A 56,296-nucleotide genomic window follows, 5' to 3' on the forward strand; every position below is an offset into this window, starting at 1 on the left:
TCGAGTCATCTGATGCTGGCCTCCACTCCAGCCAACATCTTGAATCACAAAACAAGCAAAAACGGAATCCCTTCCGATTCAGCTAAAAACGGAAACGCTCTAGCGCTTTCTTTCGCTAGCGCCAGAAGGCATTTGACTGTGCAGTCTTTTGTAAAGCACTGCATAGGCATTACCCATCCGCTCTGCGGTAAAACACTCTTCGTATCGCAGGCGAGCCGCGTTGCCTAAGGACGCTGCTGCCTCACCATCAGCCACAAGACGTTCCATTGCTTCCGCAAGCGCCGACGGATCGTCCGGCCGCACGACATAGCCGGTTTTGCCGTGCTGGTTGACGAAGCTGGTGCCAGTGCCGATTTCGCAGGAAATCATCGGCTTGCCGAACATCGAAGCTTCGACGAGCGAAAGGCCGAATGCTTCCGAACGGAGATTGGAAGGAAATACGACCCCGGTGCACAGTTCGAGAAGGGCAGTCTTATCTGCATCTGCCAGTGCACCTAGAAAAAATGCGTTTCGCAGACCGTGCTGCTGCGCGTATTCCTTCAGCGAAGCCTCCATCGGACCTTCGCCGACGATGACAATATCGATGGCCGTCTGTCTTGCAGCCTCAAGCAGAATGTGAACGCCCTTGTAGTAGCGCAGCACCCCGACAAAGAGGAAAAACGGTTTGGCAAACCGCTCATGCCAGCGCGCTTTATCCTGTTCGCTTGCCTCACGATAATCCGCCTCATCCAGGCCAAGTGGGATGACAGTGGTCTTATCCTTGTAGCGCTGCAAAACCTCGCTCGTTGCCAGATAATTCGGGGAGGTAGCAACGATCGCGTCAACGCTCTTGAGAAAGCGGTGCATGACGGGTTCGTAGAGTTTCAGCAGAAGCTTTTGCTTCACGATGTCGGAATGGTAGGTCACGACGGTCGGCTTGCCGGGCGGTGCGGCAAGATGGACGATATCCATCATCGGCCAGGGAAAGTGGTAGTGGATGATATCGGCCTTCCGGCTGAGCTCCCGAAAACGCCCGAATGCCTCGCGCGAAAAGCCGGTAGACGCGAATTCAAAGTCGAGCTTGGCCTTATGAGCCATATGGCCATCGAATTCAGCAGTGTTTTTCTCAGGCGTCTTGCTGAGCGAGAGAACATCGGACTGTATATCATGCCTTGCGACGCCCTTGACGATCGCGTGGATTGTCCGCTCGACCCCGCCGAAAGTATCCGGCCAATATGTTTTGAAAAAATGTAGAACGCGCATTCCATTCCTGTAGCGAGAGAAGCTGCGCAGGTCCATAACCGGTGTCGCAAGATCCGGATGTCAGATCAATCCTTCATGCCGTCCGTATACCGGACAATCCCTCCTTGTTCGCCCAGCCTCGCGGCCTTCGCGGCAAATCCGGTATCAGTCGAATATCTCGGCATCCGTCAGCAACGGTTGCAGCTGATCCTTGGCGGAAAGCGTCATGGCGCCGACTGGTTTCCAATCGATTGCGAGCTTCGGATCATCCCAGCGAATCCCGCGGTCGCTTTCCGGAGCATAATAATTGGTGGTCTTGTAGAGAAATTCGACACGGTGGCTCAGCGTCAGGAATCCGTGCGCAAACCCTTCCGGGATCCACAGCTGACGCTTGTTTTCCTCCGACAGAAGGACGCCGACCCACTGGCCGAAGGTCGGCGAAGACCGTCTGATGTCGACGGCGACGTCGTACACCTCTCCGATGACGACCCGGACAAGCTTGGCCTGAGCGTGCGGCGGCAATTGATAGTGCAGACCGCGCAGGACGCCCTTGCCGGACCGGCTGTGATTGTCCTGCACGAATGCCACGCTTTCTCCTAAGGGCGGCCCACGATTGCCCGGCAAGCCCGGCGATCCGGAATTTGATGCAGCCTATAATGCGGCGCATTCCACCAAGAAAGCGCCCGCCAGCGGCACGCTGCAATCCATTCTCAACGGATTCCAGGAAAGCACCGATTGGCACGATCTCGCCGATCGGACACAAAGCGATTACATCAAGCTCATCAAGGTGATCGAGCAGAAATTCGGGACGTTCCCGCTCTCTGCGCTTGCAGATCAACGTACCAAGGGCGTCTTTCTCGCATGGAGGGATGAACGCGCGCTCAAATCGCGCCGCCAGGCTGATTATGGTTGGCAGGTTCTGGCGCGCATCATTTCATGGGCGAAGGATCGCGGCCTTGTGGTCGCCAACCCCTGCGAGAAGGGGGGCAGAACATATCGCACGACCCGCAATGAATTCGTCTGGTCGGACGCGGATGAGGCGGCCTTCCTGGCCTCCGCTGACGAGCATCTGCATTTGCCGCTGATCCTCGCCCTCTGGACCGGCCAACGCCAAGGCGACCTGTTGCGGCTGGCGTGGATGCAGTACGACGGCCACTATATCCGCCTGAAGCAGGGCAAGACGAAGATCAACGTCACGATCCCGGTCGGCGCGCCGCTAAAGGCCATGCTCGATCCGCTGCGCCAGAAATCAGGGAACGTGCTGGTCAACAGCTACGGAGATCCTTGGACCAGCGACGGCTTCCGCTCGTCATGGGGCAAGGCGTGCCGAGCGGCCGGAATCTTCAATGTAACCTTCAACGACCTTCGCGGAACCGCCGTAACGCGCTTGGCTCTGGCCGGCTGCACGGAAGCGGAGATCGCGACAATTACCGGCCATACGCTTCGTGAGGTGCGTTCGATCCTTGATTCGAACTACCTCAAACGCGACGTGGCCCTAGCCGAAAGTGCCATCCGGAAGCTCGAAGCGAGAACAAAATCTCCCAACTGAGTTTCCAACTGACCTGAAACGTTCTGGAATTAAAACGGAAAAACGCTAGCAAAAACAGATGGCTGGGAAACCTGGATTCGAACCAAGATTAACGGAGTCAGAGTCCGCTGTTCTACCATTGAACTATTTCCCAACAGCCGCCGGGCGATGGACGCCCCCGCGGGGAAAGCAGCGCCTCTATAATGGAATTCGCCGCGGATGCAAACACTTTAACGCCGACGAATGCGATTTTTTAGGCAAGGCACAGGCATACAACAGGATAGTCCGTGAATGGCGGCGTTTCCAGGCATTATCCAAAATCGTTTGCCGCGCGCGGCCGCTATGGCAAAACGGCGGCAGTTCTAATCCATCACCAGCGCAGCATGCGCTTGCCGACGACATATCCGACCGCCGTCACCACGGCGATTGCGATCGGATACCAGAGCAGGACGAAGAGCGGGCTGTCGTCCGTGCAGTTGGAAGCATAGAAGGTGGCGGCAATGCCGCTTGCCGCAAGCCCGGCGACCGCACCCGCGACACCTGGCTTTTCCGGCGCACCTTGACGCAGCGCAAAGAGGAAACACGCGAGCGGGCCGATCGACAGCAGCGGAATGAAGGTCAGACAGAAACGGGCATTGTGCCCGATCATACGCGTACCCCACGTATCGGCCGGCATGACCATCAACTCGGCAAGTGCGGCAGCGACCAGCAGCAGCGGCGCGGCGAGCAGCATCCAGCCCCAAGGGCGCAGCGATACGCCGGGGCGGCCGATGCGGAAGACAACGGCACCGGCAGTGACGGCCAGCGTGATAGTGACGACGAACTTGAAAAGGAAGCGGACAGCTTCCATGGCGTTATCGATATCGGCGCGAAAACCGATCGCCGTGAAAAAGATCGCCCCGCTGATGAGGATGCCACCGATGACCGCCAGCGTCAGCGCCTGCCCGATCCGCGAGCGGACCGGCGCATCCTGCGCCAGAAGGTTGATGAGGTCATCGGTTTTCACTTGTCTCACTCCGATATAAGGCGGCAAGCGCCTTCAATGCGCGATGCAGGGCCACGCGCACCGCACCCTCCGTCATCTTCAGCCGATTGGCCGTCTCGCGCACGCTGGTTCCTTCGACGGAAATGGAGCGCACGATGGTCCTCTGCGGATCTTTCAATTGCTCCAACATATGATCGACATCAAGCCTATCCAAGGCACTCGTCTGCTGCTCCGCCTCCAAAATATCAATGACATCGTCGATCGGCACGCTTGTATGCCGCCCGCGCCGTCTCAGGCTGTCGATCAGCTTGTTGCGCACGATGGTCGATATCCACGGACCGATGGGGCGAGAAGTGTCCCAGGTTCCGCGTTTGAGATGCATCGTCAGCAATACTTCCTGGACCACGTCCTCGGCCTCGCTTGCCGGCGCGCCGAACTGATCGCAGCGTCTGCGCGCCATGGCGCGCAAATGCGGAGTGACGTTGGACAGGAAACGATGATAGGCCTGCGCATCGCCGTCGACGGCGGCTCGCATCAAGACTGCCCATTCCTCTTCGCGCGCCGAATAATTCATTCGACACTTCCTCCTACGCGCGACAGCACGATTTCGTTACCGGCAAAAGTCCTTCTTTTTTCAAAATCTCGTCCGAATCGAATTTCGGCCGAAAACAGATGCCCTGAAGATTGAGCATCATCCGGTGATGTTACCGGAGAGCAACAAGAAACAGTACGGCATGGAACGGCGACGCACAGGCATCGTTTCCGCCCCGTCCCATGCTGGCGCGTCATCCGTGCGGAATCAAATCTCATTTATTGCCCCCGGTATATACGCAGAGAATAGAATAATAGACTTGCCGTTGCAGAAGCTTGGGTCACATTCAAAAAAATTGTCGTTGCGTCTGTAACAATCACAAGGCGGCTCCGTAGACGTCAGTGCAAGCCCATGACGGTTCATACTCTTTGCGGGGATAGGCTTATGAAGGACAGCATCGTCACCCTGGCCATCAATGCGCGACGCTCCGGGGATCAAGCAGTACAAAGGCCGGACGAATGAGCCCTTCCAGAAGGGCCCTTTCCGGCCGGGTGCGCGCCAGAACGCGAATACCGAGCAGCATGCCGAGCAACATCCGCGCCATGTCGTCCGCCGACTGTCCGTTGCTGATGGTGCCGTCTCGCTGGCCCGCTTCGATGCAGCGCCGGAAGAAGGCCTCGACTTGAACAAGGACATTGGCAACCACCCGCTGAAACTCCGGATCGCGCGGCGCAACCTCCAGCGCCGAGTTGACGAGCATGCAACCCTTGCGCTTGGTATCTTCCAGCGAGCGGGCAACGATTTCGTTGAAGAAAGCCTCGATCGCCCGGCGCGGCGGCAGATTGCCTTCGAAGCGGCCGACGCGATCGCCGAAACTATGGTCGACATAAAAATCGAGCGCACGCCGGTAGAGAGAGCGTTTGTCGCCGAAGGTATTGTAGATGCTGGCGCTGGTCAGGCCCATAACCGCGGCGAGATCGCGGATCGAGGTCGCCTCGTAGCCGTGCTCCCAAAAACGCTCGACCGCCAGCAGCAGCACAGCCTCCTCATCGAATTCCCTTGGCCGGGCCATGGCCCAAGTCTCCCAAGAAGTTGATCCCTGCCCGAATGGCGCGGATAATGTTCGTCCTGTAATTTAAAACGAGCGTTCTAAAACGCAAGACGAAGACGACACCAGAGTTCAAGGATGAGAGAGGTGCCGCCTTTCGCCCCGAACGATCCGAAACTGATCTATCCAAAGAGGAGACATGCCATGACCAAGGTCGCGCTCTACGTCGAACTGAAAGCCAAGACCGGCAAGGAGGAAGAGGTCGCCGCCTTCCTGAAAAGCGCCGTCGGCCTGCTGACGCAGGAACCACAGACCGTCGCCTGGTTCGCCGTCCGTTTCGACCACAATACCTTCGCCATTTTCGACGCCTTCGACGGCGAGGATGGCCGCCAGGCTCACCTCAACGGCCCGATCGCGGCCGCGCTGATGGCCGGTCACGACGAACTCTTCGAAGGCCCGCTCGCCATCAAGAAACCGGATGTCCTGGCGGACCGGTTGCCAGGTTAACTGGTCGCCGCGCGATGGCGGTGTCTACATCCCATTACAGGAGATCGCCTGGGTGGGCAGTGTCCCGGTAGAGCCGGGCGTACGATCCGCTACCGCAGAACCGGCTCCCCATGGAAGCGGCGTCGCGATGGCTTCGAGACGCCGAAGCCGACTTCCATCATCAGCCGCGGTTTCTGCGTCGGCACGGTGCCCATGTGGAAACCGAAGGGATCCTCGACGAAGCCGAAACCGGCTTTGCCTGTCAGCGTCACGGCGCTTCCCTTCCCGTAAAATCCGAGAACCTCCTCTTCCGGATGACCGACAAGGAGCGTCAACTGATGCTTCATCCGCCGCCGTCTGTGACTGCCCTTGACGAAGACATGCGGCCCGGTGCCTTCGTCCACATCGACCAGGTTGAAGAAGAACTTCAGCATCCGCCAGTCATCGAGATCGAAATGATATTTGAACGAGGCACGGCTTAGATCGGCCTCGGAGGCCGATTTTGTTGGAAAGCTCCACCAGATGCGGGTGGTGATCACCTGAGCCTGCCCACCGAGATAGTGTTTGGCAACGTCAGCAAGCAAAGGGTCGTGCTGAACCGCAACGACCGAGGCGCAATCAAGCGAGCGTTCGAAAAAATGCCCGCTGAGCAGAGGGCGCCCAAATCGTGCTTCGGCATCCGCGTGTTCGGGCGCTATGAATTCAAGCTGCCTGTTGAAATTCCCGAAGCAGCCGGTGGACCCTGCAAATTGAGCAATTTCCCGATGGATGTTTTCGGGCAGCACCAAGCCGGGGAAAAACCCGTCCGTCCGGAGCGCGTTGACGACCGCATTGCACTCAATCCCAGAGAACATCGATGTACCGGGCTCCGGACGCGCCACGGGGCGCCTGGTCGCGAACCAGTGGATGCGCCGAAACGGCATCGTCCGGGCCAGCAGGAACATGGGCAGCCAAGCCGGATTTTCTTTCACATCTGCCAGATAGGTGGGTATGCGGACAGCCATTCGCTTAAGACGTCCGCCTTGTCGGGCGACGGACTCCAAGTCATTTGCCGAAGAGTTCTGCATAGGTATCCTTTCCGCACGCGCGCAGATCCGCAGCGACAGACAGAGTCCCATTGATAAACTCGTTGTATCTAATCACTTAATCGGCTTGCGAGGCATCTATTGCATCGCAGCAAATAGAAGGCCATCAACTGTGGTCAAGGGATGAAAATGGTAAAATCCGACGCAGACACGCTCCGATTTTGCAAATGTTTTCAATGGTTCCCGGATTAGTTGTTAATTGTTTCTGGTGCCTTGATTGGCGGGTGCCCGGCGCGCCGACGCGCCTGCGGCATATTTTGTTTGCCATTGCTTAGGGCAAGATCGCTACAATCATTTGCAATGAATGGGTGATCGGCTGGAACCGCCAATTTACAGTCACAATCCTGTTCCGATCATTGGCTAGACAAACAGGCAGCAGCAAAAGAGGGCGACATATGGCAGAGACGAAGACCTTTGATCCGGCGGAAGGAATAGTCGATTTTGACGCGGGCGAAGGCGAAGCAGCGACCGTGGAGATGGACGACTACACGAAAAGCCTTGCCCAGGCGAAGGCCAAGTCCGTCAAACTCGTCGATGCCATTACCGGCGCAACGCTCAAGAAGAAGGATGCGGTGCATTTCGATGACCTGCGCCCATCGCTGGCGGAATTCGTGCGCCAGAAACATCCGGGCATTCGCTCCGACGACTACATAAGCCGTAAGGGGATGGACGACTATCGCGCCCAATATATCGCCGAACTGTTGACGCACGAGCGCGGCGAACTTTCGAACCTGGAAGACGAAGTCGTCGAAAGTCTGAAGACGCACGACACCCTGGCCGAGAACATCGAAGAGGACTACGAAGATCGTCGTTCCATCGGGGACCGCATGGCCGATGTCGTCGCGTCCTTCGGCGGCAGCTGGACCTTCATCATCTCGTTCTGCTTGTTCCTGACAGTCTGGATGGGCATCAATCTCGCCATGGGCGAAAAGCAAGCCTTCGATGTCTATCCGTTTATCCTGTTGAACCTGATCCTTTCGACGATCGCCGCCCTGCAAGCGCCGATCATCATGATGAGTCAGCGCCGGCAGGAAGCGAAGGACCGGCTGCGCGCGCTCAACGACTATAAGGTCAACTTGAAAGCCGAACTGGAAATCCGCCACCTGCATGAAAAAGTCGACCATCTCCTCAATCGCCAGTGGGAGCGGCTGACGGAAATCCAGCAGATCCAGATCGAGATGATGCTCGAGCAGGCCAAAGCGGCCACACGCGCCCTCAAGGCCAGCAAAGCATCGAAGGCAAAGACCAATGCCTTGAAGAGCCTTTTTGGCAAACCCAAAGCGGCGGAGCCGGACGAATCGACAGAAGAATAGGGCCTGAGTTGCCCGCCTTCGTCATCGGCTCGGTACGCGGCCTCGGCCGAGCCTGTATCGCGGCATATCATGCGAGCGACGTCACGGACGAATGGCCATTCGCGCCCCTGCGGACGCGGGCCCGATCGACGATGAGCCGGAAGCCGGCCGGCAGCATGAGCGAACATCGCCCTGAACATATTTTTTATGATGGCCGTTGTAGTCACACCAGGCAGCGTCCCCTCGGCCGGGTAGCAACAGGGCACTTTGTGCGATCTCGGCAGCAGGTATTATCGACGACACACGTATAACGTTTTCCGCCGCGCCTGCAGCCGCACCGCCCCAAAGTAAGACGAGAAAACACACGATCGTCCTCATGCCTTCCTCCCTTATCTTAGAGAAATGACAATGAACCTTGAGTTGTTTATCGTCAATCAACACTCTTAAAGTAGCTAGAATGGGTGATGCCTACGCTCTGCGAAGAGCTTCGGAATTAGCCTTTTATAAATGCTGGTAGGGGAAGCCGAGGGATAGTCCTGGCACAACCAGCTCACGCACCTCGTCGATGCCAATCCGGCCTGACTTTGGCATCATTGCGCGATGAATGGCGCGATGATGGAAAGGCGCCTGAAATGACCCCGCGCGCGTCGATCGCGATGTTATCGCCAGCACGATCGACCCCGACCTCTGCCGGAACCGCGGGACCGTGTTTCGCGTTAAAGAGCGAGGTGAAGAAGATGAACAGGCTCGCCATTATAGCTCTATCCTGCGTAACCGCGCTGACCGGCGTGGTCACACCCGCTGAAGCTTTTCCGACAACTGGTCCGCTAAAGATCACAACATCGGACGTTCAGACCGTTCAGTATATGGGCGATCGCGGCAACATGAGGGGTCAGTGGAACCGTCCTTACTGGCGCCGCGGCTATGGCGGATACTACGGCCACGGCGGATATTACCGCCATGGCGGATATTATGGCCATGGCTACTACCACGATCACTACCATGACGATGCTGGCGCCATCATCGGCGGCCTGGCGGCCGGCGCCATTATCGGCGGGATCATCGCCTCGCAACGCGGCTATTACAGCGGCGGCGGACATACAAGCTGGTGCTATCAGCGCTATAGATCCTATCGGGCCTACGACAATACGTACCAGCCCTACAACGGCCCCCGCCGGCAATGCTATTCGCCTTATTGATGAGCATCTGTAGGCCAACGGCGACTGCGGTCGCGCAGCAATCCTCCTTGAGCGGAACATCGCCGCAGCAGGCTTCACATCAATTGTGATCGCAAATTGTGATCGCATCAGTCAAGCCGCGACGTCTGAGCGCGGCCCGCTGCCTTTCACTTCACCGCGTCGGCGCATGTCGCTGGCCCGTGGAGAAAGTCATTGCGATCATCTTCCATCAAAAATGTGCATCGCAGCAAAAAGACGGAAACACATCGCAGCGCGTCAAAAACTCGCCCCTTTTTCGTCTTAACGCCGAACCCGGCGGCAACATCAGCCGCTTGACCTGACGCGTTTCGGAGCCATTTGAGACAACTGCGTTCGAATTCTTAACCATGCACAACTGCCCTCGGCACAAACCAGATGGAGTTGCAACATCGCTAGTGAATCGAATGAAGGCTTGAAGTCGCCGCCCACCTGGGAAAGCGAAAGCATGATCCCCGAGGCGGACGAAATCGTCTTCGAACACTTGAGTGAAAACCGGTCTCACGCGGCGGTGAAGGGCGCGTTCTGGTCGGCGCTCGACACGCTGATACCGACGGCGTTGAACAGCCTCGTTTTCATCGTCACGTCGAGATATCTGCTGCCGCATGATTTCGGCCTCGTGGCGCTTGCTTTCAGCATCGTCAGCTTTGCCGCCGGCCTCGGGCCGACCGCATTCGGCGAAGCGCTGATCCAGCAGAAGACCATCCGGCGCAGCCACCTCGACACGGTGTTCTGGCTCTCCTTCGTGTCGGCGGCCATCCTCTATATCGCAATCTTCTCCGGGTCGCCCTACATCGCCCATGCCCTGGGCCATGACGAAATCGTCGGCTTGCTGATGATCATCGGCCTGAAGATCTTCTTCGACATGATGATCATCGTTCCCAATGCGCTGATCGGCCGCACGATGTCCTTTCATCTTGCCGCCGTCCGCACGGCAATCGCCACGGTCGTATCCGGCCTCGTGTGCCTGGCCCTGATTTTCGCTGGATTCGGCCTCTGGGCACTGGCGATCGCGCAGATCGCCGCGCCTGCCGCCGGATGCATTGCCGCCTTCTGGGGCGCGGGATGGCTGCCGGGGTTGCGGATCCGGTGGAGCAGTCTTCGCGAGCTTCTGCACTATGGCATCTTTGCCTCCGGCAACCGATTTCTGCAGTCCATGAGCCTCGATCAGCTCATCATCGGCACGCTTGTCAGCCCCGCCGCGCTCGGCATCTATAATTTCGCCCGGCGGCTTTTCGAGATGATCAACAACGTCGTCGCCGGAGGACTGACCTCGGTGACGCACGTTCTTCTGTCGTCGCTGCAGCACGATCAGAACAAGGTCCGCGAGGCCTTCCTCATGGCGACCTTCGGCTGCTCGCTCGTGTCGTTTCCGGCTTTCATGGGTCTGGCGGCCGTGGCTGATGACGCCATCCCGCTGATTTTCGGGCAGCATTGGGCCGCCGCGATCTGGCCGGTTCGCTTCTTCTGCGTCATCGGATTGATGGCCGGAATAGGCGTTGTCCAGGCATCCCTGATTACCAGCCAGGGCAGGTCGGACTGGTGGTTCTATTACCAGCTCGTCCGAAACATCGTGACGATCCTCACCGTGCTGCTGCTCTACCGATATGGCGTCACCATCATCGTCTTCGTGCTGATGCTCGAAGTGCTGCTGCTCTGGCCGGTCACACTTTGGATGGTTTCCCGCCTCATCGCGCTCAGTATCGGAAATTACTTTGCCCAGTTTCTGAGACCGATCGCCGCCTATGTCGGCATGCTGGCCGCCGTGCTCGGCGCTTCCGTATTGCTGCAGGACTGGAGCCCGGCCCTGCGTCTGGCAGTCGAAATTCCCGTGGGCGCGATCGTCTACACGGGCCTGATCTTCATCCTGTGCCGGGAGAGAGTGCTCTTCCTGGCGCAGACAATGCTGCGGCGGCGCCAAAGATAGCCGTCCTTGAGCCCGTTCGGCGCTGTGAGCGAGGCGCCGAACGATCATCCATTCCAATGTCTCTATCGGACCCGCCGAGGCCGGTGTGATTGCAAAGGAGGGAATTTATGTCACTCATCACCTTCATTATTCCGGTTCGACACCAGGCCAATGCAAAGGATTGGCCTGCCTTGAAAGAGCGGCTGTCCCAGACAGTCGGATCCATAGCCGGTCAATCCCATCGCGACTGGAGGGGCGTGATCGTCGCGAATGAGGGGGCGGACCTGCCCGATCTGCCACCGCAATTTTCCGTCGCGCGCGTTACATTTCCACCGAACCAGCTCCACGATTTGGACAGCGACGACAAGGAAAAGGTCTACGACGCCTTCCGCCTCGACAAGGGGCGCCGCGTGCTGCGCGGCATGCTTGCGGCCCGCGATTCGCGGTTTTTCATGATCGTGGACGATGACGATTTCGTCAGCGCCAACATCGTCGATCATATTGCCGAGCAGCCCGACGCAAATGGCTGGAAGATCGACAAGGGCTACCTCTGGAACGAAGGCGGCCGGTTGGTCATGCAGCACGATGACTTTGCCAATTTCTGCGGCACATCATTGATCGTGCGAGCGAGTCTTTATGAGCTGCCGGCGGCCTTCGAAGATGCCGGCGCCGACTATGTGAAGTCGATGCTGGGCAGCCACGTGCGCATTGCCGGGATCCTGGCTGGACGAGGCAGCCCGTTGGGTACACTACCGTTTCGCGGCGCCATCTACAGGGTTGGGCACAGCGGCGCACACAGCAAGTCTTCCAACCTCCTGACTTCGCATTTTTTGAGCCCCTATGCGCTTCGCCACCCGCGCCAGCTTGTTCGCAATCTCCTGCGGGTCCGCCCGCTCGATCGTGGCCTGCGCAGCGAATTTTTTGGCGCTGCCCTAAGCAGCTACGACAACCGGCAAGGCGGGATGGTGGCCAGTGCTGAACGCATCTGAGATATCGGCGAGAGAAAAAGACTCCGAGATCATCCCCTCCCAAGGGCAGCCGCGCTCGCAGCCGGCCAGCCGGACGTGCCATCGATATGCATCGTTGGATGCCATGCGGGGCCTCGCGGCGTTTTCAGTCGTTGTCTATCATCTACAACGGCCCTATGCGCCCTTGGCCTATGTCGCGGTCGATTTCTTCTTTGTTCTGAGCGGCTTCGTCATCGCGCGGGCCTACAGCGAAAAGCTCGCTGGCGGCATGCCGCTCCGAGCCTTCATGAAAGCCCGCTACGCGCGCCTCTATCCCCTGTTCCTGCTCGGCACGCTCTACGGCCTAGTGCAGCTGCTCGCCCATTGGAAATCGTCGAACGATACCGTCGCCGATCTCTTCGCAAGCTTGTTAACGACCTTGTTCATGCTGCCCTCGCCGAGCTTTCTGACGAGATCCGCGACGGACATATTGCCGCTCTATCCCCTGAATGGGCCGGCCTGGTCGCTGTTCTGGGAGCTGCTCGTCAACCTCGTATTTGCCCTGATGCTTTTCCGGATAAGAACGAGACATCTGGCTCTCATCGCCGCCGTCTCGCTAGCCGGCCTGGTGGCATCCGTCTCCGTCCACCAATCTCTCGATCTCGGCTGGGAATGGCGATCGGTCGATGGCGGACTGGCGAGGGTCTTTTTCTCCTTCGTGGTCGGAATGATCATATTCCGACTTCGCAAGGGTAGCCCGCCCGCCGCCACCTATCTTGCGCTCCTGCCGATCGCCCTGATTTTCGGCCTGCTGTTTCTGCCCGTCTACTCGCTGAAATTCGCTCTGTTCTTCTGTGTCGTCATTTCGCCGCTTGTCGTCCTTGCCGGCACGTTTCTGGAAATTCCGGAGCGCATTCAGCCGTTTGGCATATTTCTCGGCTATCTCTCCTACCCGATCTATATGTGCCACCGAGGTTTCACGGAAATCTATGCCCACTTCGTCCATAGCGACCAGATACCCCCACTGCTCTACATCGGAGGATTCTTGGCATTGATCACGGTGATATCGCTTCTATCCGCCCAGAGCGTCGCCATCATTCCGAAACTTGCGCCAAAAAAAATGCAAACCCCGTAGATTTGGGGTCGGCATCGGCGATGTCACGGGCAATGGGGGTTTGAAGGCCTGATCCGACGCCATCGGCTCGGCAACCTTTAGGAGCGAGCAAAGTGATCTATGCAACATACAGCTCTACTCGCCGAGATCATTGCGCGGGTGAACGAGCTCTTCGGCGGCGACACGATAGAAGGTGACCAACTGAGCTATCTGACCACTCTGCGGGACAAGATGCTTGAGTCCGAGACCTTGGCGACGCGGGCTGCGAATAACACTAAGGCCCAGTTCGACGATTCCCCGACCCTGCGGGACGACCTGATGAACGCAACGCCTTCGAGGCGCGTACCTCGCTCAGCAAGCAGGCGCCGGACTCGCAGAAAGTGCGTGATGGCTTGAAGGAGGTGCTGCTCGGACCTGCTGGTCTCTGTGAGGCTCTGTGCTCACGAGCAGACATGGTTACCAATCCTTAGCAGGAGGCTTGAGGATCACAGACATAGATGTCAACACTATAGCGTTGCTCGGATTTGACGGCTTCTCCAAAACTTGTCCGACGACCGGAATAGCGTAAGTGGTGCAGTGACCCCTGGCCATAGCAAGGCATCGAGCTTATTCGCGTGAGCTCACATGTCGGCGACTGCTGATTTAAAGGCATCAGCGGGTCTGGCTTTTACAACCAGATCGTGTCTAAAAAGGAACTGTCAAAAAGGGTTCACCGCTTCCGATGAAGGCCAGCCTCGATCATCTGCCGGAACGCAAACAGCGCGAATTGTCGCGCATCGTCGAGATCCTGCATGAGGAGTTCGAGGATGCGCTGAAGGAAGGCACCGCCGACTTCAAGAAGAAGGGGCGCATCCTCAAAATCATTTTGTTCGGCTCCTATAGTCGTGCCGACTGGGTGGATGAGGTCCACACCAGCAAGGGCTATAAGTCCGACTATGACCTGCTGATCATAGTGAATAACCGCAAGCTCACCGATTTCGCGCTTTTCTGGCACAAGGCAGCCACTCGTTTCCCTTTCGACCGCCTCATCAAGACGCCGGTCAGCCTGATCGTGCATTCGCGCCGCGAGGTCAACGCGGCGCTGAAGGAAGGCAACTATTTCTTTAGCGACATCCGTCGCGACGGCATAGTACTCTTCGAGCTCGACGATGAAGAGCTGTCCGAGCCCAAACCGCTCTCCGCCGCGGACGAGCTGAGCGCCGCGCGAACACATTTTGATAGCAGAGCCCCAGGTGCGACTAACTTTCTTCGTCTCTCGAAAGTCGCGATCGAGACAAACATGCTGAAAGAGGGGGCATTCTTACTTCATCAGGCCATCGAGCAAGCTTATTCGACATTACTGTTGACGCTGACCAATTATAGCCCAGCCTCACATAACCTCAACCACCTAAGAACGCTAGCTGAAGGCCGTGACCGGCGCCTCGTGGAGATTTGGCCAAACGAGCGCCAACGCTATGTCGCCTGGTTCAACACCATCAATCAGGCTTATGTGAAGGCTCGCTATTCGCCGCACTACGAGATCAGCGAGGAGGCCCTGCTGTGGCTGCGTGAGCGGACGGCCGAGTTGCAGCAGCTCGTCAAGGCTATTTGCGAGGAGCACCTGACGGAATTGAAGAAGCGGTTGTAAGCTCAGGGAAATACCGCGTCCGAGGCATGCCATAAGTGTGTTCCGGCGTGCAAATTTGAGTACTTTGGCACATTTCAGCTTGGAATAGGACGTAGGTACTTCCACCCATTCATTCACGGAATGGGGAAAAAGTGGGGACACTGAGGGAATCTCGCAGAACCGCAAGAGAAAACAAAACGTTACGCATTTGGCGGAGAGGGTGTCCTCCGTACATGAAAATTTCTTCAGTAATATCAAAGAATTAATCAGTAAAAGATCTCGATTTTGTAGCAAGATTTGTAGCACGTATGGCTCGGTGTTAGAAGGATCTAAGGCAGATCCCATACAGGCGTTTTTTGGGATGTGGCAGTAATTCCTAACAGCCCTGTTTCACACTTGGGGACCCTATGCAGGAAAGTATCCATCGACCGGCGACCGTCTCGTTCGTCTGCCCTGTCTGCAAAGGTGGGAACGTTTGGGACGTAACCGTTGCACCTTACAAGCTAACGGTAGATGACCCTCGGCAGGCGATCGGGATTTCCGAAACCGATGCCCCCTGCCCAGACTGCCGAGGAACAATCTACACGATAGTCGTTGAGAACCACGGTGGCGTGGTAAAAACATTTATTAGAGATAACCCCAATATCAAAGTGAGGTTGGAGAGTTACGAAATTACAAGGTACGAAGACTTTCTGCATAACTACTATCCAACTGATCCTCTCACGACATTCGATAATGCCAAATTGGAATTGGCAGCCCTGATTATGCGAGTCCCCGAATCCGTACGAGATAGCGTCACATTTTCGCGCATGGCATTTCTCCAATGGATGGGCATGATGGAGGCGTTGACCTTGCCCCGTTGAAATAATCCATTTTGAAGTAAGCTCTGGCCCATTGAGAGGACCAGGGAATGAAACGCAACCGTTTTACTGACGAACAGATTATCGGCATTCTGAAGGAGCACGAGGCGGGCACGCCAGTATCGGAGCTTTGCCGCAAGCACGGCGTCAGCGATGCCAGCATCTATAAATGGAAGGCCAGATTCGGCGGGATGGAGGTGTCTGAGGCCAAGCGGCTGAAGACGCTGGAGGACGAGAACACGAAGCTGAAGCGGCTTCTGGCGGACGCGATGCTCGACAATGCCGCGTTGAAAGACCTTTTGGGAAAGAAGTGGTGACGCCCGCAGCAAAGCGGAACGCTGTCGCGCATCTGATGGATCACCATCGGATGAGTGAACGGCGGGCGTGTAAAGCCATCGGCGTTTGCCGGATGACAGTTCGTTACGAAAGCAGCCGCATCGACGACCAGGGCCTTCGCGAGCGGATGAAGGCGTTGGCGCATGAACGCCGCCGCTTCGGCTATCGACGCATTCATGTGCTGCTCAGACGCGAGGGGCACCTTGTGAACCACAAGAAGCTCTTCCGGCTCTATCGGGAGGAGAAGTTGACCGTGCGCAAGCGTGGTGGCCGCAAGCGAGCGATCGGCACACGAGCACCGATGCTGATACCAGTAACCGCCAATGAACGTTGGTCGCTGGACTTCGTGTCGGATCAACTCACCGATGGTCGCAGGTTCCGGGTTCTGACGGTCGTCGATGATTGCACCAGAGAATGCCTGGGTCTCATCGCCGATACATCGCTTTCCGGCCTGCGTGTTGCTCGTGAGCTGGACCGGATCATCGAGGGGCGTGGCAAGCCGAAGATGATCGTCAGTGATAACGGCAGCGAGTTCACAAGCAATGCGATCCTGCAATGGACGGACAAGACGAAGATAGATTGGCACTATATCGCGCCAGGCAAGCCGATCCAGAACGCCTTCATCGAAAGCTTCAATGGACGGCTGCGAGACGAGTTCCTGAACGAAACACTGTTCTCGTCACTGACCCATGCTCGTTCAGCGCTTTCAAACTGGCGCAGCGATTATAACGATAACCGCCCGCACTCTGGACTCGGCTGGAGGACACCTGCCGAGTTCGCTCAGACCATCAACCCGCGACGTGATGCGGTGCTGCGCAGCCGAAATGGCTCCGCACCGCAACCCGCCGCTACCGCCCCGAATACAGCAACCCAAAACCACTGGAGCGAACTCAAAACTGGATAAAACTTGGGGGCAAGGTCAGCGTATCTAGCTGACCGGCTGCTTGGGATAGTGTTGGATGACCCAAAAATCATGCTTGCTCTGATTGGCAAAGCCGGTCTTGTGGAGAAATTCAGTCTTTTCCAAATAGCCAAAGACCCTGATCTAGTGAAAAATACGGTCAAAGCACACCTCCAACATGTGACGTATCACGATGTCGAAAAGGTCGAAAAGCTTTATGGGGCAGCGTTTAAGTCCGGTTTATACGACGAGGACACTCGCGCATATTTTCTTGAGAAAGCTGAAATCCGCCATCATTTTGTACATCGCAATGGTCGAGACAAAGAGGGGAATTTTGTACCCATCTCCATTACCGAGGTAATCGCCTTCGGGCAAATGGTGGTTCAGTTGATCGAAGTGTGCGAAGAAAAGTATCGGAAATACAGGGAAGATCGTTATCCAAGCGGACTGATGCCTGTTGAGTAAGATGCTAATCTGCACGCAAGTCAGACGAAATTCCCACGCCCGGAATTATTGGATAAAAGGCAATAAAAAAGCAGCGCTCCCCAACCAATGATCGTAAAGCCGAATATCAGATTGAGGAAGAATATTCCGAATTTATTCGGAAGGCTTCGGCAGCACGAAACAATAAATGGCAGGAAATAGGCGGCAATTGCAACAACAACTATTCCACCGAAACTAAGAGGCATGGAGGGACTCCCTAACGTCCTTCGAAATTTCCTTAAAGAGACGGGAAATTCTTGGAGACTCTCCGTTATAGAGAGTGCCCAATAGCTCTTTTTCCATCATTACTTCAGCAGAAGTGAGATGGTTTTTGATTAGTATCTCGCTGGCCTGTGAAATCGGAAGCTTTCCAATTGTTGTTCTCCCATCCAAAATTTTCGCTGCCACGTTAAGTTCATAATAAACATTCTGGTTTGTGAACAGTATAAAATTGTCTTTCCTAGTTTTTATGAGTATTTCAGGAACCTCATCGGCAGCAAATTCGTATTTAGCCCGAGACATAATGAAACTCAACGTAGAAACGTCAATTTCTTGAGACGATCCCTTTGAAAAAATCATCGGATGGTATCGTTTTTTCTTGAAAATGAGAACAAGAATACCTCCGATGAAGCCGGTAAATACAGTTAATATAACAAATCGCATAAAACCGAAATATTTCTCCGAGAGAGTGTCGGCGTACTGGCCGGTCAATACACGTTTCTTCGTTTCAGTCGATATCAAACGTTTGGCGTGGCGAAATTCCATAATCGCAATCCATTAAGAGGCGTTTGTGGGACAGTTTTACGGGCCGTTTTGCAATTTGACTCGAAGCGGTTTTCGATTGTGTCGCCACGAACTGCCATCAAACAAATCACAACTTTTATAATAGGAGAGTGTGGGACCGTAGATTTGTCAATCTCTAATTTCGTCTCATCCTGGGATGGATGCAAAGGAAATCTTTGGCTGGAATCTGCGTAAAGCGAGAATTGCTAAGGGCCTTACACAAGAGGCTTTAGCGCTGGAAGCTGATGTTGATCGGGCCTATCTCGGGCGAATAGAGCGGGGAAAGGAGAACGTCACGATTAACGTCATCGAGATGCTCAGTAGAAAGCTCGACGCTCCGCTGGACAAGCTTTTTCAGGTTCCACCAAAAGATGAGCCAAAGCCGTTGCCCTTAAAAGCTGGGAGACGGCCAGGGAAGCGTGTCTGAAGCTTTATGGTGGTGGTCAAAGGAAGCGTGAGAAAGTCATCAAGGCGGAATTGGGTACTACTCGGCAAAATAGGACTTAAAGCTGTTTAGAAGGTCCCTGATATCAGGATGGATTTGCGACAATTCGAGTTCATCAACAACCCTCGAAGGCGTCAATGAAACTCCAAACTTGTCCTGAATGTCTTTTGCAATCAATGAAAATGCCGCTTTGCCTGGTACTTTCGCACGACGGAAGGTTTCCGTATTCCAAGCTTGAGAGAAGCGATCAGCCTCGTTCGCAGAGAGAGTTGTGACATCCTGTTTTGGATTTCTGCCAAGCTCATACTCGATATATTTCCCCACAATCCTACTGAAAACCGGATCTTTGAAACCACTGATCGTATCAGAGAAGATCTTGAGAATCTCATTCTCCCAGTCGGCTGCCAGGGTCTTTTTGGAATGCTTTTTGACTACCTTTATGATTGCTTCTGGAACGAGAAGAATATTTTCGATTTCCTTCACAGGCAGGACGTGGCAAAGGACGTCGCTATCTTTCATCATCGAGACGAAATCGGCTACGTCGGCATCGCACCGATAATCTCGGTCGAACAGCGAAGCAACTTTGACGTCGAATTCAAAAAATTGATTGAAAACCCAAGCAGACGTTGAGACTCTTGACCAGTTGGAAAACCCATCGGTCTTCATAAGGGTCACAGAGGCGTCCGAAAGATAGTCTTCACCGCTAACAAGCCGTCCCAATTTGGCAAGTAAACGATTATCATGGCCCTCGAAATAGAGTACCTTTTTGGTCCTTGCTAGGCGAGCAAATTGAGCGTTCTCCGAACTGCCGATTGCATCGTAGACTGCCGAAAAGTCACCTTCCGTTCGAATTCTTTTGGCGGAACGTGCGCCTGGACGAAGAATCAGAACATCTCCCGGATCTACTTTATTAATGATTTCAGTAGAATGCGTTGCGATGAAATATTGGCCAACTCGGCGTGAAACTACATCCAGAAGACGGTGCTGTAGGTCTGGATGAAGATATATATCCGGTTCATCTAAAACGAGGACGGACCCCTTATTCGCTTTCAGCAGATGCGTCATTGTTTGCATCCAAACTTGAAAACCGAAGCCGGCCCATTGCACTTCACGAACATGCGGCCCGTCTCTAAAATACATTCTAACGACCGGTTTCGTGTCGGTTTGTTGAGTTTCCGGGAATCGTAATTTTAAGCCGGGCCAGCCGAACTCCACCAATTCCGCAAACTCTTCGAATTCTTTTGACGTGCGATTTAGCCAGAAGTTTCGAAAGTTCCGGCTGGCAAGCCTGCTATACCTATTCCTCTCGACCGTTTCGGGGTTAACCAGTTCTTCGTTCTGTTCTAGAGGGCTCAGGGTTGGAACGACGACAATATCGAGGGGGAAATGCTTCCTGAGAAAACTGGCCTTCGTCTGAGCTCTTGCTTCGGTCACCAAGTAGCACTCTAGGTCACCGTTCGCCGGTATCTTCATTTTGAAGGCAGAGCCATTATCGGCTCGAATTACAATTCTTGCGTTTATCCCGTCCATAAAATTATGCACACAGTACCGGAGATCGGTCTGAATTGCCGTTGGAGGCACAAAGTAAGTTGCGCAGACGCCGTCTTGGTCCTGTGACCTCAGTTCACCTTTACGTCGGCTCGCAAACCTCAATGTTCGGCCCGACGAGAACGTTTCGCGTTTTGGCAGACACCGAAAAGTGTGAATAAGATTTGTAGTCAAAAAATTCTAATGCCCTTATCAACATCGTAAGCCCGTCGATCTGCTTAGTTGAGTGATTAGGTGAATAGTGCAACTATTCATTTAATGATTTGTCTAGATTATGCGACGGGTCGGCAAGTTATCTCAAAACGCACAGCCTTATGACAGAGATCGATTCGACGTTTGTCGTTGTCACTTGAGAATTGGGTATACCTTTTGCGAACCGGGTTCGTGTTGGTTCGATAACTTTGATTTGACCATCTAAAAAGAACCGGATATAAGCGAACTAGTCAAAACGAACCGGGTGGCCAGAAATGACGTTCGTGCGTGCCTATCTCCGAGCCTCGACAAAAGACCAGGATGCAAACCGGGCAAAAGACGACCTGTTTCGATTTGCCGCCGAGCGAGGATTAAAGATCGCTGCTGCGTATTCCGAAAATGAGAGTGGTGCGTCGCTAAAGAGGCCGGAGCTTTTTCGATTGCTCAATGACTGCCAGCCGGGAGACATGCTTTTGGTAGAGCAGATTGATCGTTTGAGCCGGTTGAATGCCGAAGATTGGGAACGGCTGAAATCCCAAATCCAATCGAAGAAGGTCAAGGTCGTCGCCCTTGATCTTCCAACTTCATGGATAATGGCGAACGGCAATGCAGACGATATTCAGTCTCGTATGATGGAGGCTATAAATGGGATGATGATTGATATGCTCGCTGCAATTGCACGCAAAGATTACGATGATCGCAGAAGGCGGCAATCACAAGGAATTGCGAAAGCTAAGAGCGAAGGCAAATATAGAGGGAGACCGGAAGACAAGGAGCGGAATAAAGCAATCCGCAAAATGCTCGCATCCGGTCAAAGTTGGTCAGCGATAGTTGCGGCAACCGGGTGTTCGCGTTCAACGCTTTCGCGACTTACAAAGCAAGATGGGTAATCTATTGGCACTTTGCCATGTATTTGTAAAACGGATATTTCTTCGCTGAAACAGTTGGGAAAAACTCGTCAACGCAATAGTTAGTATTGTTGTTCTTTAAGTTCGAGCTATATTTACCACAATAATCTATCGTTCTAGCAAATTCGAATTCAAAATAATCGATTTTTTTAAATGATACACTTTCAATTATTTTGCTGCCGCACTTGTTAAGCACGCCAGAATCTAGAGCGCTGCGGAAATTATCGATTGTCTTCGGATTGACCAATATAATTCCATGCAAATGGGGTATCTGTGCATCCTGTACAAATTTAGTTCTACGACTGCCCTCGACATCGTAGGAAACCCATGTCAATGGCTGCAGATGGACGTTTTTGAATGGCTTGTTTGGAATCAACGTTTTCACGAGTTCCAAATAATATTGCAAATTCCGAGGCAATCCGCCCCCTGATTCCGAAATGATGTCGCCCCCCAATTCCGAGAATTAGTCGCCCCCTTGTTCCGAGATGATGCCGCCCCCTACGGAGGGATGTGGCAAGGGTGTTCTGCCGGTGTGAAGTTCCTTCCGTCAATGATGACAAGGAAGGAACGGGATGCCTGCGGAGAGACTGGAGATGCGGCGTGTCCGCGAGATACTGAGATATCGGTCCGAGCAAGGGCTGGGCCACAAATCGATTGCGGTTCGGGTCGGAGCAGCAGCCTCGACGGTGCGCGAGACGCTGCGACGGGCGGCGGCTGCGGGGCTTTCGTGGCCGTTGGATGATGACGTGAGTGATGCCGTCCTGGAGGCGGCGCTCTACCGTGCGGCTGGGACGAAGACGGGTCATCGTCGCGCACCGGAGCCTGACTGGGTGCAAGTCCATCGCGAGCTCAAGCGCAAGCACGTGACGCTGCAAATTCTCTGGGACGAATACATAAGCCGTTATCCCGATGGTTACCGCTACAGCCGATATTGTGACCTCTATCGCGGCTGGGCGTTGAAGCTGCCGGTGACGATGCGGCAGGATCATATGGCGGGCGACAAATTGTTCGTCGACTACGCCGGCGACACGGTCACTGTTGTCGTTGATCGGCTGTCGGGCAAAACACGGCAGGCCCATTTATTTGTCGCTGTCCTGGGGGCATCCAGTCTTTCGTTCGCGCAGGCGCGCTGGACCGAGACGCTTCCGGACTGGGTCGAATGCCATGTTCAGGCGCTGGAGTTCTTCGGCGGTGCGCCGGCGTTGCTGGTTCCCGACAATGCCAAGGTGGCGATCATCAAGGCGTGCCACTTCGATCCCCAGGTCAACCGGACGTATTGCGCGATGGCAGCGCATTATGGCAGCGCCGTCCTGCCGACGAGGCCGAGACGCCCCCGCGACAAGGCGAAAGTCGAGGCTGCGGTTCGTATCGTCGAGCGTTGGCTGCTGGGCCGCCTCCGCCATCGCACCTTCTACAGTCTGGCCGAAGTCAATGCGGCGATTGCCGACTTGCTATATGATTTGAACGACAGGCGTGTCCTTCGCCGGGTTGGCGTCACGCGCCGCCAATTGTTCGAAGAGCTCGACCGGCCCGCTTTAAGGCCATTGCCCGTTGAACGCTATGTCTTTGCGGAATGGCGTATCCGGCGTGCTGGATTGGATTACCACGTCGAGATCGAGCGGCATTATTACTCCGTTCCCTATCGCTTTGCTCGCGAGCAAGTCGAGGCGCGCATCACCGCCAATACGATCGAGATATTCCACAAAGGCGAGCGAATAGCCGCTCATCGCCGCTCCAGCGGTAACGGCAAGCACACCACAATCCCCGATCACATGCCCTCGGCCCACCGCCGCTTTGCCGACTGGACGATCGAACGCATTCAACGCGAGGCCTCTTCCATCGGGCCGGAGGTTGCATTGCTGTGTGAGAAGATCCTCGCCGACAGGCCGCACCCGGAGCAGGGCTTTCGAGCCTGCATGGGAATTATCCGCCTGAACAAAAGCTTTGGCCGCGACAGAGTGAACGCTGCTTGCAGCCGTGCGCTTGAGATCGGGGCCCGGACCTACGGTTCGGTGCGCTCCATCCTCGACAATCATCTCGATCGAGCCGCCTCCACCAATGGACCACCTTCGCATGAGCCTATCCAACACGAAAACATCCGTGGACCTCGCTATTACCACTAAGGAGAACAAAGAATGCTTGCCCATCCAACACTCGACAAACTCAATTCCATGGGCCTGGCCGGCATGGCAAAGGCCTTCGGGGAGCTCGTCACCAACGGCGAAGCCGAACATCTCTCGCATGCCGAGTGGCTAGGACTGCTGCTCGAACGGGAGTGGAGTTCCCGCTACGATCGTAAGCTTGCCGCACGCCTCAGGTTTGCCAAGCTTCGCCACCAGGCCACCCCGGAAGATGTCGACTACCGCAGCGAGCGCGGCCTTGATCGCGCGCTCTTCATGAAGCTGCTCGGCGGCGACTGGATCAACGCTCATGACAATCTGGCCATTTGCGGACCCTCGGGTGTCGGAAAAAGCTGGTTAGCCTGCGCTCTCGGCCACAAGGCTTGCCGTGACGATCGTTCCGTTCTCTATCAGCGTGTCCCACGACTGTTTGCTCAGCTCGCACTTGCTCGCGGCGACGGCAGGTATGCTCGGCTGCAACGTACCCTGGGCCATGTTCAAGTCCTGATCCTCGACGACTGGGGTCTCGAACCGCTCAACGAACAGGCCCGGCACGACCTCCTCGAAATCCTGGAAGATCGCTACGGCCGCAGATCAACCATCATTACCAGCCAACTTCCGGTGTCGGCATGGCACGACGTCATAGGAAACCCGACTTATGCTGATGCCATCCTGGATCGCCTCGTTCACAACGCCCATCGCATCGAATTGAGCGGCGATAGCCTACGCCGAAACCTGCCCCGAAAAGCTTGACACCCCGCCTAAATGGACTGACAACAATCATCGCCTGCAGACCCCACTAAACAGGGGGCGAGATCATCCCGGAATCAAGGGGCGCAATCATCTCGGAACAAAGGGGCGGCTTCATCGGAATCGGCAAATATTGTTTGAAAGCCTTCATAACATATTCTTGTTTTAATATATCGCTCTTTATACTTGTATGCTTGAAGTGGGCAGTCAATAAATAAAGATTTGTCTCTAATAGATTTTTATCGATATCGTTGTGAAAAAATGTGTTATCAAATATCGATTTATCTTCGAATGTTCTCTGAACAAAATCGGGCATTGAGTTCAATTTATTTCCAATATAGTTTTTATACATATTAATCCTTTATCTTAAATACTCCTAAACAATAGTCAGGAGAACCTGACTATTTTAATTGATAAATTCTGTTTGATTATCTAAGCCACCTATCGGAAAATTTATCCGGAAAAAGCGCTGTTCTTTTGAAGATCGCAGCAGAAGTAAATGAATAACCTATACTAATTATAAGTATATTCAGAGAAATAATTCTTAAAAATTTTATTTTAAGACAAAATTAAATCGAGTTGCCAAATTACAACAGTGCGTATTTCTTAAAAAGAATCCATTTCATCAATATATCCCTTGATCGCTATTGCGATACTCTTTGCCTTAATGTAATTCTTATAGTCACCGTTATTATCGAATACAATAATAGCCTGCTTTAGTTCGCTGAAAAATTGTTCTCTATATGAATAATCTAAAAGTATATCTCGATTATGGTTTCGCATATTTTTCTTGCCTTTCTTTCAAGTGCGCTTTCCCGTTTTTGTGCGCTTCGGCAAGAGCATCATACTTATTTTTGAGGGTGTATCCCGTCCCGTAATGCATTCCGATCACATTTTGCTTGTGTCCAAGAATTGCATTGGCGAGTCTATCCTCACACCCACTATTTCGAAGGAGATCCGCAAGACGGTGCCGGAAGGAGTAGAATGTCTTCTCAGGATATTTGCTTAGGAATTTTCGCGCAGCAACGCTCACTGCTTCGCCACCGTTGTCACGACGATATCGGTCAAAGCCGTTCGGAAAACGCTTCATCCAAGTCAACGACTCTCCATACAGCGGTATCTCGCGATGACGGTGAGCGCAATGAATGGCCCACGGCTTTTGTGATTGACTAAAATAGGTTTCTGGCTCTCGGTCAGAACTTCTGCTTTGCCCGCTTCGGCATAAAATAGGTTCGGATATTGACGAGTGCTTCGGCGACGGCAGCAGCATCCTGGTGGGTCGCTTTCCGTTTTATCTCGCCGAGCTTGCGGAGTGGCGCGATGATATCCCCAGTGACGGCATGACCTCGAAGGACAGGCCGCCACAGCTTCGGCGCATACCCTGTTCCCAGCAAAAAGCAGAGGTCCCAATCAAATGGATCAAGGGTCTGATCATCGATCTGGGTGAACCTTGGCCGGTGGTCTTTCGGTCTCTCGGAAAGGCTTGCAGATATCCGATTATACTCTGCAACGATCGTCTGCACGGCCCGATGTTCGGTTGTTTCCATCGGCAGGTTTAGGGCATCCGGGCCGGTCAGTTCCGGGATCCACTTGCGTGGGTCGATGAACTTTGGGCCGATGATGAGAGCCGTGAGATAGCCATCGAGACCGCTCATTGACCAGATAGGCGATGGCGGACGACGTTTCCTGATAAAGGCTTCGAATGCGTCGTCATCGAGCTTCGGTCGCGGCGTCATCTCCTGGCTGTTCTGTGTCATGCCGCTTGTCGCTCCTGCTGTGTCATCGCTTCGCGCTCCGCCTTCCAGGCCCAAGGCAAAAGGCTCTCCATCTCGTTGGCTTTCACTTTGCCGGAGATGATGCGCTCCAACACATCGGCAAGCCAGACGTCGGGGTCCACGCCGTTAAGCTTTGCCGTGTTGACGAGCGATGCCAGAACAGCGAAGGACTTTCCACCCCGCTCGTTGCCCACGAATAATGAGTTCTTTCTCGTCAGAGCCACGGATTTCATTGAACGCTCGACGACATTGGAGTCCACCTCGATCCGGCCATCCTCCAGGAAGGCTGTCAGTCCGCTCCAGTGGTTGAGCATGTAAGTGACTGCCTTGCCAAGTGCCGATTTCGACGACACCTCGTCGCTCAGTTCGGTGAGATGGACCTTCAGTTCTCTCATGATGGGAGCTGCCTCACGACGCCTGCCGCTAAGCCGGGTATCTTCATCTTCCCCTCGTAGTTTTGCTTCGATGCGATAGATTTCGGCAATCCTGGCAAGGATCGACAAGGCCTCCGAAGAGCCGGTCAGCTTGACGACATCGACGAACTTTCGCCGGGCGTGGGCCAGGCAGAAGGCCAGCCGCATGGGGGCAACGTTGCTCTTGCCGCGTCGTTTGACCATGGTTTTATAGGCTTGGTATCCATCAACCTGAAGCACGCCGGCAAACGACGACAGTTGCCCCTCAACCTCGCGAGCGCTGCGGCTTTCGGCAAAAGTATAGGCCACCGCCGGTGGCGCCGGACCATTCCAGGGGCGGTCGTCAACTGCTTGCGCCCATAACTGGCAAAGCTTGGTTCGTTTGCGCCCCGGATCGAGGCGCGGCAACGGCGTCTCATCACAGAACATCCTCGGCTGCGAGCGGATGAAGGCGAGTAGCTCGTTATAGAGAAGTTCTAGCCACCAGGCGACCCGCATGACCCAGGCGCCGAGTGTGCCGCGATCGATGATGACGCCGCAGGAGGCCAGCATCTGGGCCTGGCGATTGAGCGGGAGATGCCAGGCAAACTTCGAAACAGCGACATGCGCGGCAAACGCCGTGGTCACCATGCCACCATCCATCACGCGCGCTGGTGCCGGCGCCTGCACAACAACGCTTTCGCAAGCCCGGCATGCGTAGCGCGGCCGGATCGTCCGTTTCACCCGGACAACCGCAGGCACGATGCCGAGCGCCTCGCTGACATCAGCGCCGATGCAATGAAGTTCGAACGAACAGCAGGGGCAAGTCTTGCTCTCCGGCTCGATGACCTCGTCATAACGCGGAAGGTGCTTGGGCAAGCGGCCGATATTGCGGGCTGGCGATCTCCGTGCCTGCGTTTTGTCGTCATCGACTGGCGCGACATCGTCATTGGCAGCAACGGGAATGTCGCTTAGATCGCCAAGATCGAGCATTGCCTGCGTCGGATCGAGCACCGTCATCTTCTCCGATTTCGTCCCGAAGAGTTGGCGCTCAAGGAAGGCCACGCGCGCTTTGAGATCGGCATTCTCTTCGTTGAGCGAGAGAATGATCCGGGTCAATTGCGCAGCATCCTGGGGCAAGGGATCGGGTCGAAGCGGCATGACAGACCCTACCATATGAGTCTGAATCTTCAAGCAAAACCAATAGGATCAGCCTGCTTTTGAGGGCCTTCTCACCGCGTTTCGTTTGACCCTCGTCCAGTCAATGCCGGCCAGCAAAAGCGAGAACTCCTGGGCACTCATCTGCATCGCGCCATCGCAGATCGGCGGCCAAACGAACTTTCCGCTTTCCAACCACTTCGTTGCCAGGATCATGCCGGATCCGTCCCAATAGATGCAGCGCAGCCGATCGAGACGCTTGGCGCGGAACACAAAAACATCGCCACAATACGGATCAGCAGCAAGCGCCGAAGCCACCAATGCCACCAGGCCATTCATCCCGCGCCGGAAGTCGACAGGTTGCGTCGCAATCATGATCTTCACGCCATTTGGCGAAACTCCGATCACCGGCGTCCTCGCAACGCCGCCACCATTGCTTGTGCCAGCTCAGGCGCTACCGAACCGATAACCGTCATGCGCGCGCCGGCAATCTCGATCTCAATCCGGCCAGCAAGAACCTCCGAGGCATTCGATGGCGAGCCTTCGTGTCGTGCGCCATCCCCAACCACTGTCACCGGCACGAATACGGCAGGCGGCAAGCTGGCCTTTGCCGACCGTTGAGAGGTTAGTCCGGCATCCCGTCGCCACACATTCAGCAAGCCGCGATTGACGCCCCAGCGCCTCGCAACAGCCGAAATGTTCACTTCAGGTTCTGCGCTCTCCGCGAGAATCCGCGCCTTCTCCTCGTCAGTCCAATTCCGCCGCTGCCGCCGACCGGTGATCATCTCGATCCGCCGATACTTTCCCTCATGCCTGGCTTCATGCATGCCTTCATCCATGACTTCAAGCATGGCATCAGCGCGATCTCCAACCATCCCGGTCCACTCCTATCAATGATAGAGCTTATCTCGCGGCCTCATTCACAAAAGAAAAGGTGGGCTGTTCGTCGCGCTCACCGATGACGCTCTCCGCCGCCTTTCACTTTCGTTCGGAATTCGTTTGGTTTGATACGAATATGAGGGATATCCGCGTCTAAAACGATGTCCGATGACGTGAGTAGGGCCAGTTCCTTGCACCCCGCTCCAGTAAACATCGACACAAACATAATGGCCTTAAGCTGGTCATTTACATTGTTGGAATGAAGCTTCTCCGTAATATCTTCGATCTCGATTTCACTGAATGGCTTCCGACGACCCTTTTCAGTGTCTTCAATCGCCTTAACTTCAAAGGGGTTGACTAGTTCCGGATAATCCGCCTGGAAAACGGCATTAATGATCTTACGAAGATGCATAATCTTCTTGTTTGCCGTAGATGCAGAGATCTTTCCGCTTTCGATATCAGAGATCAGCTTGTCCCTGAATTGATACCCCTCCTTTTTGGTGAGTTTTCGAACATCCAAATCACCGATTGCTACGACGAATTCACTGATAGCAAGCTCAATTGGCTTTTGAGCCTTTTGCCGTTCTCTAGGAGTACGCCTGAGGTCTTTGTCGCGAGTAATGACCTTATATCGGTCATAGATATCTGCGAGTCTCACACTTGAGTTTAGAGCCGCTGCTAGAACGCCAGCTCTGATCCTCGGATTGCTTGGCAAAGACCTGATTATATCAAGGTTCTTTCCCGTTAGCTCTATGAGTTCGGGCACCGACAAGGACCCGACATCATCGGGAAACGAATGGATTCCTGAGTCGGCTGCCATTTTTTGAAACTCTGTCGCGCCGATGAAATTTGGGTCTTGCGCTGCAAGCTTAAGCAGAGAATCGTATTTCTGATCCAGCTTTGAGTAATTGAGCGTGGCCAACCTGCGATCTTTTGTTCCTAACGAAATCACAAACTCTCGTTTGTTATCGAACTGATACCTCAATCGAGGAGGGATAGCCCTTCGAAAATAATAAAAACCGTCCCTAATGTGTAAATAATTTAGCTTCAAATGATTTCCTTTCAATTGATAATTAATCAATGACAAGGTTTGTAGCTAAAATTCCCTTATTTGTCAAGGTTTAATTTAGATGCGAGAAATCTATACTTAAATTATGAAATATTGTACTTACAATTCCAAAGTACAAACTTTTGTTATACAAGTATATTTCTCAGGTAGCTGGTAATGGCGAGCAGCGTTCGCTGCGGAAAACGTGCGTTTTGTAGCACAGTTTGTATCATAACACCCGGTTCCGAGCGCTAACTATCTGATTTCAATGAAGAAATGTCACAAAAATGGCGGAGAGGGTGGGATTTGAACCCACGATGCCCTTGCAGGCATGCCGCATTTCGAGTGCGGTGCATTCGACCACTCTGCCACCTCTCCGGTTATGCTGGTCGGCGCGTTTCTCAGCGCGGGCGTTCTCATAGCGAGAGAAGGATGGGATGGCAAGGGTGAATATTCAAGGTTTTCATCCTTTTGCCTTGACAGATCACAGGCCCTTATATATCCCGTGCGACGCAATAGGTGTGGACAAGTCCGCGCCTTGCCCGCCCAGCTTTGTGCAGGGCTTCACCGGCAGATCTTTTTGAAGGCCCAAGCCTTTGAAATCCCTGCTAAATTTAGACTGATAAAAAGACGGCCGCTTGTCCTTCTGGGCGAGAGAGCCGGAACGAACATGAAAGGATAAAAAATGTTCGCAGTCATCAAGACCGGCGGTAAGCAGTACCGTGTGGCAGCCGACGACGTGCTGACCATCGAGAAGCTGGAAGCCACCGCCGGCGACACCGTAGAATTCACCGAAGTCCTCGTTATCGGCGAAGGCGCCGACGCTGCGATTGGTGCTCCCTTCGTCAAGGGCGCTTCCGTCAAGGCCGAAGTGGTCGAGCACAACCGCGGCAAGAAGGTCATCGCCTTCAAGAAGCGCCGTCGTCAGAACTCGAAGCGTTCGCGCGGCCATCGCCAGCATCACACGGTCGTCCGCATCACGGACATCGTGGCTGCCAAGTAAGTAACGGGATCAAGGTTTAAAGGAGAACTCCAATGGCACACAAAAAAGCTGGCGGTTCCTCGCGTAACGGTCGCGATTCCGAATCCAAGCGCCTTGGCGTGAAGAAGTTCGGCGGCGAAACCGTCGCAGCAGGCAACATCATCGTGCGTCAGCGCGGTACGCAGTGGCATCCGGGCGCCAATGTCGGCCTCGGCAAAGATCATACCATTTTTGCGCTTACGGCCGGCAATGTGGACTACCGTACGAAGGCCAATGGCCGCGTGTACGTGTCTGTAATGCCGAAAGCGGAAGCAGCGGAATAAGCCGGTAGCGCTCAAAAACAGCCGGCGTCTCATCGACCCGGCTGATCGCAACAGGTTCAGTCAGAAAAGGGGAGATGGGGCGCCATCTCCCCTTTTTTCTTTATCCCAACCAGGAGGACTGAACCATGCAAGGCGAATTGTTAAGGGAAGGCCAATCGAGGTCTCCCGAAGAACGGCTGAGGCCGGAGCGGTTAAGGACCGATTGCCCTGTCTTGTTGTCGGAAAGGCTCGTTCTGCGCGCGCCCCACGAAGAAGACATCGACGCCCTTGCCCATCTCGCCAACAACGCCAACGTCGCCACAATGGTATCGCGTATGCCGCACCCGTATACGACCGCCGATGCCGCCGATTTCGTGCGACGCACGAAGCTTGGCGAGATTGGCAAGTGCGTCTATGCGATCACCAAAGCCGACAACGGCGCCTTTCTCGGTTGCTGCGGCGTCGAGCCGACGGCCGACCCGCAGACCGTCGAGATCGGCTATTGGCTGGGCGAGCCTTATTGGAACCAGGGCTATATGACGGAAGCCGCCCATGCCCTGATCGACATGGTCTTCCGTACGCGCGAGAACGTCGCCCAGATCGATGCCCGTTGCCGGGTGATGAACGTTGCCTCGAGGAGGGTCGTGCAGAAGTGCGGCTTCCAGTTCCAGGGATCCGGCCTTGCCGCGTCGCTGGCGCTCGGCAGCACGGTATCGGTCGAATGGTACCGGCTGGACCGCAAGACCTGGATATCCTTGAGAAGCTGGGGAGGTCTGAGATGAACGCCGCCATCCTGCACCGCCGCGACGTCAGGACCCTGGCGCCCGGACCGACGCCGGTCATCCGGACCAAACGGCTGACGCTGCGCCCGCACCGGCTCGGCGATGCCGACGCGATGACGGAATCCCTGTCGGATTTCGCCGTCACCCGCATGCTGGCCCGCGTGCCGGTGCCCTACGACCGTCAGGATGCGTTGGACTGGCTGGTCCCGCGCACCTGCGGCGATCTGGACAGTGACTGGATGCTGGCCATCACCGAGCGGGACGATGTCCATATCGGCTGCGTCGGCATCGACCTCAGGCATGGCCGCTGGCATCTCGGCTACTGGCTGAACCGCTACTACTGGCGGCGCGGCATCATGACCGAGGCGGTCACGGCCGCGCTCGAGCGCTTCGCCCGCCGCATGCCCGAGGTCGCCGTGTTCTCCGGCGTCTTCGCCGACAATCCGGCGTCGTTGAAGCTGCAGCAGAAGCTCGGCTTCGACATCATCGGCTGCGCGGAGGTCTACAGCTTCGCCCGCAACACCATGGTTCCGCATATCGAAACCGTGCTGAAGCCGGGCGCGCTGCGGCTCTCGCAGGCGGCGTGAAATAGAGGATGAGGCTGGTCAGGCGTGCCCGTATCAAGATGCGATGTGCCCGGCCCCTCACCCTAACCCTCTCCCCGCAAGGCGGGGAGAGGGGACCAACTTAGCGGTTGCCGCTCTTTCGCGGCCAGTTGCGAAGCGACTGATTTAACACGGAAATTCCCTCTCCCCGTACAAACGGGGAGAGGGCTAGGGTGAGGGGCCAGGCACAGACGCGCGGCAACGGCGGACACGCCTGCTACCATCAATCGATCTCGACCCATACCGGAAAATGATCGGAACCTTCCGCGTCGATATCGACATGGGCCGACCGCAGACGATCACTCAACCCGCAACTGATGAAGCAGTAATCGAGATGCATGCGCTTGTTACGATCCTTCGGATCCATCCAGCTATAGGCTCCGGGCTTCAGCCAGCCGGCGGCATCGAGCGCGTCGACCGGCATGTCGAAACGCGGCATGCGCCCGTAGAAGGCATCCCTCAGGCCGGCAAGCGCGCAATATTCCGGCGATTCCGGCCCCATGTTGAAATCGCCCATCAGGACAAAATCCTCCGGCAGCGGCGGATCGCTGTAGCCGATCTCCAGGCCGCCCGTCAGCGAGCCGCCGTCGCGCGCAAAGTTGACCGCATGGTCCTTGAGATAGTGAATCTGGCGGATACGCTCGTCCGGAGAGACGTGATCGAGATGCACGGAATAGACCCGGAAAGCCCTGCCGGGCGCATCGATCACCGCTTCCACGGCAACCCGCTGCAGATTGAGTTTGGAAAGCGTGCGGCTGCGCGGCAGAGGCACCGTCCGTGTCGCACGGATCGGCCAGCGCGACAGCACCATATTGCCGAACTGAAACCGGGGATCTCGTGGGCCGGCGCCTGGCGGCAGCACGTCCAGCCCAGCCCCGTAGATGGAATAATAATTCGGCAGCAGGGCTTGGATCGCGGCGACCATGTCGACATGGCCGTTGCTCGCGAAACCGCAGGTTACTTCCTGCAGGGCAACAACATCGGCGCCCGCAAGGTTTGCGACGATGCGTTCGAGATCATATCTGCCGTCGAGGCCGAAGCCGTACTGGATGTTATAGCTCACCAACTTCACGATAATCTTTGACCTCCGGCTGAACGGCCTATATCGAAGGCGACATGACGGGCAAATGACCGCGCCTGTCCTGGTGGACAAGCAGAGGACGCGGTAACAATTGAAAAGAGCGCATAGGCTTTCCTAAGTCCCATTCGATCCAAGGGGCCATGCGCCAATACCGAGTGACGGAAGTAAAATGAAATTTCTCGACGAAGCAAAGGTCTATATTCGGTCTGGTGATGGCGGCGCGGGCAGCGTTTCCTTCCGGCGTGAGAAATTCATCGAGTTCGGCGGTCCGGATGGCGGCGATGGCGGCCGTGGCGGCGATGTCTGGGTCGAGGCTGTCAACGGGCTGAATACGCTGATCGATTTCCGCTACCAGCAGCATTTCAAGGCCAAGATCGGCATGCATGGCATGGGCAAGAACCGCGCCGGCGCCAAAGGCGACGACGTAACGCTGAAGGTTCCGGTCGGCACGCAGATTTTCGAAGAAGACGAGGAAACCCTGATCTGCGACCTGACGCAGGAAGGCCAGCGCTTTCGTCTGGCCGCCGGCGGCAATGGCGGCTTCGGCAACGCCTATTTCAAATCCTCGGTCAATCAGGCGCCCGACTGGGCCAATCCCGGCCTGCCGGGCGAAGAAAAGACCATCTGGCTGCGGCTGAAGCTGATCGCCGATGCCGGTCTCGTCGGCCTGCCGAATGCCGGCAAGTCGACCTTCCTTGCCGCCGTCAGCCGCGCTCGGCCAAAGATAGCCAACTATCCATTCACGACGCTGCACCCCAATCTCGGCGTCGCCACCATCGACGGCCAGGAGTTCATTCTGGCCGATATTCCCGGCCTGATCGAAGGCGCACACGAAGGTGTGGGCATCGGCGACCGTTTCCTCGGCCATGTCGAGCGCACCCGTGTGCTGCTGCATCTCGTTTCCGCGCAGGAAGAGAAGGTCGGCAAGGCCTATAAGACGGTGAAGCACGAGCTGGAAGCCTATGGCAACGACATCACCGACAAGCCGGAGATCGTCGCGCTGTCGCAGATCGATGTGCTGGATGACGAGACGCTGAAGAAGAAGACGCGCGAGCTGGCGCGGGCCTGCGGCAAGACGCCGTTCCGCATTTCCGCCGTCACCGGCAGCGGCATGACCGAGGTGCTGCGCGCTTTGCGCGACGTGATTGTCGAGGCGAACGCTGGCACCGAGGAAGAAAAGCCGGCGAAAGCACCGAAGCTGCGCCACCGCGACATGCTGGTCTCGGATGACGAAGGCGAAGGTGAGGACCACGAGGACCATCAGGGATGACTGCCCGCAAGCCGCTCGACCGCTATCGCCGCATCGTCATCAAGATCGGCTCAGCCCTTCTCGTCGACCGTAAGACTGGGCTGAAAAAGGCTTGGCTCGACGGCATGTGCGCCGATATTGCCGGGCTGAAGGCCAAGGGCGTCGATGTCCTGGTCGTTTCCTCCGGCGCTATTGCGCTGGGACGTTCAGTGCTCGACCTGCCCTCCGGTGCGCTGAAGCTTGAGGAAAGCCAGGCGGCAGCAGCCGTCGGCCAGATTTCGCTGGCGCGCGCCTGGTCGGAAAGCCTGTCGCACGACGATATCGTCGCCGGTCAGATCCTGCTGACGCTTGGCGACACCGAAGAGCGCCGCCGCTATCTCAACGCGCGCGCCACCATCAATCAGCTCCTGAAGATCGGCGCTGTGCCGATCATCAATGAAAACGACACGGTCGCCACCAGCGAAATCCGCTATGGCGACAATGACCGGCTGGCCGCCCGCGTCGCCACCATGACCGGAGCCGACCTGCTGATCCTGCTGTCTGACATCGACGGGCTCTACACCGCTCCGCCGCATCTCGACCCCGAAGCGAAATTCCTGGAAACGATCGCTGAGATCACGCCGGAAATTGAGGCGATGGCTGGTGGCGCGGCTTCGGAACTGTCGCGTGGCGGCATGCGCACCAAGATCGATGCCGGCAAGATCGCCACGGGTGCCGGCTGCGCCATGATCATCGCCTCGGGCAAGACGGATCGGCCGTTGAATGCCATCGCAAACGGCGCACGCTCCTCTTGGTTCGCACCTTCGGGCACGCCCGTCACCGCCCGCAAGACGTGGATTGCCGGACAGTTGCAGCCGGCCGGCCAGCTGCATGTCGACGAGGGTGCCGTGACCGCACTCGGCGCCGGCAAGAGCCTGTTGCCTGCCGGCGTGCGCAATATTGTCGGCCATTTCGGCCGCGGCGACACCGTTGCCGTCATCGGCCCGTCGGGCCGGGAAATCGCCCGTGGCCTTGCCGGCTACGACGCCGAGGAGGCTCGCCAGATTACCGGCCGCAAGTCGGCGGAGATCGAGGCAATCCTCGGCTATCCCGGCCGCGCCGCCATGGTGCACCGCGACGACCTCGTCATGACCGCGACCGTCAAGACGAAGGCTGAAAAACTGAAGAAGGATGAAGCTCATGCTTGATACCGTCGCGCAAAGCCCCGACATCGACACCTTGATGAACGATATCGGCCGCAAGGCCAGGGCTGCGTCGCGACCACTGGCATTCGCGTCGACCGGAAGCAAAAACAAGGCACTGAACGCCATGGCGGATGCCATTCTTGCCCGCAAGGACCGTATCCTTGCCGAGAATGCCAAGGACCTGAAAGATGTCGAGGGCACGGATATTCTTGCCTCCTTCGTCGATCGCCTGACGCTCAACGACAAACGCGTCACTGAGATGGCCGAGGGCATTCGCGCCATTGCGGCGTTGCCGGATCCGGTGGGCGAGGTCATTGCTGCCTGGGACCGGCCGAACGGCCTGAAGATCGAGCGCGTGCGCACGCCGCTCGGCGTCATCGGCGTCATCTTCGAAAGCCGGCCGAACGTCACCGCCGATGCCGGCGCGCTGTGCCTGAAGGCCGGCAATGCCGTCATTCTGCGCTGCGGCAGCGATTCGCGCCGCTCGTCTCAGGCAATCCATGAATGCCTGGTCGAAGGGCTGAAGGTCGCTGGCCTGCCGGAATATGCGATCCAGCTCGTCCCTGTCAGCGACCGCGCCGCCGTTGGTGCGATGCTGCGGGGGCTGGAGGGTACGATCGACGTCATCGTGCCGCGCGGCGGCAAAAGCCTGGTCGCGCGCGTACAGAGCGAAGCGCGTGTACCGGTCTTCGCTCACCTTGAAGGCCTATGCCACGTCTATATCGACGGCTCGGCAGATCTGGAGATGGCAAAGACGATCATCGTCAACGCCAAGATGCGCCGTACGGGCGTATGCGGCTCGGCCGAGACGCTGCTGGTCGATGCCAAGGCCGCGCCGACGCATCTGAAACCGCTGCTCGACGCGCTCTCCGACGCCGGCTGTGAAATCCGCGGCTCCGCCGAGGTGCTGGGCCACGTGCCGGGATTGAAAGCCGCGACGGAAGAGGATTGGTCGACCGAATATCTCGCCGCCATCATCTCCGTCGCCATTGTCGACGGCATTTCGGGCGCGATCGCCCATATCGGCAAATATTCGTCCAATCATACCGAAGCCGTGATTGCCGAGGACCCCGCCGTGGTCGAGCGCTTCTTCACCGAAATCGATTCGGCGATCCTGCTGCACAACGCCTCGACGCAATTTGCCGACGGCGGCGAGTTCGGCATGGGCGCGGAAATCGGGATCGCCACGGGCAAGATGCATGCGCGCGGCCCGGTTGGCGTCGAGCAGCTTACCTCTTTCAAATATCGCGTGCGCGGCACCGGACAGATACGGCCCTGACGTGCACAAAGAAGAGATCGATTACCGCTATCTGCGCATGCCGCATGCCGAACGCGGCATGGTGGTCGGTCTTTTCGGCGGCTCCTTCAATCCGCCGCATCGCGGCCATGCGCTGGTGGCCGAGATCGCCATTCGCCGGCTTGGCCTCGATCAACTCTGGTGGATGGTGACACCGGGCAATCCGCTGAAGAACAACAATCATCTAGCGCCGCTCGCCGAGCGCATCGCACTCAGCGAGCAGATTCTCCACAATCCGCGTATCAAGGTGACGGCATTCGAGCAGGCGCTCGGCATGAGTTACACGGCCGATACGCTCGCCTGCGTTAAGGCGCGCAACAGCCAGGTTCATTTCATCTGGATTATGGGTGCCGACAGCCTCAACACGTTTCACCGCTGGCAGAAATGGCAGGAGATTGCCCGCACCTTTCCGATCGCCGTCATCGACCGGCCTGGATCGACGCTGTCCTATCTTTCTGCAAAGATGGCCAAGACATTTCACTATGCACGCGTCGACGAAGACGACGCACGGGTGTTGTGGAAAAAACCCGCACCTGCCTGGACCTTCATCCACGGCCGGCGCTCGACATTGAGCTCGACCGCACTGCGCGCCGCGCAATAACCGCATCTGCGCGATATAGAGTCTGATTTTCAGGAAAATCCCCCAAAAATGAAAAGCCCGACGGGGGAGGAGATCCGTCGGGCCTTCAAACCTGGTCGGCAATTGGGAGGAGGAGGGTTGCCGACCCTTATCGAAAGGCGTTGGGAGGAGGAGATCGCCGTTTCGATGTTTATGTTTTAGCAGATTTGACCGAATGGTAAAACGCTGATTGCGCATTGCAGCAATGCATTTTGATCATAACTGCGAAAACACTTTGCCCAAAAAACGCTTCTTTTACATTACCTAAGCGCGCTATAGCCTCCTTTCAAGACCGCCTGCCGTGAAGAGATTTGCGAAAACGCACGATTCGTAACGTTAAGTCTCATACCGTGAGCGTTCGCTATCCTCCTGGGCGAATCCAGCCATGCATTTCTGCAATGACAAAATGCTCTAATATGCGCCCCGAAGGCAAAACTCCATCATATTCGTAGGGTTACGCTTTCCGGCGACGCTATATTTTCGAAATATATCCCTCTAGCCAAGCTTCGTCAGCCGTTATATCTGTCCAAATATGTCGATACTTTCCGGGAGAAATATGATGGCCACGCGCCGCCACCAATGGATCAAGCTTGCAACTGCCGCCCTTTCCGTCGCTTGGCTCGGCATGTCGGTCATTCCTGCGCCGGCCTTCGCCGCTGACAAGATCACCGTCTTTGCTGCCGCGAGCATGAAAAACGCGCTGGATAACATCGACGCCGCCTTCACCAAGGAAACCGGCAAACAGGTTACCGTCTCCTATGCGGCAAGCGGCCCACTCGCCAAGCAGCTCGAAAACGGCGCACCGGCCGACGTCTTCATCTCCGCCGATACCGACTGGATGGACTATGTCGCCAAGAAAAAGCTGATCAAGGACGACAGCCGCGTCAACCTGCTCGGCAACCAAATCGTTCTCGTCGCCGCCAAGGAAAAGGCCAAGCCCGTCGAGGTCAAGCAGGGTATGGATCTTGCCGGCCTTCTCGGCGACGGACGCCTGGCGATCGGCCAGCCGGAATCAGTGCCGGCGGGCAAATACGGCAAGGCAGCGCTCGAAAAGCTTGGCGTCTGGCCTTCCGTCGAGAAGAAGGTCGCCGGCGCTGAAAGCGTACGTGCCGCGCTCGCGCTGGTTTCACGTGGCGAAGCACCCTACGGCATCGTCTATCAGACCGACGTCTCCGCCGATCCAGGCGTCGCCGTCGTCGGCACCTTTCCGGAAGACAGCCATCCGCCGATCATCTATCCGATCGCGATCACTGTCAGCAGCACCAACCCGGACACGCGGGCCTATTTCGACTATCTGAAATCGGCTAAGGCTGTTCCGTTCTTCGAGCATGAAGGCTTCACGGTTCTGAAGCAGTGAGCAGCATCGCTCAACCGTAGGCATTCTGTTTGTTTCGACAGGCTCGCCGGACCTCGGCGGGCCTGACATTTCTTTGTGAGGCCGGACTTGGACGCATTGGGTTTGAGCAGCGACGAATGGACGGCGATCGAGCTGAGCCTGCGCGTCTCGACCGTTGCGATGCTGGTGAGCCTGCCCTTCGGCATTGCCGCAGCAATGTTGCTTGCGCGCGGTAAATTCTGGGGCAAGTCGATCTTCAACGGCATCATCCATCTGCCGCTGATTCTACCGCCCGTCGTCACCGGCTTTATCCTCCTGATCCTCTTCGGCCGCAAAGGCCCGATCGGTGCCTTGCTCGACCAATATCTCGGTATCGTCTTCTCCTTCCGCTGGACCGGCGCCGCACTTGCCTGCGGTATCATGGGCTTTCCGCTGATGGTCAGAAGCATCCGCCTGTCGATCGAAGCCGTCGATCGCAAGCTCGAGGAGGCCGCCGGAACGCTTGGAGCAAACCCGCTCTGGATATTCCTCACCGTGACCTTGCCGTTGATCCTGCCCGGCATCATTGCCGGCATGATCCTGTCCTTCGCCAAGGCCATGGGCGAGTTCGGCGCCACCATCACCTTCGTCTCCAACATTCCCGGCGAAACGCAGACACTATCGTCGGCGATCTACACCTTCACGCAGGTGCCCGGTGGTGATGCCGGTGCGCTGCGGCTGACGATCGTCGCTATCGTCATTTCCATGGCGGCATTGCTTGCCTCGGAATTCCTCGCCTATCTCGCCGGCAAGAGGGTGCATTGGGAATGACGCTCAGTGTCGATATCCGCCACCGATTAGGCGCCTTCTCGCTCGACACTGCCTTCACAACCGACGGCGGTGTCACCGCCCTGTTCGGCCGCTCCGGCTCCGGCAAGACCTCGATCATCCGCATCATCGCCGGCCTTACCAAACCGGACCATGGCCGCGTCACTCTTGACGGCGCAGTGCTCGCCGACGCCGACGCCCGCGTCTTCGTTCCGCGCCACCGCCGCCGTTTCGGTTATGTCTTCCAGGAGGCGCGGCTGTTTCCGCATCTCTCGGTGCGGCAAAACCTGAATTACGGTCGCTGGTTCGCCCCGAAAAGCGAGCGCGGCGAGAGCTTCGACGGCGTCGTTGATCTGCTGGGCATCGCAGCACTTCTCGATCGAAGACCGGCAAAACTCTCCGGCGGCGAGAAACAGCGTGTCGCCATCGGCCGCGCCCTGCTGTCTTCACCGCGGCTGCTGCTGATGGATGAACCGCTGGCAGCACTCGACGAGGCCCGCAAAGCCGAGATCCTGCCCTATCTCGAACGGCTCCGTGACGAGACGAAGGTGCCGATCATCTATGTCAGTCACTCGATCGCCGAAGTGGCACGGCTGGCCAACCGCGTCGTCGTCCTGCGCGACGGCAAGGTGGAGGCAATGGGGCCGGCGGTAGAAATCTTTAGCCAGCTTTCCGGCCCGCAGGCGACCGACCGTCGCGAAGCCGGTGTTCTGCTCGAGGGTCGGGTGGAGCATATCGACCGCCAGCACCGTTTGACTATCGTGGCGCTGAAAGCGGCAAAGCTTTTCGTGCCCGGCGAAGCGGCTGGCGTTGGCAAGGCCGTCCGCGTCCACATTCCCGCCCGCGACGTCATGCTGGCAACGGCGCGCCCCGAAGGCCTGAGCGCCCTCAACATCCTCGAAGGCCGGGTGATCGCGATCGGCACGGCGGCCGACGGCACCGTTGAAGTGAAGATCGATTGCGGTGGTGACAAGGTGCTTGCCCGCATCACGCAATTTTCCACCGAGCGGCTGGGTCTGCGGATCGGACTGCCCGTTCATGCGGTCATCAAGACCGTAGCGCTCGAATCCTAAGAAAGATCAGGAGTCCGCCCGCGGCTCTGCAGCGGCATCACTTGGGTTGCGATTGGCCTCCAGCCATTCGAGATCGCCAGCGATGGCCGCCCGCACTGAGCTTTCCATGCCGCGGAACCGCCGCAACAATTCCTCGCCGAATGGCGTCAGCGCAGCACCGCCGCCCTTCTGTCCGCCACGCTGCGATTCGACGACAGGCTCCTGGAACATATGGTTGAGTTCGCTGATGAGCAGCCAGGCACGGCGATAGGACATATCCATGGCGCGCCCGGCAGCTGAGATCGAGCCGGTTTCGCGAATATGTTCAAGGAGTTCCATCTTGCCGCGCCCAAGCCGGTCCTGCCCCGAAAAACTGATGCGGAGGATAGGTTTCAGGGATTGTTGCGGAGCTTTGGTCATGGTGTCGGAGCGTTTCGATCTCATCTTGTGTATACGCGCCCTTCGCTCGCCTGTACATGGGATGCCCGCGAAGGGAGATGGCGGCCGCGGCACTCTGCCTTACCTTACGTTACCTGCCGCTTCCGCTGCAACTTTCGCGAACGATTGCCCATATCTGGTGCGAAAGAGGGGGAATTTAATACAAAACCTTGTCTCTACGTCGAATAGGTGACGACCAGCGTCTTGAAACCTTAATGCTTTGGTGCCTATCTTTGTAGCGTGATCGACTCAGATCACCTATGTGCATGTTCTGTTACTCAAGGAAGGAAGAGCACTGACAACAGTACACGCCAAGGGAAGAACGCCTGTCGTTATCCCGAAGAGCCCGGAACGTGGCGCCGATGCCGCTGCCCGAGCCCTGCACGCTGTCCTCGCAAGCCTCGAGGACTCCAAGGCCGAAAATATCGTCACCATCAACATTGCTGGCAAATCCGCGCTTGGGGACTACATGGTCGTCGTCTCCGGACGCTCGAACCGGCATGTCCTGGCGATTGCCGATCATCTGATCACCGACCTCAAGGACGAAGGCCTGGGCAGCGCCCGCGTCGAAGGCCTGGAAGGCGGCGATTGGGTGTTGATCGACACCGGTGACATCATCATTCACGTGTTCCGTCCGGAGATCCGCGAGTTCTACAACATCGAAAAGATGTGGGCTGCTCCTGATCTCGACGAAGGCACGCTGCACTAACCTGTTCCGGGCATTATTCCCGGTCCCGGTTGGCAGTATCGAATCTCCGGACATGTTTGTCCGGCAACGATCTATATCTGTGCCGCCATGATGGCGGATATGCTTGGGAGCGGGAATGCGGATAGGTCTTTTTGCGGTGGGACGGTTGAAAACCGGCCCTGAAAAGGATCTTGCGGCCCGTTATCTTGACCGTTTCGCCAAGGCTGGTCCAGCAATCGGCCTCGAACTGGCGCGCATGACCGAGGTCGCCGAAAGCCGCGCGTCCAACGGTGAGACGCGCAAGCGTGAAGAGGCGGTCCTGCTGCAGAAGGCCCATCCCGAAGGCGGCATTCTCATCCTCCTCGACGAGCGCGGCAAGGCGCTGGACAGCGAAGCCTTCGCTGCTTTGCTCGGTGGATTCCGCGACCAGGGCAAGCGCGACCTGACGCTCGCCATCGGCGGCGCGGATGGTCTCGACCCATCCCTGTACGACAAGGCCGACGCCACCATCTGCCTCGGCAAAATGACCTGGCCGCATCAACTGGTGCGCATTCTCATCGCCGAACAGCTCTATCGCGCCGTCACTATTCTGTCCGGCCACCCCTACCATCGGGTTTGACGTAGCGCCGCCGGAAATCGAAACACTCGAAAACAGTTTGGCTTTCGGATATTTTGCGTTAACGGAACGCTCACACAGGCGTGTTTTGATTCCCGCCGCAAAATTGATGATGCTTCCTGGATAATCGCGGCAAATCGGTTTAATTTCACGCGATTTGAGGGGCTGAGCCCAAACGACTGGATGAGAAAAACCCCGCCCACGCTTTCCCGCCTGTTGCTGCCATCTCTGGCGGTGTGTTTTGGCGTGGGTGTCTATGTTGAAACTCCGCTCCAGTTCCGCGACATGGCCCAGGCTCAGGAAGATGGCGGCGCGTCACCCACGCGGACCAAGGACGATCAGCCCGCCTCAGCCACACCATCGGCGCAGCCGACGGAGCGGACGCCCGACCCGGCTGCCGATCTCGCCCGAAAGCGCGACCAGACCCGCGCCGAGCTGGAAGAATTGTCAAAGACCATCAACCTTTCGGCCGACAAGACGAAGGCGCTGGAAGACGGTATCGCCTCGCTCGACAAGAGCACCGCCAGCCTGCGCCAGGCGCTGATCGACAGCGCCGCCCGCCGAAGGGATATGGATCGCAAGATTCAGCAGAGCGAGAAGACGCTGACCGATCTCGCCGTCAAGGAAGACAAAATCCGAGGATCGTTACACGAGCGCCGCGGGCTGCTGGCCGAAGTTCTGGGCGCATTGGAACGCATGGGCCGCAACCCGCCACCGGCGCTGCTGGTGACGCCGGACGATGCGCTTGCCTCCGTGCGCAGCGCTATCCTGCTCGGTGCCGTCGTTCCCGGCATGCGCAAGGAGACGGACAAGCTCGTCGCCGACCTTACCGATCTCACCAAACTGCATGCCGCCACGGCTGCCGAAAAGGCCGATCTCACCGCCACCATGACCAACAGTCTGGAGGAGGAACGGCGCATGGACCTTCTGATCGCCGAGAACGACAAGCAGACCCACGAAAACGCTGCTAAACTGGATGCCGAGCGCAAGCGCTCCGAAGAACTGGCGGGTCAAGCGACCAGTCTCGAGGGTCTCGTCGCGTCCCTGGAAAGCCAGATCGGCTCGGTGCGCGATGCCGCTGCCGCCGCGCGGGCGGAAGAGGCGCGCCGAGAGCAGATGACCGACCAGCAGCGCGAACAGGCCAAGGCACTGGCCGAAGGCGGCGTGCCCGATAAAAACCGCATTGCGCCCGCATATCCGTTCTCCGACCTTAAACGGAAATTGGAGCTGCCTGTGGCGGGTGATATTCTCCGCCAGTTCGGCGACGATGACGGAACGGGACATACGGCGATGGGCATAACCGTCGCGACCGGCCCCGACGCGCTCGTCACCGCTCCTGCCGATGGGACGGTCGTCTACGCCGGCGCGTTTCGCAGCTACGGCCAGATGGTTATCTTGGACACGGGCGACGGCTATCACATGGTGCTGTCAGGAATGGACGCGATCAAGACGCGTCTCGGCAAATTTGTCTTCGCCGGAGAGCCGCTCGCTGTGATGGGCGAAAAAAGAGTCGCGAGCGCGACTGCATTGGCGCTGGAAACGGATCGGCCAACGCTCTACATTGAATTTCGAAAAGATGGGAAGCCGGTCGATTCTCGACCTTGGTGGACCTCCAAAGACACTGGAAAGGCACGCAATGATACGTAGGGCTTCTCTTGTTCTCGTTGGCGCATTGATGGGTGCGACCGCGATGAGCGTCATCTACACGGCGGTAGCGCCGGCGGAAGCCGCAGGCGCTTCCACGTACAAGGAATTGTCGATTTTCGGCGATGTCTTTGAACGTGTGCGCGCGCAGTACGTAACACCGCCCCAGGAAGACAAGCTTATTGAAGCCGCCATCAACGGCATGCTGTCCTCGCTGGACCCGCATTCGAGCTACATGAATGCCAAGGATGCCGACGACATGCGCACCCAGACCAAGGGTGAATTTGGCGGCCTCGGCATCGAAGTGACGATGGATAACGACCTGGTCAAGGTCATCACTCCGATCGATGATACGCCCGCCGCCAAGGCCGGTGTTCTCGCCGGCGACTATATCACCGCCATCGACGGCCAGTCCGTACGCGGCCTTAAGCTGGAAGACGCCGTGGAGAAGATGCGCGGCGCCGTCAAGACGCCGATCAAGCTGACGCTGATGCGCAAGGGCGCCGACAAGCCGATCGAACTCACCATCATCCGTGACGTGATCGCTGTTGCCGCCGTCAAGTCGCGCGAAGAAGGCGGCGACGTCGGTTATCTCCGCATCATTTCCTTCACCGAAAAAACCACTCCGGACCTGGAAGCCGCGATCGCCAAGATCAAGAAGGACATTCCAGCCGACAAGCTGAAGGGCTACGTCCTCGATCTGCGCCTCAATCCGGGCGGCCTGCTCGATCAAGCGATCAACGTCGCCGACGATGTGCTGGAGCGTGGTGAAATCGTCTCCACCCGCGGCCGCAATCCGGACGAGACCCGCCGCTTCAACGCCGGCCCGGGCGACCTGACCGACGGAAAGCCGATCATCGTGCTCATTAACGGCGGTTCGGCTTCAGCCTCGGAAATCGTCGCCGGCGCCCTGCAGGATCTGCGCCGCGCCACCGTTCTCGGCACCCAGTCCTTCGGTAAGGGCTCCGTGCAAACCATCATCCCGCTTGGCGATGGTAACGGTGCGCTGCGCCTGACGACGGCGCTCTATTACACGCCATCGGGTCGTTCGATCCAGGGCACAGGTATCACGCCTGACGTCAAGGTCGACGAACCACTGCCCGACGATCTGAAGGGTAAGCTGGTGACCGAAGGCGAATCCAGCTTGCCGGGCCACATTAAGGGCCAGAGCGAAACCGACCAAGGTTCCGGCTCGGCCGCCTATGTACCGCCGGATCCGAAGGACGACATTCAGCTCAACTACGCGCTTGACCTGTTGCGCGGCGCAAAGACGGACCCGTCCTTCCCGCCCAATCCGGAAAAGGCGGTTTCCTCCAAATAAGGAAACAGCGCCGGGCTGGAAACAGACCCGGCGCTTTCATATCCGGAGCGAGGTGATCTATCTCATCTCGCTCTTGCTGTTTGAATAAGTGCGATCTTATTCGAAATCCATTTTGGATCATGCTTGGGTGTTTGGAATCTGGAGCGTCCTCTCCGCTTTGATGGCTACGCTTGAAAGCGGAATGCTCTGGGGCGGACAGCTTCCCGCTTGGGGTGGATACGGACTTTGGGAACGGATTTGCATGCACCGCTGGGCCAGAACCGCAGCCCTGGCCGCAAATGGCAGCGCCCTCCCTTCGGGCGCATCCTTGCCGGGTTCTGCCTGATCGCGATCGCCAGTTTTTCCCTCTATTCGGCGCTGCTGCGCGACAATCTTCAGAAAACTCCGCCAGCCGAGACAGCCGAGAAGACCTCGCCACCCCCAACAGCGGCGGCCGAAAAGCCCACCACGAGCAACCAAACGGGCCTGACGCAAGTCGACCCGCAATCTGGCGCCGATACCCATCGCATCGTCACCAGCGACGGTTCCGTCGTGACGATGTTCAGCCCGAACTCGCGCGACGGCAGCGGCCCGGTACTGATCAACGCCAATCAGGTCGGCCAGGATCCGCGCATGGCGGCAACGCCGAACGACAGCCTGCTGGAGGACTCGCCCTCCGGCAAATTGCCGATCACGGCACCGAGCGGGCTGAGACCAATGGACCAATATGCGCGGCCCTGGTCCGGTGCCCGCGGCACGCGCGTTGCCATCGTCGTCAGCGGTCTCGGCCTCAGCCAGACCGGCACGCAGCGCGCCATCGAGAAGCTGCCCGAGGAGATCACGCTTGCCTTTGCCGCCACCGGCAACAGCCTGCAGCGCTGGATGCAGGAGGCGCGGCGAGGCGGCCATGAGATCCTGCTCCAGGTGCCTTTCGAGCCTTTCGATTATCCCGGAAACAATCCCGGGCCGGATACGCTTTTGACCTCGCAGCCCGCAGCCAAGAATATCGAAGACCTGCACAAGGCCATGGGCGAGATCACCAACTACACCGGCGTGATGAACTATCTCGGCGGACGGTTCCTTTCGAATGCCGATGCCATGGAACCTGTCATGCGCGATATCGGCAAGCGCGGCCTGCTGTTCCTTGATGACGGCTCCTCGGCACAGTCCAAATCCGGCACCATCGCCAAGGCGCTGGAGGTGCCGCATGCTTTTGCTGACGTGCAGCTCGACGGAGAATTGCAGCAGGATGCCATCCTGAAGAAACTCGATGAGCTGGAGCGCATCGCGCGCCGCAATGGCTCGGCGATCGGCGTTGCAGCCGCTTTCGACGAGAGCGTCGATGCCATCAGCAAATGGAGCGAGGAGGCAGCCATGCGCGGCATCGAGATCGTTGCCGTCTCGGCCCTCGCCGACGACCCCAAACATCCCTGATCGTTAGAGGATAACCATGAGCAAGAGCCATCAACCCGTCAGAGCCGAAGACCTGCCCTATCGCCCTTGCGTCGGCGTCATGGTGCTCAGCCGCGAAGGGCTGGTCTGGGCCGGCAAGCGCATCCCGGATGTCAATTCCGAATATGACGGCTCGCCGCAGCTCTGGCAGATGCCGCAGGGCGGCATCGACGAGGGCGAAGACCCGCTGGAGGCGGCCTATCGCGAGCTCCATGAAGAAACCGGTATAAAAACCGTGACGCTGCTCGCCGAAGCGAAGGACTGGATCAACTACGATCTGCCGCCGCAGCTGATCGGCATCGGCCTCAAGGGAAAATTCCGTGGCCAGACGCAGCGCTGGTTTGCCTTCCGCTTTGACGGCGACGAAAGCGAAATCGCTATCAATCCGCCGCCGGGCGGCCACGAACCGGAATTCGACGCCTGGGAATGGAAGCCGATGGCGGAGCTGCCCGGCTTGATCGTCGCCTTCAAACGGTCTGTCTACGACCAGGTCGTTGCTGAATTCCAGCATTTAGCCGGTTTGAAGGCGGAAGACTGAGCGAAGCCCGGCCGCCGAAAAAACGGCCGGAATCATTGGAGCGGTTCAGCTTTTCGCAGAATCTCAGAACCGCTCTATCCTTTTGTTTTTCTTCCCAATTCCGTACTTTTTCTGAAATTGCTCTAAAGCGTGTCGCGATCTTTCAGATTCGCTTGCCACGCTTTAGCTCTTTGTATTTATGCGTGTCGTTATCGCAAAACCGCCGCACACCTTGCGCGACATGCGCTAGGCGAATTATTCGGCGGAGTCGGCTGAATCGGCGTTGAGTTGGCCGTATTTGGCCTCACCGATCTTTTCGAGCAGATCAATCTGAGTTTCCAGGAAGTCGATATGACCTTCCTCGTCCGCCAGCAGTTCCTCGAACAGCTTCATTGAAACATAGTCTCCGGCGTCGTGACAGATATCGCGTGACTTCTTGTAGGCGGTGCGGGCGTCGTATTCGCCGGCGAGATCGGCTTCCAGGACTTCCTTGACATTCTGGCCGATGCGCAGCGGCGCCAGCGTCTGCAGGTTCGGATGCCCCTCGAGGAAGATAATCCGAGCGACCAGACGATCGGCGTGGTGCATCTCTTCGATGGATTCCGCACGCTCCTTCTTGGCAAGCTTGGTATAGCCCCAATCTTCCAGAAGCCGGTAATGAACCCAATATTGATTGACTGCACCGAGTTCGAGAAACAGCGCCTCGTTAAGCCGCTCGATGACTTTTTTGTCGCCTTTCAATGTCCGCTCTCCTGTTTTCTTCGTGGAACTTTTTCAAGCGGGACATGAAATCAAATATCTCCGCCTCAGTCGAGTGGCGGCGGGCATGATAGTCCTCGGTCGTCTGGATGATGATGTCGACGACATTCGGAAAACAGCCGCAGCAACGGCCGCGCTTCGACATGGCGTGATAGACCTTGGCGGGAACGATGAGCTGCCAACAATCCTGATCAAGGAGCTCAATGATGGTCTCCCGGATTTCTTTGTCGGTGATGTAATTACAACTGCAAACCAGCATCTTCGCTCAGCCCGTCAAACATGACATCTGCTGTCTTGTTTCTGCGAAAGAAGACGATCTTTGTCAAGAAAGAATCGATTCATTTTTCATGACGACAGGCGGGGCAGGGTCACTTCAGTGTGAGACTTACCCCTGCGTATCAATGGAAGTTACGGCCTCGCGGCATGACACTTGCCGTTTCGGTGACATCTCTGTGGCCATCTGCCACGGTCTCGGCCGCCTGCGCCCGCGCCAGCCGGCTTGCCTCGATGAGCCGTTTCTTTTGCCGGTGATCCATGGTCGGGCGCAAGGCTTCATCTGCCCGATCGCTGACCCCAAAGCGCCTAGCTTCGCATTGTAGGATCCCCAGCGCCGAGGTCATATCCTCGATATAGTCGACCACCACATGGATGACGCCACTTTCGCTCTGCAGTCGGCCGCGGATCTTGACCAACCGGGCGCCCATGACGATGGCGCGGTATTTGTCGAACATTTTCGGCCAGACGATCGCATTGGAGACGCCGGTCTCGTCCTCCAGCGTCATGAAGATCACGCCCTTCGCCGATCCCGGCCGCTGGCGCACCAGCACCAGTCCGGCGATTGTCACCATCCGTCCATTAGCGACATTGGTCAGATCTCGGTTCTGCACGATGCCCATACGTGCGAAATCGGCCCGTAGGAAGGAAACAGGATGCGCCTTCAACGACAGCGACAGATAGCGATAATCCTCGATCACCTGCTCGCCGGGCAGCATTTCCGGCAGGGAAACCGCTGGCTCGACTTGCAGGTCGGTGCGGTCGGCAAGATCGAAGAGGGGAAGCTTTTCAGCGGCGCTGCCGGCATCGAGCGCCCGCACGGCCCAGAGCGCCTCGCGACGGCTGAGCCCGATCGAACGAAAGGCATCGGCATCGGCCAGACGCTCAATAGCGGACTTGGCAAGGCCGGAGCGCAGCCAGAGATCCCGCACGGACCGATAGCCATCGCCACGCCGCTCGACGAGCTGCTTCATCTCATCCTCGGACAGGCCTTTGACCTGCAGGAAGCCGATACGGACGGCACATTGCGTCTTGATGATCTCGCGCATTGACGCATGGCGCGGCTCGACCGAACTGCGATCGAAAGACGCCTTCTCTAGCAGGCAATCCCAACTGGAATGATTGACATCCACCGGGCGCACCTCGACGCCATGCTCACGCGCATCGCGCACGAGCTGCGCCGGCGCATAGAAGCCCATGGGCTGGGCATTCAGGATCGCCGCACAGAAGACATCGGGATAGTAGGCCTTGAGCCAGGAAGAGGCGTAGACGAGCAAGGCAAAGGAAGCCGCATGGCTTTCGGGAAAGCCATATTCGCCGAAGCCCTTGATCTGCTCGAAGCAGTTCTTGGCAAACTCACGATCATACCCTCTCGCAGCCATGCCTTCGACCATCTTCTTCTCGAAAGTGTGGATGGTCCCGGTTCGCTTGAAGGTCGCCATCGCCCGGCGCAACTTGTCAGCCTCAGCAGGCGTAAACCCTGCTGCCGTAATGGCGATTTGCATTGCCTGTTCCTGAAACAGGGGGACTCCCAGCGTTCGCTTCAGAACCTCTTTCAGCTCTGGGCTCGGATAGTCGAGTTCCTTTCCTGCCCGATCGGCCTCCCGCCGCTTGAGATAGGGATGCACCATATTGCCCTGGATCGGGCCAGGCCGGACGATCGCCACTTCGATGACCAGATCGTAGAATCTGCGAGGCCGGAGGCGTGGCAGCATGCTCATCTGCGCCCGGCTTTCGATCTGGAAAACGCCGATCGTGTCGGCACGGCAGATCATGTCATAGACAGGTTCGCCATCCGGATAGTTGGCGTAGCCAAGATCGGCAAGCTCCTTCTTCACGTCGTAATGCAGCAGAAGGAGATCGAAAGCCTTGGCAAGACAAGTCAGCATGCCGAGCGCCAGCACGTCGATCTTCAATATGTTGAGATTGTCGAGATCATCCTTGTTCCACTCGATCATGTAGCGGTCGTCCATCGCCGTGTGCATGATCGGCACGACTTCATCCAGTCGATCCCGGGTGATGACAAAGCCGCCGACATGCTGGGTCAGATGCCGGGGAAAACCCATTAGCGTCGAAGCATAGGAAAGAACATTCCGTGTCGTCCTGTCCTTGAGATCGAGACCGGCAACCTTCGCCTCGCGCTCGGACAGCTCCTCCGTCGACCAGCCCCAGACACCGCTTGCAAGAGCCGACTGCACATCCTCCGACAAGCCGAAGGCTTTCGCCACTTCGCGACCGGCCGAGCGCGCCCGATAGCTGGTGACCGCAGCCGTCAGCCCGGCATGTTCGATGTGGTAATGGTCATAGATAAACTGGATGACTTTTTCACGCTTCTCATGCTCGAAATCAACATCGATGTCAGGCGGTTCCTCGCGTTCCGTCGAGATGAAGCGCTCGAACAAAAGCGTCGTAATCTTCGGATTGACTTCCGTGATCCTGAGACAATAGCAGACCAAGGAGTTGGCGGCTGAACCGCGCCCCTGACACAAAATATTCTGGCTGCGGGCAAACTCCATGATGCGACGCACTGTCAGGAAGTAAGGCTCATATTGCCGCTCGCGTATAAGAGTAAGCTCATCGTTGATCTGTTTGACGACTTCTTCGGGAATCTCATCGGGATATCGCCATCTGGCGCCCTCCCACGTCAGCCGCTCCAGCGTTTCCGAAACGGTTTGGCCGGGAACGCTTTCGTCGGGATAATTATGCTTCAGCTCATCCAGCGAAAAAGACAGCCGGCTAAAAAACTTCTGCGTATTGGCGATGGCCTTCGGATAATCCCTGAAAAGGCGGGCCATCTCGGCAGAATCCTTCATATAACGTTCGGCATTGGCAGCCAGCTTGAAGCCGGCCTCGGCGATCGGCACATGCTCGCGGATCGAAATGACGATATCGGCAAGCGGCTTGCGTTCGGTGGCGTGATAGACCGGTTGGTTGCTGGCGATCAGTCGCACGCCATTGCGCTGCGCAAGGATAGAAAGCGTGGCAAAGACCATCTGATCCCGCCCGTCATAGGCAGGCGACAGGACCATATGGAACTTTCGGCCAAAGCGCATCCATAGCCGCTTCAGGCATTCCTCAAGCTTTGCCTGCCCCTCCGGCGTCTCGATGCTGTCAGCCTCGGGAACAAGGGCCAGCATCATCTCGTCGCCCCATTCCATCAGATCGGCTTCTTCGAGCTGGCAGGAGCCTTTCTCGGCCCTGAGGTTGCCGGCGCTCAACAGCCGGCAGAGATGCGCCCAGCCCTTGCGGCTCTGCGGATAGGCAAGGACATCGGGCGTGCCGTCCGAAAACACCAGGCGAGCGCCGGGCTGGAAGGGAACTGGTTTCAGGAGGGGCTTTTCCGGCTCCCCCTTGGCTCTAAGTTCAAGGTTTTCCTCGGCGGTCCTCTTATATTCCGCCCGGAGAACCTTGATATGCGCATGCGCCCTGACGACGCCTGCAACCGAATTGCGGTCGGCAATTCCAAACCCCGAAAGTTTCAGGATAGCGGCTCGCACCACCATCTCTTCCGGATGCGAGGCGCCTTCGAGAAAGGAGAAATTCGTTCTCACCCCGATCTCGAATAAGGGTACGGGTTCGTGAAAGCTCGGGCGCGCGTTCATGCGAAGACCCCGTGCATATACCAATCCGGTCCCGTTCCGCCTCGACCGTAGAGACCCTTGCGGAACAGCCAGAAACGATGGCCCTCTTCATCCTCGATCTGGAAATAATCGCGGGCAGGCTCTTCCTTTTCCTCGACCCACCATTCCGCCGAAAGCCGCTCCGGCCCTTCGGCCCGGCTGACCCGATGCATGACTCGCCGCCAGCGGAACTGCCGGGGAGGGCCGTCGGGTACTTCGGCGGCAACGGTTTCGATCAGCTCCGGCATGCGAAACAGCCGCAGCGGCCGCTCGCCGCGGAAGAAGCCATGGCCGGCATCTTCTCTGCCGGTCCGCGGCTTCGAAGCGAGGATAGCCATGGCCGGCATTGGTCGCACGGCCCGTTCAGGGATATGACTCTGCTGCAATTCGAACCCTTGCAGGCAATCCGGCCCCAGCCGTGCGGCCACCCGGTCGACAAAGGCGGAAAGCGAGCTGTCCTGGCGGTCTTCACCGACAAAATCGCCTTGCGTTGCATCGAAAGGTGCATGCTGAAGGACGTTGAGGCGGACGATCTCGAAGCCATAGCCGACATCAAGATCGTCATGAATGGCGCCAAAGCGCTCCGTGAACAGGCTTGCGATCCGGCTCGGCTCCCGCAGCGGCTGCGATGCGCCGGCTGCGATGCGGAACACTATGCCGTCGACCCGGAACAGCAAAAGCTCGAACAAACGGCCACCGACGCCCCGGCCTTCCAGCCCCGGCTTCACGGTTTCGGCAAGCTGGCGGGCAAGCTGGAGAATATCGTCTTCCGCCTGCACCGGCTCGGCAAGCCGGCGCTCGGCCGACAATTGCGCAACCGGACGGCGCGGCGAGATCGGCTCCTCGACGAGGCCGACGGCCTGATCGAGCCGCAAAATCAGCTGTGCACCGAAGCGACGGGCAAGGGGCGCACGCGGCGCAGCCAGCAGATCGCCCGCCTGCTTCAATCCCAGCTTCTGCAAGGCCGCAACGGTTTCCTCGCCAAGCCTGAGCGAGGCGACCGGCAGTGGGGCCAGCGCCTCCTCCATGGCCTCCGGAGGAATGGCGCGACTCTCGTCGAAGCGGGCAACCGCCCAGGACAGGCCTGGCGCGGAGGAGATGGCGCCGCGGACATCGAGCCCAAGACGGGAAATCCGGATCAGGATATCCTCGAGCAGCGCTTCTTCACCGCCGAAGAGATGGGCGCAACCGGTAATATCGAGAAAGAGCCCGTCCTTGCCGTCGATCGCTACCAGCGGCGTATAGCGATCGCACCAATCGGCGATCGCCTCCAGCAGCTTGCGGTCCGCGCCCGGATCTTCTTCCACGACGTCAAGGGCGGGACAGATCGCCTTTGCCTCGGCAACACCCTGACTGAGCTTCAGGCCGATCGTCTCGGCCCTTTCGTTGAGCGCGGTCAACCGCATGGCATTGTTCAGCTTGCCGGCGCAGGCGAGCGGCGGCGCTTCAAGCCTGCCTGTCGAACGCCAGGACAGACCCCAGCGCTTGCGCGAGATCCGGTCGGTCGGCAGATGCGGGAAGGTTAGCGCCAGAATGCGCTGCGTGTTCGCCGGGAAAGGCAGGGCGCTGAGTGTCGAGGACAGGGGCAAACTGGCGGTCATGGGCATTCCACTCCAGGGTTATGGAAAAGGGCGCCGGGTTGCGGCTCTTTTCCAGGGTGAGACGAAAGGCCGGATGACCGATGCTGCCGCCAAGCAGCGATCCGTCCGGCAGGGACCGCGCCTGGGCCGGCGCGGGTTCGACGAGCAGACGGAAGAGAGCGCTGCTCGCCTCTTCCTCGCCCGCTTGACGCAACAGAAACAAAGGCCGCCCCGCCGCCTTGGCCCGAAGCGCAAGCCGCCGGCTCTCGGTCAGCCCAAAGCGGGCCGGATTGCCGCGCACTTCCAGAATGACGACCGCAAAGGCCGTACTGACGAGAGCCGCCTCCGCCAGCCAGAGCGCCTCTTCCAGCTTGCGCGGCGATGCCTGCAGAAAGCCGGCAGGTTCCAATCCGAAATCCCGAAGCCCGATCGCATAGGGTAGGCCCGCCTCCATCGTCGCGACCGTATCGCCGATCCACAGAACCGGCGATACGGTCGCAGTTTTGCCGGCGGCTTGCCCCCCAGACCGCGCAGCAAGAGCTTTAAGCCGCGCAGCGAGAGCGAGAGTGAAACCGCTGGCCGCTCCGGCATCCCGCAAGGCCAGCGACCGGATCTCCGTCAGCGCATCGAGCGGCACGCCGCCCTGCATCGCCTCGTCGAGATCGGTGATCCCAATCGCAAGCGGCTGGACAACATCCGCCGGACCGGCCCCCGGCTCCGCCACCAGCGCCTCATGCGCCACGGCTGCCAGCGCCGGTATCGGCCTGCCTTCCAGTCGGGCGATGGTTTCACGCAGGGCAAAAAGCGTCTCCCGCGCCACGGCGGCCTCAGCCATGACGTTAGCTCCAGATCAATTATGTTCCTGTTATGTTCTTATGGATTCCAGAGGTCCAAGGAAGAGTCAACACCATTTTATGAGAAAATATTCCTCTGCCTGATTCCACTCTCGAAAAACCGAAACAAAGGCTCTATATGACCAGCTAAGAAAGGGAGCATTTATGGCCCGCATTGACCAGAGCGAGGATTGGCGGGACCGCCACGCGCCCTCAATCAGCACATTTGAATCGCTGGCCATGGAGGCTTACGGCCACCTGCCGGATGAATTTCGCTCGCTCACCGGCGATCTCATCATTCTCATCGAAGATTTTCCCGACGACGAGGTGTTCGAGGATATGGCGCTGGAAACGCCCTTCGACCTGCTCGGCCTGTTCGAAGGCCGCGGCATCTCGGAGCGTTTCACCGCCCAAACCGGGGAAATGCCCAACAAGATCCGCCTCTATCGCCGGCCGATCATCGATTATTGGGCGGAAAACGAAGAAACCCTCGGCGACATCATTACTCATGTCCTGATCCACGAGATCGGCCACCATTTTGGCCTCAGCGACGAGGACATGGAGCGCATCGAAGCCAGCGCCGAGGAAGCGACGGATCGGTGAAGCATTCCCGCATATACTTGATTAGTCTTTGCGGACCGGTCTAGTGACCGTTGCGTACCAAATATCCCTAAGACAAATGCAATTATAATCAACAACATCTGTCATAGCCAAAAATATCTCTTCAAGAATATTCTTGTCGATTCTATAGACTTCCGCACTTAAATCTTCCGCATCAACATGGATGACACCGGATGCATCTAAAATGGGATTGAGATATTTCGAGAATTCCTTGTCGAGGAAAGCAATAGGGATAGGTTCGCAAACGTAAGAAATTAATTTCTCACCGTTGAACACCATTCCCCAGTTTTCGACCCCTTCTTCCCAATCCGTGCGGCCATCTGGCACCCTCGCTCCCAATGACTTCAATAGCTTTGAGAACGATGCCTTATTCCATCTACCTTTTAACTTGAGCGCATCTCGGAACGTATCCGTTATATCAAACAAATTGAATCCCTGGAGACAACGAATGAAGAGATGGCAGGATCGCCAGTCTATCCTTTCTTGCGGTTAAGCCATTGCGATGGCTTACTGCTCCGAAAGCTTCATTTCCGGATCGTAATCCTTGCCCGCGACGTCCTTGACGACTGCCTGGCCGCACTGCATCAGGCCGGTTGCGGCGTTGAAGGCGTAGGTCGGCGAGCCCGAGAGTTCCCAGCCCTTGTTCAGCGCCGCGGTCACCTTGTGGCAGAAGGAAGCGTCGTCGGGGCCGGTGAGGAAGCGATAGAGTTTCATGAAACGGTCTTTCGTTGTGCAATGGAGCGCTCTGCAATCAGCTCGGATTTATGGACCAGTCTTTCCGCCTGGACAAGATGCAGCCGCTCGACCATACGCCCGCCGAGGTTCACGACGTTGAGGCCGGCCGCCGCCCGATCGGCGAAAGCGGCGACAATGGCTTTAGCCTCGGCAAGAGCCGCCTCGTCCGGTCCGAAATGCCGGTTGGCGAGCTCGATCTGGCTCGGATGGATCAGCATCTTGCCGACAAAGCCCATGGCGTGGCCCTCGGCACATTCGGCATCCAGGGCCTGCATATCCTTGAAATCGTTGAGGACACTGTCGATGGCGTCGAGCCCATAGGCACTGACAGCCAGCACCACCTGCATCAGCCAGGGCACGAGGTAGGTGCGGCCCGGCTGCG

At 57.3% G+C, this 56,296-nt stretch carries 57 protein-coding genes, 2 tRNA genes and 3 pseudogenes (2 of these 62 running past the window's edge); 33 read left to right on the forward strand and 29 right to left on the reverse strand.

Features of this window, described 5'->3' with window-relative positions; all coding sequences use genetic code 11:
* The 3 genes and pseudogenes from CCGE525_RS21650 to rfbC form a co-directional block, all read right to left on the reverse strand.
* The gene (locus CCGE525_RS21650; RefSeq protein WP_120703057.1) for an IS630 family transposase occupies positions 1-9 on the reverse strand; it reaches 940 nt to the left of the window's first position. Within the gene, positions 1-9 belong to an annotated coding region that runs on past the window's edge; the region does not span the whole gene.
* 90 nt (positions 10-99) lie between these two features.
* Positions 100-1,242, reverse strand: a complete 1,143-nt coding sequence (locus CCGE525_RS21655; RefSeq protein ID WP_120706089.1) for a glycosyltransferase family 4 protein — start codon at positions 1,240-1,242, stop codon at positions 100-102.
* A 144-nt stretch (positions 1,243-1,386) separates the two neighbouring features.
* Positions 1,387-1,821 (reverse strand): annotated as a pseudogene (gene rfbC / locus CCGE525_RS21660) (dTDP-4-dehydrorhamnose 3,5-epimerase); the annotation flags it as partial.
* A 13-nt stretch (positions 1,822-1,834) separates the two neighbouring features.
* On the opposite strand from rfbC, the gene CCGE525_RS21665 reads away from it, so the two are divergent.
* Complete coding sequence (locus CCGE525_RS21665; protein ID WP_245472058.1) at positions 1,835-2,770, forward strand: tyrosine-type recombinase/integrase; 936 nt, start codon at positions 1,835-1,837, stop codon at positions 2,768-2,770.
* A gap of 59 nt (positions 2,771-2,829) precedes the next feature.
* Here the strand turns inward: CCGE525_RS21665 and CCGE525_RS21670 are convergent.
* From CCGE525_RS21670 to CCGE525_RS21685, 4 genes are all read right to left on the reverse strand, one after another.
* A tRNA-Gln gene (locus tag CCGE525_RS21670) sits at positions 2,830-2,903 on the reverse strand.
* Positions 2,904-3,119: 216 nt separating this feature from the next.
* Complete coding sequence (locus CCGE525_RS21675) at positions 3,120-3,755, reverse strand: NrsF family protein (protein WP_120706091.1); 636 nt, start codon at positions 3,753-3,755, stop codon at positions 3,120-3,122.
* Positions 3,742-4,308, reverse strand: coding sequence for a sigma-70 family RNA polymerase sigma factor (locus tag CCGE525_RS21680; RefSeq protein WP_120706092.1), 567 nt, complete (start codon positions 4,306-4,308; stop codon positions 3,742-3,744). The genes CCGE525_RS21675 and CCGE525_RS21680 overlap by 14 nt, the downstream gene beginning before the upstream one ends.
* Before the next feature lie 430 nt (positions 4,309-4,738).
* Positions 4,739-5,338: a TetR/AcrR family transcriptional regulator gene (locus CCGE525_RS21685; protein WP_120706093.1), complete on the reverse strand. Its 600-nt coding sequence runs from the start codon at positions 5,336-5,338 to the stop codon at positions 4,739-4,741.
* A 180-nt stretch (positions 5,339-5,518) separates the two neighbouring features.
* Between CCGE525_RS21685 and CCGE525_RS21690 the strand changes: the two genes are divergently transcribed.
* Positions 5,519-5,821 (forward strand): putative quinol monooxygenase, encoded by a 303-nt coding sequence (locus CCGE525_RS21690; RefSeq protein WP_120706094.1) that lies wholly within the window; start codon positions 5,519-5,521, stop codon positions 5,819-5,821.
* Positions 5,822-5,910: 89 nt separating this feature from the next.
* Here the strand turns inward: CCGE525_RS21690 and CCGE525_RS21695 are convergent, their stop codons facing one another.
* Positions 5,911-6,867, reverse strand: coding sequence for a phytanoyl-CoA dioxygenase family protein (locus CCGE525_RS21695; RefSeq protein WP_120706095.1), 957 nt, complete (start codon positions 6,865-6,867; stop codon positions 5,911-5,913).
* A gap of 413 nt (positions 6,868-7,280) precedes the next feature.
* Between CCGE525_RS21695 and CCGE525_RS21700 the strand changes: the two genes are divergently transcribed.
* The 9 genes from CCGE525_RS21700 to CCGE525_RS21750 all read left to right on the forward strand — a co-directional run bounded on the left by CCGE525_RS21700 (position 7,281) and on the right by CCGE525_RS21750 (position 17,526).
* Positions 7,281-8,198: a DUF1003 domain-containing protein gene (locus CCGE525_RS21700; RefSeq protein WP_120706096.1), complete on the forward strand. Its 918-nt coding sequence runs from the start codon at positions 7,281-7,283 to the stop codon at positions 8,196-8,198.
* Between the two features lie 716 nt (positions 8,199-8,914).
* Positions 8,915-9,376, forward strand: a complete 462-nt coding sequence (locus CCGE525_RS21705) for a BA14K family protein (RefSeq protein ID WP_120706097.1) — start codon at positions 8,915-8,917, stop codon at positions 9,374-9,376.
* Positions 9,377-9,839: 463 nt separating this feature from the next.
* Positions 9,840-11,318, forward strand: a complete 1,479-nt coding sequence (locus CCGE525_RS21715) for a lipopolysaccharide biosynthesis protein (protein WP_120706099.1) — start codon at positions 9,840-9,842, stop codon at positions 11,316-11,318.
* Between the two features lie 107 nt (positions 11,319-11,425).
* Complete coding sequence (locus tag CCGE525_RS21720) at positions 11,426-12,286, forward strand: galactosyl transferase (protein ID WP_120706100.1); 861 nt, start codon at positions 11,426-11,428, stop codon at positions 12,284-12,286.
* Entirely contained in the window at positions 12,270-13,379 is a 1,110-nt protein-coding gene (locus CCGE525_RS21725; RefSeq protein ID WP_245472059.1) for an acyltransferase family protein, read from the forward strand. The genes CCGE525_RS21720 and CCGE525_RS21725 overlap by 17 nt, the downstream gene beginning before the upstream one ends.
* A gap of 700 nt (positions 13,380-14,079) precedes the next feature.
* The gene (locus CCGE525_RS21735; RefSeq protein WP_120706101.1) at positions 14,080-14,985 is read left to right on the forward strand and encodes a nucleotidyltransferase and HEPN domain-containing protein; all 906 of its coding nucleotides are present in this window, start codon (positions 14,080-14,082) and stop codon (positions 14,983-14,985) included.
* Positions 14,986-15,371: 386 nt separating this feature from the next.
* The gene (locus CCGE525_RS38395; RefSeq protein WP_162950233.1) at positions 15,372-15,827 is read left to right on the forward strand and encodes a hypothetical protein; all 456 of its coding nucleotides are present in this window, start codon (positions 15,372-15,374) and stop codon (positions 15,825-15,827) included.
* Positions 15,828-15,874: 47 nt separating this feature from the next.
* A protein-coding gene (locus CCGE525_RS21745; RefSeq protein ID WP_120702903.1) for an IS3 family transposase occupies positions 15,875-17,064 on the forward strand; the annotation gives its coding sequence in 2 pieces (ribosomal slippage) (positions 15,875-16,124 and positions 16,124-17,064; 1,191 coding nt in all).
* A 69-nt stretch (positions 17,065-17,133) separates the two neighbouring features.
* Complete coding sequence (locus tag CCGE525_RS21750) at positions 17,134-17,526, forward strand: hypothetical protein (RefSeq protein ID WP_162950234.1); 393 nt, start codon at positions 17,134-17,136, stop codon at positions 17,524-17,526.
* A gap of 20 nt (positions 17,527-17,546) precedes the next feature.
* Here CCGE525_RS21750 and CCGE525_RS39865 read toward each other — a convergent pair whose 3' ends face one another.
* Both CCGE525_RS39865 and CCGE525_RS21760 read right to left on the reverse strand, forming a co-directional pair.
* Complete coding sequence (locus CCGE525_RS39865; RefSeq protein ID WP_120706104.1) at positions 17,547-17,750, reverse strand: superinfection immunity protein; 204 nt, start codon at positions 17,748-17,750, stop codon at positions 17,547-17,549.
* The gene (locus CCGE525_RS21760; protein WP_162950235.1) at positions 17,740-18,255 is read right to left on the reverse strand and encodes a hypothetical protein; all 516 of its coding nucleotides are present in this window, start codon (positions 18,253-18,255) and stop codon (positions 17,740-17,742) included. The genes CCGE525_RS39865 and CCGE525_RS21760 overlap by 11 nt, the downstream gene beginning before the upstream one ends.
* Before the next feature lie 229 nt (positions 18,256-18,484).
* Between CCGE525_RS21760 and CCGE525_RS21765 the strand changes: the two genes are divergently transcribed.
* Positions 18,485-18,754, forward strand: a complete 270-nt coding sequence (locus tag CCGE525_RS21765) for a helix-turn-helix domain-containing protein (protein WP_120706106.1) — start codon at positions 18,485-18,487, stop codon at positions 18,752-18,754.
* Between the two features lie 57 nt (positions 18,755-18,811).
* Here the strand turns inward: CCGE525_RS21765 and CCGE525_RS21770 are convergent, their stop codons facing one another.
* Positions 18,812-20,206 carry an ATP-dependent nuclease gene (locus CCGE525_RS21770; protein ID WP_245472189.1) on the reverse strand — a complete coding sequence of 465 codons (1,395 nt, stop codon included), beginning with the start codon at positions 20,204-20,206 and terminating at the stop codon, positions 18,812-18,814.
* A gap of 581 nt (positions 20,207-20,787) precedes the next feature.
* Between CCGE525_RS21770 and CCGE525_RS21775 the strand changes: the two genes are divergently transcribed.
* From CCGE525_RS21775 to istB, 3 genes are all read left to right on the forward strand, one after another.
* Positions 20,788-21,402, forward strand: coding sequence for a recombinase family protein (locus tag CCGE525_RS21775; protein WP_120706108.1), 615 nt, complete (start codon positions 20,788-20,790; stop codon positions 21,400-21,402).
* Positions 21,403-22,013: 611 nt separating this feature from the next.
* Positions 22,014-23,543 (forward strand): IS21 family transposase, encoded by a 1,530-nt coding sequence (gene istA / locus CCGE525_RS21780; RefSeq protein ID WP_120703235.1) that lies wholly within the window; start codon positions 22,014-22,016, stop codon positions 23,541-23,543.
* Between the two features lie 12 nt (positions 23,544-23,555).
* Complete coding sequence (istB, locus tag CCGE525_RS21785; RefSeq protein WP_120702904.1) at positions 23,556-24,293, forward strand: IS21-like element helper ATPase IstB; 738 nt, start codon at positions 23,556-23,558, stop codon at positions 24,291-24,293.
* Between the two features lie 766 nt (positions 24,294-25,059).
* Here the strand turns inward: istB and CCGE525_RS21795 are convergent.
* The 8 genes and pseudogenes from CCGE525_RS21795 to CCGE525_RS21825 form a co-directional block, all read right to left on the reverse strand.
* Positions 25,060-25,389 carry a site-specific integrase gene (locus CCGE525_RS21795; RefSeq protein WP_162950237.1) on the reverse strand — a complete coding sequence of 110 codons (330 nt, stop codon included), beginning with the start codon at positions 25,387-25,389 and terminating at the stop codon, positions 25,060-25,062.
* 94 nt (positions 25,390-25,483) lie between these two features.
* On the reverse strand, positions 25,484-26,047 hold the full coding sequence (locus tag CCGE525_RS21800; protein ID WP_120706111.1) for a UPF0149 family protein: 564 nt from the start codon (positions 26,045-26,047) through the stop codon (positions 25,484-25,486).
* Positions 26,044-27,618, reverse strand: coding sequence for an IS66 family transposase (tnpC, locus tag CCGE525_RS21805; RefSeq protein ID WP_120704926.1), 1,575 nt, complete (start codon positions 27,616-27,618; stop codon positions 26,044-26,046). The genes CCGE525_RS21800 and tnpC overlap by 4 nt, the downstream gene beginning before the upstream one ends.
* Before the next feature lie 48 nt (positions 27,619-27,666).
* Positions 27,667-28,023 (reverse strand): IS66 family insertion sequence element accessory protein TnpB, encoded by a 357-nt coding sequence (gene tnpB, locus CCGE525_RS21810; protein ID WP_120704927.1) that lies wholly within the window; start codon positions 28,021-28,023, stop codon positions 27,667-27,669.
* Entirely contained in the window at positions 28,020-28,490 is a 471-nt protein-coding gene (tnpA, locus tag CCGE525_RS21815; RefSeq protein ID WP_120704928.1) for an IS66-like element accessory protein TnpA, read from the reverse strand. Before tnpA ends, tnpB begins: the two co-directional genes overlap by 4 nt.
* Before the next feature lie 77 nt (positions 28,491-28,567).
* Positions 28,568-29,416, reverse strand: a complete 849-nt coding sequence (locus CCGE525_RS21820) for a site-specific integrase (protein ID WP_162950238.1) — start codon at positions 29,414-29,416, stop codon at positions 28,568-28,570.
* Between the two features lie 6 nt (positions 29,417-29,422).
* Positions 29,423-29,581 (reverse strand): annotated as a pseudogene (locus CCGE525_RS39870) (DUF6538 domain-containing protein); the annotation flags it as partial.
* Positions 29,582-29,830: 249 nt separating this feature from the next.
* A tRNA-Ser gene (locus CCGE525_RS21825) sits at positions 29,831-29,920 on the reverse strand.
* A 307-nt stretch (positions 29,921-30,227) separates the two neighbouring features.
* On the opposite strand from CCGE525_RS21825, the gene rplU reads away from it, so the two are divergent.
* The 4 genes from rplU (at position 30,228) to CCGE525_RS21845 (ending at position 32,195) form a co-directional block, all read left to right on the forward strand.
* Entirely contained in the window at positions 30,228-30,545 is a 318-nt protein-coding gene (gene rplU / locus CCGE525_RS21830; RefSeq protein ID WP_120706113.1) for a 50S ribosomal protein L21, read from the forward strand.
* Between the two features lie 32 nt (positions 30,546-30,577).
* Complete coding sequence (rpmA, locus tag CCGE525_RS21835) at positions 30,578-30,847, forward strand: 50S ribosomal protein L27 (protein ID WP_120706114.1); 270 nt, start codon at positions 30,578-30,580, stop codon at positions 30,845-30,847.
* 125 nt (positions 30,848-30,972) lie between these two features.
* On the forward strand, positions 30,973-31,608 hold the full coding sequence (locus tag CCGE525_RS21840) for a GNAT family N-acetyltransferase (RefSeq protein ID WP_120706115.1): 636 nt from the start codon (positions 30,973-30,975) through the stop codon (positions 31,606-31,608).
* Positions 31,605-32,195 carry a GNAT family N-acetyltransferase gene (locus CCGE525_RS21845; RefSeq protein WP_120706116.1) on the forward strand — a complete coding sequence of 197 codons (591 nt, stop codon included), beginning with the start codon at positions 31,605-31,607 and terminating at the stop codon, positions 32,193-32,195. Before CCGE525_RS21840 ends, CCGE525_RS21845 begins: the two co-directional genes overlap by 4 nt.
* 241 nt (positions 32,196-32,436) lie before the next feature.
* Here CCGE525_RS21845 and CCGE525_RS21850 read toward each other — a convergent pair whose 3' ends face one another.
* A complete protein-coding gene (locus tag CCGE525_RS21850) occupies positions 32,437-33,285 on the reverse strand; it encodes an endonuclease/exonuclease/phosphatase family protein (protein WP_120706117.1) in 849 nt (282 codons plus the stop codon).
* Between the two features lie 178 nt (positions 33,286-33,463).
* On the opposite strand from CCGE525_RS21850, the gene obgE reads away from it, so the two are divergent.
* The 7 genes from obgE (at position 33,464) to modC (ending at position 40,859) form a co-directional block, all read left to right on the forward strand.
* Entirely contained in the window at positions 33,464-34,564 is a 1,101-nt protein-coding gene (gene obgE / locus CCGE525_RS21855; protein ID WP_120706118.1) for a GTPase ObgE, read from the forward strand.
* On the forward strand, positions 34,561-35,730 hold the full coding sequence (proB, locus tag CCGE525_RS21860) for a glutamate 5-kinase (protein ID WP_120706119.1): 1,170 nt from the start codon (positions 34,561-34,563) through the stop codon (positions 35,728-35,730). Before obgE ends, proB begins: the two co-directional genes overlap by 4 nt.
* Positions 35,723-37,006 (forward strand): glutamate-5-semialdehyde dehydrogenase, encoded by a 1,284-nt coding sequence (locus CCGE525_RS21865; RefSeq protein ID WP_120706550.1) that lies wholly within the window; start codon positions 35,723-35,725, stop codon positions 37,004-37,006. The genes proB and CCGE525_RS21865 overlap by 8 nt, the downstream gene beginning before the upstream one ends.
* Positions 37,007-37,043: 37 nt before the next feature.
* Positions 37,044-37,625 (forward strand): nicotinate-nucleotide adenylyltransferase, encoded by a 582-nt coding sequence (locus CCGE525_RS21870; RefSeq protein WP_245472190.1) that lies wholly within the window; start codon positions 37,044-37,046, stop codon positions 37,623-37,625.
* A gap of 577 nt (positions 37,626-38,202) precedes the next feature.
* Entirely contained in the window at positions 38,203-39,000 is a 798-nt protein-coding gene (modA, locus tag CCGE525_RS21875) for a molybdate ABC transporter substrate-binding protein (protein ID WP_120706121.1), read from the forward strand.
* An 87-nt stretch (positions 39,001-39,087) separates the two neighbouring features.
* Positions 39,088-39,789 (forward strand): molybdate ABC transporter permease subunit, encoded by a 702-nt coding sequence (gene modB, locus CCGE525_RS21880; RefSeq protein ID WP_120706122.1) that lies wholly within the window; start codon positions 39,088-39,090, stop codon positions 39,787-39,789.
* Positions 39,786-40,859 carry a molybdenum ABC transporter ATP-binding protein gene (gene modC / locus CCGE525_RS21885; protein ID WP_120706123.1) on the forward strand — a complete coding sequence of 358 codons (1,074 nt, stop codon included), beginning with the start codon at positions 39,786-39,788 and terminating at the stop codon, positions 40,857-40,859. Before modB ends, modC begins: the two co-directional genes overlap by 4 nt.
* Before the next feature lie 6 nt (positions 40,860-40,865).
* Here modC and CCGE525_RS21890 read toward each other — a convergent pair whose 3' ends face one another.
* A complete protein-coding gene (locus CCGE525_RS21890; RefSeq protein WP_120706124.1) occupies positions 40,866-41,258 on the reverse strand; it encodes a winged helix-turn-helix domain-containing protein in 393 nt (130 codons plus the stop codon).
* Positions 41,259-41,542: 284 nt separating this feature from the next.
* On the opposite strand from CCGE525_RS21890, the pseudogene rsfS reads away from it, so the two are divergent.
* The 6 genes and pseudogenes from rsfS to CCGE525_RS21920 all read left to right on the forward strand — a co-directional run bounded on the left by rsfS (position 41,543) and on the right by CCGE525_RS21920 (position 47,514).
* A pseudogene (gene rsfS, locus CCGE525_RS21895) lies at positions 41,543-41,985 on the forward strand (ribosome silencing factor).
* Between the two features lie 115 nt (positions 41,986-42,100).
* Positions 42,101-42,583: a 23S rRNA (pseudouridine(1915)-N(3))-methyltransferase RlmH gene (gene rlmH / locus CCGE525_RS21900; protein WP_120706126.1), complete on the forward strand. Its 483-nt coding sequence runs from the start codon at positions 42,101-42,103 to the stop codon at positions 42,581-42,583.
* Between the two features lie 180 nt (positions 42,584-42,763).
* Positions 42,764-44,227 (forward strand): murein hydrolase activator EnvC family protein, encoded by a 1,464-nt coding sequence (locus CCGE525_RS21905; RefSeq protein WP_120706127.1) that lies wholly within the window; start codon positions 42,764-42,766, stop codon positions 44,225-44,227.
* Positions 44,217-45,545 (forward strand): S41 family peptidase, encoded by a 1,329-nt coding sequence (locus CCGE525_RS21910; protein ID WP_120706128.1) that lies wholly within the window; start codon positions 44,217-44,219, stop codon positions 45,543-45,545. Before CCGE525_RS21905 ends, CCGE525_RS21910 begins: the two co-directional genes overlap by 11 nt.
* A 225-nt stretch (positions 45,546-45,770) precedes the next feature.
* Positions 45,771-46,958 carry a divergent polysaccharide deacetylase family protein gene (locus tag CCGE525_RS21915; protein ID WP_120706129.1) on the forward strand — a complete coding sequence of 396 codons (1,188 nt, stop codon included), beginning with the start codon at positions 45,771-45,773 and terminating at the stop codon, positions 46,956-46,958.
* A gap of 16 nt (positions 46,959-46,974) precedes the next feature.
* Positions 46,975-47,514, forward strand: a complete 540-nt coding sequence (locus tag CCGE525_RS21920) for an RNA pyrophosphohydrolase (RefSeq protein ID WP_120706130.1) — start codon at positions 46,975-46,977, stop codon at positions 47,512-47,514.
* Between the two features lie 234 nt (positions 47,515-47,748).
* Here the strand turns inward: CCGE525_RS21920 and bfr are convergent, their stop codons facing one another.
* The 5 genes from bfr to CCGE525_RS39055 all read right to left on the reverse strand — a co-directional run bounded on the left by bfr (position 47,749) and on the right by CCGE525_RS39055 (position 54,560).
* Complete coding sequence (gene bfr / locus CCGE525_RS21925; RefSeq protein ID WP_028753752.1) at positions 47,749-48,234, reverse strand: bacterioferritin; 486 nt, start codon at positions 48,232-48,234, stop codon at positions 47,749-47,751.
* Complete coding sequence (locus tag CCGE525_RS21930; RefSeq protein ID WP_120706131.1) at positions 48,200-48,511, reverse strand: (2Fe-2S)-binding protein; 312 nt, start codon at positions 48,509-48,511, stop codon at positions 48,200-48,202. Before CCGE525_RS21930 ends, bfr begins: the two co-directional genes overlap by 35 nt.
* 139 nt (positions 48,512-48,650) lie before the next feature.
* A complete protein-coding gene (locus tag CCGE525_RS21935; protein WP_120706132.1) occupies positions 48,651-52,127 on the reverse strand; it encodes an error-prone DNA polymerase in 3,477 nt (1,158 codons plus the stop codon).
* Positions 52,124-53,551 (reverse strand): Y-family DNA polymerase, encoded by a 1,428-nt coding sequence (locus CCGE525_RS21940; protein ID WP_245472192.1) that lies wholly within the window; start codon positions 53,549-53,551, stop codon positions 52,124-52,126. The genes CCGE525_RS21935 and CCGE525_RS21940 overlap by 4 nt, the downstream gene beginning before the upstream one ends.
* Positions 53,552-53,591: 40 nt before the next feature.
* On the reverse strand, positions 53,592-54,560 hold the full coding sequence (locus CCGE525_RS39055) for an ImuA family protein (protein WP_245472060.1): 969 nt from the start codon (positions 54,558-54,560) through the stop codon (positions 53,592-53,594).
* A 163-nt stretch (positions 54,561-54,723) separates the two neighbouring features.
* Here CCGE525_RS39055 and CCGE525_RS21945 point away from each other — a divergent pair, with 163 nt between their 5' ends.
* Positions 54,724-55,161 (forward strand): metallopeptidase family protein, encoded by a 438-nt coding sequence (locus tag CCGE525_RS21945; protein WP_120706134.1) that lies wholly within the window; start codon positions 54,724-54,726, stop codon positions 55,159-55,161.
* Positions 55,162-55,182: 21 nt separating this feature from the next.
* Here the strand turns inward: CCGE525_RS21945 and CCGE525_RS21950 are convergent, their stop codons facing one another.
* From CCGE525_RS21950 to CCGE525_RS21960, 3 genes are all read right to left on the reverse strand, one after another.
* Entirely contained in the window at positions 55,183-55,605 is a 423-nt protein-coding gene (locus CCGE525_RS21950; protein WP_162950239.1) for a hypothetical protein, read from the reverse strand.
* 81 nt (positions 55,606-55,686) lie between these two features.
* Entirely contained in the window at positions 55,687-55,893 is a 207-nt protein-coding gene (locus tag CCGE525_RS21955) for a DUF1737 domain-containing protein (protein WP_120706136.1), read from the reverse strand.
* A protein-coding gene (locus tag CCGE525_RS21960) for an HpcH/HpaI aldolase/citrate lyase family protein (protein WP_120706137.1) crosses the window boundary here: on the reverse strand, positions 55,890-56,296 show its final stretch. It continues 532 nt past the right edge of the window; the window shows 407 of its 939 coding nt (coding positions 533-939); the start codon falls outside the window, past its right edge; its stop codon occupies positions 55,890-55,892. The genes CCGE525_RS21955 and CCGE525_RS21960 overlap by 4 nt, the downstream gene beginning before the upstream one ends.

It is taken from the genome of Rhizobium jaguaris (genome assembly GCF_003627755.1).
In the GTDB taxonomy this organism is placed as follows: Bacteria; Pseudomonadota; Alphaproteobacteria; order Rhizobiales; family Rhizobiaceae; genus Rhizobium; species Rhizobium jaguaris.

Excerpts from the sequence above, each read along its gene's own strand:
- CCGE525_RS21655 (WP_120706089.1), bottom strand. The coding sequence starts at position 1,242 with ATGCGCGTTCTACATTTTTTCAAAACATATTGGCCGGATACTTTCGGC.
- CCGE525_RS21680 (WP_120706092.1), bottom strand. The coding sequence starts at position 4,308 with ATGAATTATTCGGCGCGCGAAGAGGAATGGGCAGTCTTGATGCGAGCC.
- CCGE525_RS21685 (WP_120706093.1), bottom strand. The coding sequence starts at position 5,338 with ATGGCCCGGCCAAGGGAATTCGATGAGGAGGCTGTGCTGCTGCTGGCG.
- CCGE525_RS21690 (WP_120706094.1), top strand. The coding sequence starts at position 5,519 with ATGACCAAGGTCGCGCTCTACGTCGAACTGAAAGCCAAGACCGGCAAG.
- CCGE525_RS21695 (WP_120706095.1), bottom strand. The coding sequence starts at position 6,867 with ATGCAGAACTCTTCGGCAAATGACTTGGAGTCCGTCGCCCGACAAGGC.
- CCGE525_RS21700 (WP_120706096.1), top strand. The coding sequence starts at position 7,281 with ATGGCAGAGACGAAGACCTTTGATCCGGCGGAAGGAATAGTCGATTTT.
- CCGE525_RS21705 (WP_120706097.1), top strand. The coding sequence starts at position 8,915 with ATGAACAGGCTCGCCATTATAGCTCTATCCTGCGTAACCGCGCTGACC.
- CCGE525_RS21715 (WP_120706099.1), top strand. The coding sequence starts at position 9,840 with ATGATCCCCGAGGCGGACGAAATCGTCTTCGAACACTTGAGTGAAAAC.
- CCGE525_RS21720 (WP_120706100.1), top strand. The coding sequence starts at position 11,426 with ATGTCACTCATCACCTTCATTATTCCGGTTCGACACCAGGCCAATGCA.
- CCGE525_RS21735 (WP_120706101.1), top strand. The coding sequence starts at position 14,080 with ATGAAGGCCAGCCTCGATCATCTGCCGGAACGCAAACAGCGCGAATTG.
- CCGE525_RS38395 (WP_162950233.1), top strand. The coding sequence starts at position 15,372 with ATGCAGGAAAGTATCCATCGACCGGCGACCGTCTCGTTCGTCTGCCCT.
- CCGE525_RS21750 (WP_162950234.1), top strand. The coding sequence starts at position 17,134 with ATGCTTGCTCTGATTGGCAAAGCCGGTCTTGTGGAGAAATTCAGTCTT.
- CCGE525_RS39865 (WP_120706104.1), bottom strand. The coding sequence starts at position 17,750 with ATGCCTCTTAGTTTCGGTGGAATAGTTGTTGTTGCAATTGCCGCCTAT.
- CCGE525_RS21765 (WP_120706106.1), top strand. The coding sequence starts at position 18,485 with ATGGATGCAAAGGAAATCTTTGGCTGGAATCTGCGTAAAGCGAGAATT.
- CCGE525_RS21775 (WP_120706108.1), top strand. The coding sequence starts at position 20,788 with ATGACGTTCGTGCGTGCCTATCTCCGAGCCTCGACAAAAGACCAGGAT.
- istA (WP_120703235.1), top strand. The coding sequence starts at position 22,014 with ATGCGGCGTGTCCGCGAGATACTGAGATATCGGTCCGAGCAAGGGCTG.
- istB (WP_120702904.1), top strand. The coding sequence starts at position 23,556 with ATGCTTGCCCATCCAACACTCGACAAACTCAATTCCATGGGCCTGGCC.
- CCGE525_RS21800 (WP_120706111.1), bottom strand. The coding sequence starts at position 26,047 with ATGACACAGAACAGCCAGGAGATGACGCCGCGACCGAAGCTCGATGAC.
- tnpC (WP_120704926.1), bottom strand. The coding sequence starts at position 27,618 with ATGCCGCTTCGACCCGATCCCTTGCCCCAGGATGCTGCGCAATTGACC.
- tnpA (WP_120704928.1), bottom strand. The coding sequence starts at position 28,490 with ATGGTTGGAGATCGCGCTGATGCCATGCTTGAAGTCATGGATGAAGGC.
- rplU (WP_120706113.1), top strand. The coding sequence starts at position 30,228 with ATGTTCGCAGTCATCAAGACCGGCGGTAAGCAGTACCGTGTGGCAGCC.
- rpmA (WP_120706114.1), top strand. The coding sequence starts at position 30,578 with ATGGCACACAAAAAAGCTGGCGGTTCCTCGCGTAACGGTCGCGATTCC.
- CCGE525_RS21840 (WP_120706115.1), top strand. The coding sequence starts at position 30,973 with ATGCAAGGCGAATTGTTAAGGGAAGGCCAATCGAGGTCTCCCGAAGAA.
- CCGE525_RS21845 (WP_120706116.1), top strand. The coding sequence starts at position 31,605 with ATGAACGCCGCCATCCTGCACCGCCGCGACGTCAGGACCCTGGCGCCC.
- obgE (WP_120706118.1), top strand. The coding sequence starts at position 33,464 with ATGAAATTTCTCGACGAAGCAAAGGTCTATATTCGGTCTGGTGATGGC.
- proB (WP_120706119.1), top strand. The coding sequence starts at position 34,561 with ATGACTGCCCGCAAGCCGCTCGACCGCTATCGCCGCATCGTCATCAAG.
- CCGE525_RS21865 (WP_120706550.1), top strand. The coding sequence starts at position 35,723 with ATGCTTGATACCGTCGCGCAAAGCCCCGACATCGACACCTTGATGAAC.
- CCGE525_RS21870 (WP_245472190.1), top strand. The coding sequence starts at position 37,044 with ATGCCGCATGCCGAACGCGGCATGGTGGTCGGTCTTTTCGGCGGCTCC.
- modA (WP_120706121.1), top strand. The coding sequence starts at position 38,203 with ATGGCCACGCGCCGCCACCAATGGATCAAGCTTGCAACTGCCGCCCTT.
- modC (WP_120706123.1), top strand. The coding sequence starts at position 39,786 with ATGACGCTCAGTGTCGATATCCGCCACCGATTAGGCGCCTTCTCGCTC.
- CCGE525_RS21890 (WP_120706124.1), bottom strand. The coding sequence starts at position 41,258 with ATGACCAAAGCTCCGCAACAATCCCTGAAACCTATCCTCCGCATCAGT.
- rlmH (WP_120706126.1), top strand. The coding sequence starts at position 42,101 with ATGCGGATAGGTCTTTTTGCGGTGGGACGGTTGAAAACCGGCCCTGAA.
- CCGE525_RS21905 (WP_120706127.1), top strand. The coding sequence starts at position 42,764 with ATGAGAAAAACCCCGCCCACGCTTTCCCGCCTGTTGCTGCCATCTCTG.
- CCGE525_RS21910 (WP_120706128.1), top strand. The coding sequence starts at position 44,217 with ATGATACGTAGGGCTTCTCTTGTTCTCGTTGGCGCATTGATGGGTGCG.
- CCGE525_RS21920 (WP_120706130.1), top strand. The coding sequence starts at position 46,975 with ATGAGCAAGAGCCATCAACCCGTCAGAGCCGAAGACCTGCCCTATCGC.
- CCGE525_RS21930 (WP_120706131.1), bottom strand. The coding sequence starts at position 48,511 with ATGCTGGTTTGCAGTTGTAATTACATCACCGACAAAGAAATCCGGGAG.
- CCGE525_RS21935 (WP_120706132.1), bottom strand. The coding sequence starts at position 52,127 with ATGAACGCGCGCCCGAGCTTTCACGAACCCGTACCCTTATTCGAGATC.
- CCGE525_RS21940 (WP_245472192.1), bottom strand. The coding sequence starts at position 53,551 with ATGCGGTTGACCGCGCTCAACGAAAGGGCCGAGACGATCGGCCTGAAG.
- CCGE525_RS39055 (WP_245472060.1), bottom strand. The coding sequence starts at position 54,560 with ATGGCTGAGGCCGCCGTGGCGCGGGAGACGCTTTTTGCCCTGCGTGAA.
- CCGE525_RS21945 (WP_120706134.1), top strand. The coding sequence starts at position 54,724 with ATGGCCCGCATTGACCAGAGCGAGGATTGGCGGGACCGCCACGCGCCC.
- CCGE525_RS21955 (WP_120706136.1), bottom strand. The coding sequence starts at position 55,893 with ATGAAACTCTATCGCTTCCTCACCGGCCCCGACGACGCTTCCTTCTGC.